Source organism: Pseudovibrio ascidiaceicola, assembly GCF_900114245.1.
GTDB lineage: Bacteria > Pseudomonadota > Alphaproteobacteria > Rhizobiales > Stappiaceae > Pseudovibrio > Pseudovibrio ascidiaceicola.
The window spans coordinates 111,603-159,194 of sequence record NZ_FOSK01000013.1 but is presented as its reverse complement, the minus strand read 5'-3'; the positions used below and the strand labels follow the sequence as shown (position 1 = coordinate 159,194).

Below are 47,592 nucleotides of genomic sequence, written 5' to 3'. Positions count from 1 at the left end.
GTTTCCCTGGCGAAGAACGCTGCCGCCTTTTTTAATAAATCTCTCTCTTGCCGTAAAAGCTCGTTTTCCTTGCGCAAGCGGGCTAATTCTTTACTCGCATCCTCATGCGGCCCTGACAGTAAATCCTGATCCCGAAACTCCTTGATCCAGCGGTTCAGCGTAGCACGGCCCACACCCAGATCGGCGGCAATTTCAGGAATGGGTCGACCACTCACTTCTACCAGCCGCGCTGCTTCCCGCTTAAACTCTTCCGTGTAATGTTTGCGCCCCATAAAGTCCTCCTGATCTTAATGTATCAGAAGGCTCTCTACTTTTCCTGAGCCAGTCCAAGGAGTGTCAGTGTGCTTATAACCACCTATGTAATCGATAAGTAACGTGATCATAGTCGCTATTTCTTAGTAACTTCAATTATCTTTGAAAATTCTATTGTAATGGGAGATGGCCTATGCGCTGCGGGGTGAGGGGATTACCTTATTTTACAAGTACACCTAGCTCCACTTCATGCATATTCAGTCTCAGTGGGGGCGTTAGTTGTAACGATCGAAGGTAAGCATGTTGTCCATTTCGGAGATATCACCACAGGCGGGTTAGAGGCGTTACGTATGGTCCACCGTTTGTGACTATTAGATGAGGTATCTGGTTTAAGGACGTTGCTTGAAAGGAGTTTATCAGCTTTCGGGACTTAACTGACCAGTGGAAGCTGTTAATGGTCTCTTAGTTTACGCTGCTCTTCCTAAAAATGCGCCGTGAGGCCGAGTAGGGAAACGCATTCAGAAATAATAACACTCAACCGTCTGCGGCCAGCGCTGATAGTGGTTGCGATGCAACGAGCCCATTGTTTAGTGTATGTTCTTTCAAAATATACCTATAGTAATAAAATTACTTTTACCTATGGCTTAAAATATTTGGAAATTTAGAAGACTTCTGCTTGTTTGAGAGTTTTAAGTTTGCTGAAACTTGATATGCACACTTTGTATTTCTCACCAATCTAGGTAGTAGTTGGCCTGTTCCGATATTCCCGCAAGTAATCTCTCACGGTCCAGTGCGCACAAACGAAAACAGGCCCCAAAGCTGAGCTTTGGGGCCTGTTTTTATAAGTTATTGATCAGAAATCAGCTGCAGCCGCTGGTGGAGCCACAGGTGTCGCATTTTAGGCAGGTGCCGTTGCGGACCATGGTGAAGTTGCCGCATTCTGCGCAGCTTTCGCCCTCATACCCCTTCATGCGGGCCTGAGCGACCTGACTAGCGACAGATGGTTGTGCAGCTGCAGGTGTTGCAGTGCCTACGCTTGCTGTTGCCGTTGCTTCGCCGCCACGCTGGAAGGCCGTTGCAATCGCATCAGACTGAGCAGTGATCGCACCGGCCAGCTGAACAGCCGGGTCTCCACCTGGGACCAGACGGAATTTCTCGGTCTGACCGCGAACAAGGCCGTGAGAAACAATCGCAGGGCTGCTCTCTTCATCCTGACCTTCAGCAGAAGAACGGGAAGTAGATGTCGCACTGTCCAATGCTTCTGGCGGCACGTGTGCCAGATCGTTACGACCCAGATAAGATACAGCCAGCTCACGGAAGATGTAGTCAAGAATGGAGGTTGCATTCTTGATTGCGTCATTGCCCATCACCATGCCAGCAGGCTCAAAACGGGTGAAGGTGAACGCGTCAACATATTCCTCAAGCGGAACGCCGTATTGCAGACCAAGGGAGATCGCAATCGCAAAGTTGTTCATCAATGAGCGGAAGGCAGCGCCTTCTTTGTGCATGTCGATGAAGATTTCGCCGATGCGGCCATCCTGATACTCACCGGTTGTCAGGTACACTTTGTGGCCACCAACGGAAGCTTTTTGAGTGTAACCTTTGCGGCGGTTTGGCAGCTTTTCACGATTGCGAACAGCACGCTCGATGATCCGCTCAACAACACGCTCTGCAACAGCTTCAGCGCGGGCTGCCTGTGGCTGTGCAAGGATGTCATCAACAGTGTCTTCTGCATCATCTTCTTCATCTTCCAGCAACTGAGCGTTCAGCGGCTGAGACAGCTTGGAGCCATCACGGTAAAGAGCGTTTGCTTTCAGACCCAGCTTCCAGGAGAGCATGTAAGCTTCTTTACAGTCCTCAACACTGGCAGTGTTTGCCATGTTGATGGTCTTGGAAATCGCACCGGAGATAAACGGCTGCGCAGCGGCCATCATCTTGATGTGACTGTCAACAGACAGGAAGCGTTCACCAATGCGGCCACATGGGTTCGCACAGTCAAAGACCGGGTAATGCGCTTCTTTCAGGTGCGGTGCACCTTCCAGGGTCATAGCACCACACACATGTGTGTTAGCAGCTTCAATCTCTGCCTTGCTAAAGCCCATGTGGCTCAGAAGGTCAAAATCCATATCTTCCAGCTGCTCAGCAGAAACGCCCAGTTTGCCGGTCAGCAGCTCATCACCAAGGGTCCAGCGGTTGAAGACGAACTTGATATCGAATGCAGACCCAAGTGCTCCAGCCAGTTTCTCAAGCGCAGCATCATCAAAGCCTTTGGCTTTCAGGTTGGCACTGTTGATGGCAGGAGACTGAGAAATGGAACCGTGACCAACAGCATAAGCTTCGATCTCGGCAATTTCAGCCTCTGAGTAACCAAGTGTACGCAGGGCCTCAGGAACAGCGCGGTTGATGATCTTGAAGTAACCGCCACCTGCGAGCTTCTTGAACTTCACCAGCGCAAAGTCAGGCTCAATACCGGTCGTGTCACAATCCATAACCAGACCAATGGTGCCGGTTGGTGCGATCACAGTGGTCTGCGCGTTGCGGTAACCGTGTGCCTCTCCAAGCTCAAGAGCTTTGTCCCATGCAAGACGGGCACGCTCAACAAGCTCAGTCTGTGGGCAGTTGGAAGCATCCAGAGGAACGGGCAGGGTGCTGAGGTTCTCATACCCCTTGCTCTCGCTGTGCGCAGCGCGGCGGTGGTTGCGGATCACGCGCAGCATGTCCTTGGCGTTTTCCTCATAACGAGGGAAAGAGCCAAGCTCACCAGCCATTTCAGCAGAAGTCGCGTAACAAACACCGGTCATGATCGCAGTGATCGCACCACAAAGCGCACGGCCTTCGTCACTGTCATAAGCAATACCAGAGGTCATCAGCAGGCCGCCGATATTGGCGTAGCCCAGACCTGTGGTGCGGTATTCGTAGGACAGTTTAGCAATCTGCTTGGATGGGAACTGCGCCATCATGACGGAGATCTCAAGCACGATCTGCCAGAGGCGGGTCGCATGCTCAAACTTGTCAAAGTCGAACTGCTGGTCTTCCTTGCGGAACTGCAGCAGGTTCAATGAGGCCAGGTTACACGCGGTGTCATCCAGGAACATGTATTCAGAACATGGGTTGGATGCGCGGATCTCGCCGCCCTGTGGGCAGGTATGCCATTCATTGATGGTGGTGTGGTACTGGAGGCCCGGATCAGCAGATGCCCATGCCGCGTAACCAATTTGCTCCCAAAGCTCAGCTGCTTTGATGGTCTTCTTGGTTCCACCGTCAATACGGCCAATCAGATCCCAGTCTCCATCGGCCGCAACAGCTTTCAGGAAGCCATCAGTGACACGAACGGAGTTGTTGGAGTTCTGGCCGGAAACGGTCAGGTAAGCCTCAGAATCCCAGTCTGTGTTGTAGATTGGGAACTCAATGGTCTTGTAACCCTGACGTGCGAACTGAACCACACGCTGAATGTAGTTTTCAGGAACCATTGCCTTCTTAGCAGCACGCATTTCGCGCTTCAGGGCAGGGTTCTTTTTAGGATCAAAGCAATCGTCGCCGCTACCTTCGCAGTTCACACAAGCTTTCATCACAGCCTGCAGGTGCTTCTGACACACTTTGGAACCGGTTACGATGGCCGCGACCTTCTGTTCCTCATGCACCTTCCAGGTCACGAATTCTTCGATATCCGGATGGTCGATATCAACCACAACCATCTTCGCCGCACGGCGGGTTGTGCCGCCGGACTTGATCGCACCAGCTGCACGGTCGCCAATCTTCAGGAAGCTCATAAGGCCGGAGGACTTGCCACCGCCTGCCAGACGCTCACCGCTTGCACGCAAAGAGGAGAAGTTGGTGCCGGTGCCGGAACCGTATTTGAACAGGCGTGCTTCACGAACCCACAGGTCCATGATGCCGTTTTCATTCACAAGGTCATCATCAACAGACTGAATGAAGCAAGCATGCGGCTGCGGATGCTCATAAGCGGTCGCAGAACGGGTCAGCTCACCAGTTTCAAAGTCGACGTAATGGTGACCCTGGCTTGGACCATCAATGCCATACGCCCAGTGCAGGCCGGTATTGAACCACTGTGGGGAGTTCGGAGCAACCTTCTGGGTCGCGAGCATGTACCGCAGTTCATCATAAAACGCCTGCGCATCAGCTTCGCTGTCGAAGTATCCGCCCTTCCAGCCCCAGTACGTCCATGTACCAGCCAGACGATCAAACACCTGACGGCTGTCGATCTCAGACCCAAAGCGCTTGTCTTTCGCCATCTTGGAAAGAGCTTTGTCGTCTGGAGCTTTACGCCACAACCAGGATGGAACGGTGTTTTCTTCTACCGCTTTCAGCTTGGCCGGAACACCAGCTTTGCGGAAGTATTTCTGTGCCAGAATATCAGAGGCAACCTGAGAGAATTGCTTAGGAACCTGAATGTTCTCCAAGCGAAACACAACGGATCCGTCTGGGTTACGGATCTCGCTCGTTGCGTTGCAAAACTCAATATCTGCGTAGGGGGATTGTCCTTCCGCAGTATATCGCCGCTCAATTCTCATGTTTAGCCCCTTATCGCACCCGGTGACGGTCACCGCGGTGCATCTCGGTTTTAAGAGCGCCGATAGCTAAGATTTTAACCAAAAGTCCGCCGCCGGTTTTGATTAATCCGCTATCTGGCATTTATCCTAGTAAACGCAGGTAAAGTGGCACGCAATTCGATGCTATTACAATATCTAGTGTGCTGATAATATATTAACACAATATTTAGGCTGCAATTGGCAAAAAAAAGCGACCGCTGGAAGTGAATGTTAATTCAACTCCTAGCACTCGAAGCTACTTAAATGTGGTGAACTCCCGGCCGAGGCCGCACTATCCTGAACACGTCTTGATTTCGACCTCAAATTAGATTGAATCGGAAAGCATCGTCAAGCGTGATCTGTCCACTGGTTGTGTGCATAAGAGGGATCGAAACACCAAATATTGTAATCTGTGTGGATTGTGGGGAGGCCTAAGTGTGTTCCAAATCGGGCACAGGCAGCAGAACCCCGCCATTTCCGCAAAGCCAAGCGAAAATGCAAATTCAAGCTCATTTTTTCTGGGGGATATTTTTAGGAAAAATTATTCAGTGGATCAGAAAATTTCACGGGTAAAAAAGTCTGTGTACCCCACGCAATTTTACGCAGTGGTTGTATGGAGAGATCATATATAGTTTCTCAATTACCTTTGGTATCTGGTTAGGTTAAATTAGCGAGCAGATATGCATCACACCTCCTTCGGCAAGGACATTTCTCAGTTAGATGTGGTTCTTGTGGAACAGTCAAAACCCACCCAAGCAATCTTAAGGGGTATCTTAGGCACCCTGAAGCTTGGGCGCGTGCGTGTCTATGACAGCCCCAAAGATGCATTACCAATGCTCATCTCAGACCCACCAGATCTGGTGTTGTCTGGTTGGGAGATGAAACCCGTCAGCGGTTTTCAGCTCTTAAAGCTTATGCGTTCAGGCCGAATCCCCGAGCTCATCAATGTTCCGCTCGTCTTTATTACGGCCTACGGCACCCGCGCACTGGTGACGCGCGCGTTAGAGGCAGGGGCTCACCATCTGCTGGTGACGCCAATCTCGTCGTCTGTCTTGAAGAAATCGCTAGAATCAATCTGCAAGGATCGTCGTCAGTTCATCCGCAACAATGACGGCGGGTTCATTATTGATGGAACGGCAAAGCGGCTCGAACAGAATCAGGCCAAGTTCGCAGCACTCAACAAAGCGCGCGAATATCAGAAGGACGAGAACGCGCCATCACCCGAATCTGAAATGACGCCAAGGCCGCGCAGATCGGCGAAAAGAGATGAGAACGAGCCTCTCTCACTCAAGGACCTGGAAGTTGGGAATGTGTCACCAGCAGACAAGTTCAGTCAAAACCCGTACTTATCGCGCCGTACCAAGAAGTAACGTGCAAAATAGCCTCGGGAATTGTGAAAATAATAACTGACCCTAGGATATTTAAAGCGACTTCCGGTGAATAGTTGAAACTACGGTACTCTAAGACTGGACAGGCACCCAAACACTCGTCATATTCCGAGAAAATTTACAAAGCCACCGATCTGGAAAGGCCAGACACATGAAACACCTTCTGCTTACGTTCTTCACATGGTGGAACAGTGACACGTGGGGCACTCGCTTCTTCACATGGAGAAAGGGTGAGTTCGTCGGGACCGATGAGTTTGGCAACAAGTATTATAAAGAGCGCGGCGGCAAACGCCGTTGGGTGATTTATAAAAACCTTGCAGAAGCCTCCCAGATCCCTGCCGGTTGGCACGGTTGGATGCACTACCGCACAGACACTCCTCCAACAGAGAGTGATTATGTGGCGCGCGAGTGGGAAATTGCTCACTCCCCAAACCTGACAGGCACACCAAACGCTTATCGTCCAAAAGGCTCCATTCTGACCCCGGAAAAACGCCCGGAAGTGACCGGAGACTACCACGCCTGGACACCTGGCGAATAAGTCAGACATCAGTTACGAAAAAAGCCCGGTCAATCGACCGGGCTTTTTTTAATGCACAAATCATTGCTGACTAACCAGCGTCTTCCCCGATCAGACCGAGGCGGCGATCAAGATAGCTTGCACAGTTGCCAATCAGGCCATCAACGTGATTCTCGAAGAAGTGGTTGGCGCCTGGCATTTCCTGGTGGTCGATGATGATACCCTTTTGGGTTTTCAGCTTATCAACCAAAGCCTGAACATCCTTCTGTGGAACCACTTTGTCCTGCTCGCCATGAATAATCAGGCCAGAAGACGGGCAGGGTGCCAGGAAGGAGAAGTCATGCAAGTTGGCTGGTGGGGCAATGGAGATAAAGCCCTCAACTTCAGGACGACGCATCAGGAGCTGCATGCCAATCCATGCACCAAATGAGAAGCCCGCAATCCAGCAAGCACGTGCATCCGGATGGATGGTTTGTACCCAGTCCAACGCCGCAGCAGCATCTGAAAGCTCACCTTGACCATGGTCGAACTGACCCTGGGAACGACCCACGCCGCGGAAGTTGAAACGCAAAACTGCGAAGCCGCGTTTCGCAAACATGTAATAGGTCTGATAGATAATCTGGTTGTTCATCGTGCCGCCAAACTGCGGGTGCAAATGAAGAACCAGTGCAATCGGAGCATTACGTTTTTTTGCTGGATGGAAACGGCCTTCTAGCCGCCCTGCAGGGCCATTGAAGATCACCTCAGGCATATACTGCAAAATCCTCTTGTTTTAGTCGGCAGCAACTGTCTGCCGGCTTTTTGGTATACCGGATCATTGTCGATTAAACTTGACTGCGAGACGCAAGTTTATTAGAACCAGTTTAGAATTATTCTACGATGAACCTCAAGGGCTACACTGAAAATCGGCCTCTATTGGAGAAAGGTATATCCAACTCGGCGCATGCACGTTATAGACCTCAACGAACTCAAAGGGAACTCTTTACCCCTTATCGTAAGCACCGTGGAAAATATCAAGGTTTCCATTTCCATAGAGACCCAATTAGGGCACTAAAGAACCCCATTTTCTGTGTTAAACTATGACAATAAACCGCGAACTGACATATTTAGACTATAACGCCAGCGCTCCGCTGAGGGAAGAATCTCTTTTAGCTCTTCAGGAAGCCTACAAAGCAGCTGGCAATGCGTCCTCTATTCACAGCAGCGGTCGGCGCGCCCGATCCATCATCGAAGATGCAAGGCACAAAATTGCAGATCTGGTAGATGGCAACCCGGCGAATATCATTTTTACGAGTGGAGCGTCAGAGGCGAACGTCACAGCATTATCGCCCACTTGGCTAAAAAATGGCGAGCCCTATATTCTGACCCAGGTTTTTGTGAGCGCAATCGAACACCCATCCATTATAGCTGGTGGTCGGTTTGCAGCCCAAAACGTGCAAAGCATTCCCGTTGATGAAGACGGGCGCGTGGTGGTGAGTGAACTGCGCAGATTGCTTGAGAAGCTGGGAGAAGATGAAACCGCATTGGTATCTGTTATGGCTGCCAATAGTGAGACCGGTGTTTTGCAGCCCCTGCAGGAAATCGGCGTTCTCACAGAAGATTTAGGTCATCTCTACCATGTGGATGCAGTCCAGATGGCAGGGAAAGAACCGCTTTCAATGGCCATGATTGGCTGCAACTCCATGTCGATCTCCTCCCATAAGCTCGGAGGTCCGCAAGGGGTTGGCGCTCTTATCCTCGGGAAAGGCGATTTTCGCCCCATTCCACTGCTGACAGGTGGCGGACAAGAATCGTGGAGAAGAGCCGGAACAGAGAATACGGCAGGCATTGCAGGATTTGCGGTTGCGGCAGCGCAATCAACTAATCCTGATGAACATGCTAGGATTTCGCGCCTGCGAGACCATATGGAAGAGAGACTGAATGAGCTCTCTTCAGATGCGATCATCTTCGGTAAAGATGTCGCGCGTCTTGGCAACACGACGTGTTTCGCAGTTGAAGGGATTTCAGCTGAAACCGCACTGATCAACTTTGACTTGTTTGGTGTCGCTGTTTCATCTGGATCTGCTTGTTCATCCGGCAAAGTAGGCGCATCCCATGTGCTTCTTGCAATGGGAGTATCGGAATCATTGGCGCGTGGCGCAATCCGGGTCAGTCTCGGTTGGGCGACAACCCAAGAAGATGTTGAGCGTTTTTTAGGCGCTTGGACGAAAATTTATAAACGAATGAAGCCCACATAGAAGGGGTGAACGCCGTATATAAAAATAAACGAGGACAAACCCTCGTATAAATAAGGATGCACTGTGTTGCGACAGAGCATCTGTTAAGTAAGGGCAAACGGGTCCAATAATCGTACCCAATGCGGCTTTGAACCGCGTATGGAGACAAAGCATGGCGGCAGTCCAGGAAACAATTGATCAGGTCAAAGCAATTGATGTTGATCAGTATAAATATGGCTTCGTAACCGATATCGAAAGTGAGCTTGCTCCCAAAGGGCTCAATGAAGATATCGTTGCATACATTTCGGCTAAAAAAGACGAACCGGAATGGATGCTCAATTGGCGCTTGGAAGCGTTCCGTCGTTGGAAGACGATGGAAGAGCCAACATGGGCGCGAGTTGATTACCCGAAGATCGACTTCGAAGACCTTCATTATTATGCAGCACCTAAAAAACGTGAGGGACCCAAGTCTCTTGACGAGGTGGATCCAGAGATTCTGGAAACCTACAAGAAGCTGGGCATTCCATTGTCCGAGCAGGAAATCTTGGCAGGTGTTGCACCAGAAAACCGCGTCGCAGTTGATGCCGTTTTCGATAGTGTTTCAGTAGCAACAACCTTTAAGGAAGAACTGGCCAAGGCAGGCGTTATTTTCTGCCCGATCTCCGAAGCAATTCGTGAGCATCCAGAGCTGGTTCAAAAATACCTTGGTTCTGTTGTTCCGGTCTCCGACAACTTCTACGCAACATTGAACTCAGCTGTATTCTCTGATGGGTCGTTTGTGTACATTCCACCAGGCGTGCGTTGCCCAATGGAACTGTCCACCTACTTCCGTATCAACGAGCCGAACACTGGCCAGTTTGAGCGTACGCTGATCATCGCAGATAAAGGCTCTTATGTGTCTTATCTGGAAGGGTGTACTGCCCCTCAGCGCGATGAAAACCAGCTGCACGCTGCTGTGGTTGAGCTTGTTGCTCTGGAAGATGCACAGATTAAGTATTCTACCGTTCAGAACTGGTACCCAGGCGACTCTGAAGGCAAAGGCGGTATCTACAACTTCGTGACCAAGCGTGGCGACTGCCGCGAAAAGAACTCCAAAATCTCTTGGACACAGGTTGAAACCGGTTCTGCCATCACTTGGAAATACCCAAGCTGCATTCTGCGCGGAGATAACTCACAAGGTGAGTTCTACTCCATTGCGATCTCGAATGGTCACCAGCAGATCGACAGCGGCACCAAGATGATCCATCTGGGCAAAAATACAGCCAGCCGGATTATCTCCAAGGGTATCTCCGCAGGTGTCTCTCAAAACACCTATCGCGGGCAGGTTTCCGCGCATCGCAAGGCATCTAACGCACGTAACTTCACCCAGTGTGACTCGCTTCTCATTGGCGATAAGTGCGGTGCCCACACCGTCCCTTACATCGAAAGCAAGAACTCCTCAGCGGTGTTCGAGCATGAGGCAACAACCTCCAAGATCTCTGACGATCAGATGTTCTACTGTCAGGCCCGTGGCCTTGATGAGGAAGAAGCTGTCGCATTGATCGTGAATGGTTTTGTCCGGGACGTAATCCAGCAACTGCCAATGGAATTCGCAGTTGAGGCACAAAAACTGATTTCGATCAGCCTTGAAGGAAGTGTGGGCTAAAACGCGGACCACCGTGTTTGCCTCGTACCTATTGAAGAATTGAAAAGACGAGAACGATAGATGCTTGAGATCAAAAACCTGCACGCCGAAGTTGATGGCAACAAAATCCTTCGCGGCATTGACCTGACTGTACGCCCGGGCGAAGTCCACGCGATCATGGGACCAAACGGGTCTGGTAAGTCCACCCTGTCATATGTATTGGCAGGCAAAGACGATTACGAGATCACCGAGGGCTCCATCTCCTACAATGGCGTTGACTGGGCCGAGCTTGGTGCCGATGAGCGCGCCGCTGCCGGCATGTTCCTTGCGTTCCAGTACCCGATCGAAATTCCGGGTGTTGCAACCATGACCTTCCTGAAGACTGCGTTGAATGCACAGCGCAAAGCACGCGGTGAAGATGAAATCTCCACCCCTGACTTCATGAAGCTTGTACGTGAGAAATCCAAAGAGCTGAAAGTGACGCCAGACATGCTCAAGCGTCCACTCAACGTTGGCTTCTCCGGCGGTGAAAAGAAACGCGCTGAGATCCTGCAGATGTCTCTGCTGGAACCAACTCTGTGCGTTTTGGATGAAACAGATTCAGGTCTGGACATCGATGCACTGCGCGTTGTTTCTGAAGGCGTCAACCAGCTTCGCTCCCCTGAGCGCTCTATGATCGTGATCACGCACTACCAGCGTCTGCTCGATCACATTGTACCGGACGTCGTGCACGTTCTGTCCAAAGGGAAGATCGTTAAAACCGGTGGTAAAGAGCTTGCTCTTGAACTGGAGAAAAACGGTTACGCTGATTACGTCGGCGAAGAAGCTGCTTGAGCTGGAGGGTAACCGATGAATGCTCCGGCAAATATTAAAGAGACAAAAGCAGAGCAGAGCCTGAACGCTCAGTTCGACGCAATTTTCGCGCAAACAACGCAAGAAAACGCAAATCAACGCAAACAGGCGTGGGATGCTTTCAAAGCAAAAGGCATTCCACATCGCCGCGTTGAAGAGTGGCACTACACAGACCTGCGCACCAAAATGAACGATGCATTTGCATTGGCTTCAAAAACCGCGCCCAAAGCTGATGCTTTAAAGGGTGCTGGTGGTCTGAAGACCTACCGCATTGCCATCGTCAATGGTCGATATGCGCCAGAACTGTCGTCAGATCAAGACGTTGCAGGCTTGAGTATTGCTCAGACCGGCGGCTTCCTGGCATCACAGCTCGGCACCGACGACGCCATGGCGCACCTCAATCAGGCTCTGGTTCAGGGCGGCATCAGTATCAAAATCGCTGCAGATGCAAAGATTGATCTGCCGATTGAGATCGTTCGTTACACCGATGGTTCCGAAGTCAGCTCTTATGCAGGCACCTCGGTTGAAATCGGCTCAGGCGCAAAAGCACTCATCATCGAGAGCTTTGAAGGTGATGCCGACGCTGCTTACCAGTCCAACGCCCTTACTGAGGTCAAAGTTGGCGACAAAGCAGATGTGCACTGGCTGAAGTTGCAGGTGGAAAGCGCAAAAGCGCAGCATATCGAAACGCTTAGCATTGAGCTGGGTGCGGAAACCAATTTCCAGCACTTCATCTACAATGAAGGCGCATCGCTCTCTCGTGCCCAGCTCTTCCTTGAGTTCAAGGGCGAGAACACCCATGCTGGCCTACGCGGAACATCTCTGCTCAAAGACAGCCAACATGCTGATATCACACTGTTTGTGAAACACGCCGTTCGAGGATGTGAAAGCCGCGAATACTACCGCTCGGTTGTCGACGACAAAGCCCGCGCAGTCTTCCAAGGCAAGATCATTGTGGAGCAAGCCGCGCAGAAGACAGATGGTCAGATGATGATCAAAACGCTTCTGCTGAGCGATACCGCTGAAATCAATGCCAAACCTGAGCTCGAAATCTTTGCAGACGACGTTCAGTGCGCCCACGGTTCCACCACTGGCGACATTGACGAAGACCTGCTGTTCTACCTCATGGCACGCGGTATTCCAGAAGCGCAGGCACGCAAAATCCTCGTTCTCGCATTCCTTTCTGAAGCTATTGAGGAATTTGAAGAGGAACAGTGTGTAGAATTGCTGGAAGCAATGACACGCAGTTGGCTTCATGCCGATGATATGGTGAGCGAATGACCAAGGTCGACAACACGGCTTTCACAGCTCCATACGACGTTGAGAAGGTTCGGAAAGATTTTCCGATCCTTTCAACGGAGGTCTATGGCAAGCCGTTGGTCTACCTGGATAATGGTGCGTCAGCCCAAAAGCCGACGGCGGTGATTGATGCAATCACCAAAGCCTACACCCAGGAATATGCTAATGTGCATCGTGGCTTACACTACCTGTCAAACACAGCCACCGAAAACTTTGAGGCGGCACGCGAAACCGTGCGCCGTTTCCTGAATGCTCCAAGCGTTGACGAAATTGTTTTTACAAAATCGACGACTGAAGCAATCAATCTGGTGTCCTATGGATTGGAAGATGACATCCAGGAAGGCGATGAGATCATCATCTCTATCATGGAACACCATTCCAACATCGTGCCTTGGAACTTCCTTCGGGAACGCAAAGGCGCTGTCATCAAATGGGCACCTATTGCAGAAGATGGTACGTTTCTGCTGGATGAGTTTGAAAAACTCCTGACAGACCGCACCAAAATTGTCGCAATGACCCATATGTCCAACGTCACCGGAACCGTGGTTCCAGTGAAAGAAGTCACGCGTCTTGCACACGAACGTGGTGCAAAAGTCCTGATTGATGGCTCGCAAAGTGCAGTGCACATGCCTGTCGACGTTCAGGATATTGGCTGTGACTTCTATGCGATCACCGGGCATAAGCTCTACGGTCCAAGCGGCATCGGCGTGCTCTACGGCAAAAAAAAGATCCTCAACAAGATGCGCCCATTCCAGGGCGGCGGTGAGATGATCAAGGACGTGACTGAGTGTCTCGTCACCTATGCTGAAGCTCCGCATCGTTTTGAGGCTGGTACCCCGCCAATCGTTCAGGCTATTGGATTAGGGGCCGCCCTTGACTATATGGAGAGTCTGGGGCGCGAAAATATCGCATTGCATGAAGCGTCCCTACGTGATTATGCAGAGCAGCGCTTAAAGGAAGTCAATTCTCTGAAGATCTTTGGCAACGCCAAGGATAAGGGATCGATCTTCTCCTTTGAGATTGAGGGGGTTCACGCCCACGATATCTCAATGGTGATTGACAGAGCGGGCGTTGCAGTTCGGGCCGGTACGCATTGCGCGCAACCTTTGCTGGCGCGTTACGGCGTGACCAGTACATGCCGTGCAAGTTTTGGCCTGTACAACACCCATGATGAAGTCGATCGCCTGGTAGAAGCCTTGCGTAAAGCGCAGATGATGTTTGGTTAGGACCTATGACAGACAACACACAAACAAGCGAGTTCTCTGACGGACCTTTGACAACTCCGGAAATCAACCAGAGTTCCGCAATCCCTGCGGAAGAGCTGGAGCGTTTGACCGGTGATATCATCGCTGCGATGAAGACCGTATTCGATCCGGAAATTCCGGTCGATATCTATGAACTTGGCTTGATCTACAAGGTTGATATCGAGGATGACCGCACGGTTAAAATCGACATGACTTTGACCGCTCCAGGCTGCCCTGTTGCTGGCGAAATGCCGATCTGGGTCGAAAACGCAGTAAGTTCTGTACCAGGCGTTGGCACCGTGCAGGTGGATATGACCTTCGACCCCCCATGGGATCCAAGCCGCATGTCCGACGAAGCTCGCGTTGCATTGAACTTCTTCTAAGGTTCGAAAGCGCTTACAATGTATGGCACCTCAACTGTGTTGAGGTGCCCATGGAGGGTGCAAAATGGCCTCAGGATTTCAGGTACTATCGCTGACGGACGAAGCAGCTGAGTATATTCGCACTTTGCTTGATGCAAGTGATGCTGATCCGCTTGGATTACGTGTCGCCATCAAAACAGGCGGCTGTGCGGGCATGGAGTACGAGCTGGATCTGGTGACAGAAGCAAAGTCGGGCGATGATGTTGTTGAAGATAAAGGCGTAAAGGTCTTTGTTGATCCCGCAGCTACGCTTTACCTGCTTGGAACTGAAATGGGCTTTGAAACCACAAAGTTCCGCTCTGGTTTTACGTTCAAAAATCCAAATGAAGTATCTGCCTGCGGCTGCGGTGAATCCGTAGAGCTGCTGCCAGCTGATCTTTCAAAGTTCGCTCAGAAAAACTAGTAGCGCTCAAGTCTGAGCAACTAAGACAATAGGTGGGGTGCCGTGTCTCTTTTTAATTCATTGAAAAACGATAATCTCGAGACATGGCATTCCTACACCAAACATGAATTTGTCCAGGGCCTCGGCGACGGAACTCTGCCAATTGCAGCATTTAAGAAGTACCTCGTCCAAGACTACCTCTTCCTGATTGAGTTCGCACGCGCCTATGCGCTTGGCATGTACAAATCTACAGATCTTGTACAGATGCGGAAGTGTCTTTCCTCAGCAAAGGGCATCCTCGAAGTCGAGATGAGCCTTCATATCCGCCTTTGCGAAAGTTGGGGCCTGTCTGAAAACGAGATTGTCGCAACTCCGGAAGAGCCAGCAAATCTTGCATACACTCGGTATGTTCTCGACACCGCAATGAAGGGCGATATGCTCGACCTGAAAGTTGCACTCGCACCTTGTGCTATCGGTTACGGCGAGATCGGTGCTGAACTGGCAAAACAAGACGGCGCTCTCGACACAAGCAATCCATATGCCGAATGGATCAAAGAATACTCCAGTGATGAGTATCAGGAACTCGCTGCTGATGCAGTGAAGGAAATTGATGATCTCGGTGCGCTCTACGCGACTGATGCACGCTATGCCAAATTGTCTAGGATATTTAGAGAGGCCACTAGACTTGAGGCCAATTTCTGGCAGATGGGCCTCGAGCTATAATCATTCAAAAGAACACTTCACATTTCTGTGAGTGGATGAAACAGGCAATATTCTTGTCGGTCTTCGGCTGAATATTGCAAGCTTTCAATATATTTATATCTTTTGGTGATTGCTTATGTCTTTATCCTCGTTTTTTATATCTGATAAACGCCCGATATTTCTGAAGAATATCCGTTGTCGTCCCATGTTTGGTGGCCACGGATATTACATGAATGGTAAAATGTTCGCGCTCGTCCGCGAGAAATCACTATATCTCAAAGCGGGTTCCAGCAATGTTGCAGATTTTCTGCTAACAGGCCAGCTGCCTTACATTCATCAGTGCTTCGGAGAGTATTTCCCGACAAACTTCTATTCAGTTCCGCTGAATGTTATCGAGGATGAAGTCCAACTGACACGATGGATTGCAAAGGCAATTCGCCAACTCGCTCAGGCGAAGGAGAGTGCCAAAGCCTCTTCAGCCTTGGATAGCCGACAAAAAAAGACGGCAACCATACGATCTGCCGTCTCGAATACGTTTTTCTTTTAAAATTAGCGGTGCTAAGCAACCTGTGTCACGCTGGGGATCTTCTTCTCTTCCTCAGCTTTCACAAGGTTGCGGCCAGCTTTCTTGGCAGCATAAAGCGCCAGATCAGCACGAGAGACCATACTCTCAGCACTGTCACCAGGCCGGAATGTCGATATACCGATTGAAATGGTGATGCGGCCTAGGTTTTCACCGGTTGACCGTTTTACCAATTCTTTTGCAACAACGTTCTTACGGATTTTCTCCGCAATCACCTTTGCATCTTCGATGGTGGTTCTTGGCAGAATGATACCAAACTCTTCACCGCCATAACGACACGCAATGTCGTTGTTCTTGACATTCTGCTTCACCGCTAGCGCCACAAGTCGAAGAACCTGGTCGCCAGTCTGATGGCCGTAGTTGTCATTGAACTGCTTGAAGTGGTCGATATCTGAAATCAGTAAGGAGAGGGGAGCATGGCTCTCTTCCGCCTCTTTAACCGCGCGCACAAGACTCTGATCAAAATGCTTACGGTTGTTCAACGTGGTCAGCTCATCAGTGAGTGACTCGTACCGGATCGCTTCCAAACCTTCCTGCAAAACACCGATCTGGCGACGAGAATCAACCAGTTGCTCGCGGAGTTCTTGATTGCTCTCTGCTGTCTCAGTGGTCAGTTTTGCAAGATGAATGACAAGTTTGGAAAGCTGAGAACGATCACTAACATTCTCAAGAGCACTCAATGTACGGGCCAGCTCTTCACCGTACTCGGTGGTTTTGAGCGTTCCCTTATCAAGTGCGGAAATCGGTTCCCGAACTTCCTCGGAGATCTTGTCGCCAACTTCGTCAATGCGCTCACCCAAACGGTTCGGCGACAAAAAGCGGTTATAGATCTTCTGAGTCTCTTCAGGAGAAATTTTGCCATCGCGGGCAAGAATCTTATTGATGGTCCGGTTCAGGGCCCGGTTAAACCCGGAAGCGTAAGAATACCACAGCTCATAGTTGCGTGGAAACGCTGGAAGCTTATTCGTCTTGATGTAATCGAGCGCACTGTCTGCATAAACAATCGTACGCTTGAACTCGTCTTCTTGACTCATGATTGCATCACCGCGTCACGGAAAGGGCTACCCCATAATTAATAAGCTAATTTAACATTAGCTTATTTAATGGGATATACCTAACCAGTGGTTAACCTCAGGAAAATGGGCTATCGGCTTTGAACTTTGGAACGAGTTTCCCGCAGCAGGAAGGCCGGAACATGGCTTGCATTACGGAAAATCGCATCATCTTTAGGCTGGTTAGCACGACGACCGCCTCTTGGGCGAGGTGGAGCAGCACGGCGCTCGGCATGCATTGGAACCACTGGTTGCTCTTCAAGGCCAGCCGGTACAGATTCGGTTTCCTGAATGACCGCTTCCTGAGCTTCGGCCTTTGGCTTGCGTGAGCGGCTTTTCTCTTTTGGAGTGCGGGTAGAACGACGGCGAGATTTTTTCTCATCGACAGGCTTGGAGAAATCAACCGGCTCTCCAACCCACTCGAGCTCTTTGCCAATCATCTCGTTAATCGCTTGCAATGCTTTTTGGTCCTTGCCCGTCACAATGGAGATCGCAGTGCCTTCACGGCCTGCACGCCCGGTACGTCCAATACGGTGGACGTAGTCTTCTGCATGAATAGGAAGATCAAAGTTAAAGACGTGGCTCACGCTTGGAATGTCAAGACCACGAGCAGCAACATCACTGGCCACCAGAATCTTGATGTGACCCTTCTTGAAATTGTCCAGCATGGTCATGCGAGAGCGCTGATCCATGTCTCCGTGAAGTGCACCAACAGAAAATTCATGACGCACAAGCGAACGGAAGAGAGTAGCTACATCACGTTTGCGGTTGCAGAACACGATCGCATTCTGCAGATCTTCAGCACCTTCAATCAGCTCACGCAGTTTAGCACGCTTCTCGTAGTCTTCCGCATCAGCGGCAGCAATGCGCTGCGTCACAGTATCCGCAGTTGTAGAAGCTTTCGCCACTTCCACCTTTGCAGGGTTCTGCAGGAACGTGTCTGTCAAACGCTGAATCTCTGTCGGCATAGTCGCAGAGAAGAACAGGGTCTGACGAGTGAACGGGATAAGTTTACAAATGCGCTCAATGTCTGGAATGAAGCCCATGTCCAGCATGCGGTCAGCTTCATCGATTACAAGAATATCAACGCCCTGCAACAGCAGCTTACCACGCTCGAAATGATCAAGCAGGCGGCCAGGTGTCGCGATCAGAACGTCAGCGCCACGCTCAAGCTTGCGGTCCTGTTCAGCAAAGGAAACTCCGCCAATCAGCAAGGCAACGTTGAGTTTGTGATTAACGCCATATCGATTGAAGTTGTCTTCCACCTGCGCCGCAAGCTCACGGGTTGGCTCAAGAATAAGAGTTCTTGGCATCCGGGCGCGCGCACGGCCTTTTTCCAGAAGAGTAATCATCGGCAGCGTAAAGCTTGCCGTTTTCCCGGTTCCAGTTTGAGCAATTCCGAGGACATCTCTACGTTCTAGAACGTAAGGGATGGCGCCTGCCTGAATGGCAGTCGGTTCTGTATAGCCAGAGGCTTCTACAGCGGAGAGAACTTTCTCACTAAGTCCGAGAGTGGAAAACGACATATTTCATGTTCTTTACGATAATTGAGGAGAGAAGCTGGAAGCCGTATGAGTTACAGGTTTCTCCAACCAGTTTGGCGGAACACTACATTTCTAAGCAGCGTTGTCAATAAATTCTGCGGTATAACCGATATATTCCTTCAAGTTATGCCAAGGTTGCCGAGTTATAACCTACGCAAAACTCAGCAACTATTCAGAATTAAGGGTCTTTTAAATATCCAAATCAGTTGCGAACTCTGCCCGCTCCTGAATAAAGTTGAAGCGTGCCTCAGGTTTGTTACCCATCAGCTGCTCAACCGCATTGCGGGTTTCGCTCACTTCATCCTCGCCAACAACCACTTTAAGCAGCGTCCGGCGTTTTGGATCCATGGTGGTTTCCTTTAGCTGAGCCGGCAACATCTCACCAAGCCCCTTAAAGCGGCCAATTTCAATCTTGCCATTCTTTTTGAAGCTGGTTTTCAAAAGCTGCTCACGATGCTCGTCATCCCGTGCATAAAGGGTCTTACCGCCCTGACTGATCCGGTAAAGCGGAGGAACTGCGAGGTAGAGGTGACCGTTGTTGACCAGATCCGGCATCTCTTTATAGAAGAATGTGATCAGCAGGGCTGCAATATGCGCCCCATCAACGTCCGCATCGGTCATGATAACAATGCGCTCATAGCGCAGGTCTTTGTCATCATAATTAGAGCGTGTTCCACACCCTAGTGCCTGAATGAGATCAGATAGCAGCTGGTTTGCGACCAGTTTGTCCCGGCCAGCGTTTGCCACGTTCAGGATCTTACCACGCAGCGGTAAAACGGCTTGTGTTGAGCGATTACGCGCTTGTTTCGCTGAGCCACCCGCGGAATCACCCTCCACGATGAATAATTCAGTGCCATCAGATTTGCTCGTCGAACAATCCGCTAGCTTACCGGGCAGACGAAGGCGACGAACCGCAGTCTTACGTGCGACATCCTTCTCCTGACGTCGCTTCAAGCGCTCTTCAGCACGGTCAACGACCCACTCAAGCAGTTTGTTTGCCTGGTTTGGAGAGGCTGTCAGCCAGTGGTCAAAGGCATCGCGAACAGCGTTCTCAGCAATACGGGTTGCCTCGTTCGTGGCTAGCTTGTCTTTTGTCTGACCAACAAACTCAGGCTCGCGAACGAAAACAGAAAGCATACCAGCCGCCGACGTTAAAACGTCATCACCAGTAATAATGGAGGCCTTCTTATTGCCAATCAGCTCGCCATACGCCTTCAGACCGCGAAGCAGGGCATAGCGCAGGCCCGTCTCATGCGTCCCACCTTCTGGCGTTGGCACAGTGTTACAGTAAGAGTTGACGAACCCATCACCGGCAAACCAGGCAACAGCCCATTCAACAGAGCCATGTTTGCCTGTTGCCTGTGTTCGGCCAGCAAAAACCTCGTCAGTAACACGGCGCTCTTTACCAAGAGCCTCTTCTAGATAATCCTTCAGGCCACCAGGGAAATGGAAAGTCGCAGTCTCAGGCACCCCATTGGCTTCATCAGCAAGAGCCTTGGCACAGCGCCAACGAATCTCTACACCGCCAAACAGGTAAGCTTTGGAACGCGCCATCTTCATCAAACGGGCAGGTTTAAACTTGAGCGTCTTGCCGAAAATTTCCGCATCCGGCTTAAACCGCACCATGGTGCCGCGACGGTTGTGAACATCACCAACCAGCTCAAGGCCACCGTCCGCAAGGCCACGACGGAACGTCTGGCGATACAGTTTGCGGTTACGTGCGACCTCAACGACCAGCTCTTCAGAGAGCGCATTTACAACGGAAATACCCACACCATGAAGACCGCCAGAGGTCTCATAGACTTTGCTGTCAAACTTACCGCCAGCATGCAGGGTCGTCATAATGACTTCCAGAGCGGACTTGTCTTTATATTTGGGATGCGGATCAATCGGGATACCGCGACCATTATCTGTAATGGTCAGGTAGCCATCATCGCCAAGGGAGACATCAATCCAGCTGGCGTGGCCTGCAACGGCCTCATCCATGGAGTTGTCGATCACTTCAGCGAACAGGTGGTGCAGCGCTTTTTCATCCGTCCCGCCAATATACATTCCCGGACGGCGGCGCACAGGCTCCAGGCCTTCAAGCACTTCAATGTCAGCTGCGGTGTAATCACCTTCAGCGCCGACAGGAGCGGCCTTGCCTGCGGATGATGGCTTTGCAGGTGAGGTCGGTGCGCTTGCGGCTGGTGCTTGTTTCTTCTCAGTGCTGCCAGAAGAGGATGTCAGCTCATCCATGCTTTTGGTAACATCTGCAAACAGATCATCAGGCGTGCTCATCGTACCTCTTTGGTCTTGCGCTTAAATAGTCTCGAATCAAACGGCAGTCTTGCAGGACTGAGAGAAAAGGGCAAAGATCTGCCGGAGTTCTACTCTTGTTCCTTGTGGGTAAGCGCCAGACATACGCTTTTTCGCTTACCTGAATGTGCCGAACCCCACCAAAAGCGGGCATCTGATGCCATATGCGCCATTCGCGGCGAAAATACAAATGGCATTTGTGATTGCCCCAAGGCCTGTGATCAAAACTTTACACCGGACATACACACGGCAGTTACGTCATCTGCTGCAGATTGTTGCGAGCATGCAACAGCATTTTGCGCTGACCCGAATGGTGGAAACTGACACTGGTTCATGAATGGCAAATTGGATAGTTTGCCTTGTCCATGTTTGAGAGATGGTCGAACTGTGTAGGATTTTTGTCAATCAGATAGAAAGCTAGGCATTTGTAAGATCATTTGTGACAATTTGAAGGTATGTCACCTTTGGAAACAAAATTGACATTTTTTCCTTTCATAGCCTGATCACACAACGACGGTATGAAAAGAATAAGAAGTCAGAACCACTGACAAGTAGGCAGTGGTCAAGTGAGGCACTTTGATAAAAGCTTTGTTTAAAGATGAAATGGGAACGCACCACAATGCGTTGACGCGTCTTGTAACAAGCTTGAGCTGCGCCTCGGTTCTTACTCTTCTCGCATTCAGCAGCGCTCATGCTCTGGATACCAACAAAAGTGCGAGCGCAATGGCGGCCGTCAACCAGATGGCAAATGTCACACCTCAGCAAGCCTTGAGGGAAGGGGCTCGCGCTTACTACTCCGGTGAAAAAGACAAGGCTCTCTCTCCACTTCGCTACGCTGCTGAAAACGGACAGGCCATGGCGGCCTGGAAACTCGGCAGAATGTACGCGCAAGGAGACGGGGTGCCAGAAGATGATCTTCAGGCGTTCCAGTATTTTTCCCAGGTCGTACGTGAATACTCGTCCGATGGCCCTAAAGCACGTTCAGCCCCATTTGTCGCAAGCGCTCTGGTGGAGCTTGGTCGCTACTTCCTGACAGGTATTGGTGATAGCCCGGTCCAGCAGAACACGCACAAAGCACGTGAGGTGTTCACCTACGCTGCGTCCTACTTTGGCGATGCGGATGCGCAATACAATCTCGGCATTATGTATCTCAACGATAAGCTGCCAGATTATGACCGCCGCCTTGCTGCTCGCTGGCTGAAACTTGCAGCCGTAAAAGGCCACGTCGGAGCGCAAGCCAAGTTTGGTGAGTTGCTGTACTTCACCGAAGAGCTAACAACCGCACGCATGACAGGCCTGAAATGGATGACCTTGGCACGCCGGCAGGTGGTTGGCGGCGATAATGATGCATGGATTGTCTCTCTTCACGAGAAGGCATTTTCTCTGGCATCCGAAAAAGAGCGTCGCAAGTCTGCTGAATGGGCTGACGCATGGCTGGTTAAGCGCGGCCACGTAATTGCTTCAAGCAACTAATCCACTCCCTTCTGATTTTCTTTTAAAATATGACTTGACCACTCAGGTTATTTCTGCGATTTAAAACATGAGTTCAATATTCAAGTTTTGTTATTGACCTCTGTTTGGCGATTGTAGACCCCGATTGCGGGTCTCTGGAATGTACTTGGGGTGAGCCTTTTGCGCTCACCCTCTTTTTTTGCCTGTACGTCGCAGAAAAGCTAAAATTTTCACAGTCTTCACGCACATTGTTTAAGCCTCTGAAATTTCAGTCTTTTCAACAGCAGGATGCAGTTTTTTAAATTTTCTCGCATGATTTGGGAAAAACTATAAAACACGCTTGCCAAGCTTTAAAACTCTGCCTATATACCTGCCTCAACAAGACGCCGCGGGGCGTCACGTTGATGAGATCGGAGCATAGCGCAGCCTGGTAGCGCATCTGGTTTGGGACCAGAGGGTCGCAGGTTCGAATCCTGCTGCTCCGACCATTCATCAACACGAAGATAGATCGGAGCATAGCGCAGCCTGGTAGCGCATCTGGTTTGGGACCAGAGGGTCGCAGGTTCGAATCCTGCTGCTCCGACCATCTATCGACCCGAAGATTAGTTCGGAGCATAGCGCAGCCTGGTAGCGCATCTGGTTTGGGACCAGAGGGTCGCAGGTTCGAATCCTGCTGCTCCGACCATCTTCCCTTTAATTCTCCTCCCCAATTTCATAATATCGAGTAGTCAGCACTGCTGCCTCACTGTGTCTTTGCGCGTTCATAACCGCACAGAGCAGCACTCCATTGCAGCTTCTAACACCCACTTCAATTCACCACATTTACCTTTGGCCAAAACGAGCAGGGAAGGTCACTGACGGCTCCTCCTCGTTAGCTTTGGGTTGGGGGTCGGCCAAGTGCATGCTGATGCCCTGTCAGCCCTTTAGTGCTCTCTTGGGGGGGCTGTGATCCTCACTCAAAAACTGCAGTTAATGAACGCATAGAAAAAGCCCGAAGGCGAGGGCCTCCGGGCTTGATAAATCTCATTACTCTGAAACCAGCTTAGAACACGAAGAGATCCAGCACGAAGAACAGAGCAGCTGACAGGATTGCGGCCAACGGAACCGTAATCACCCACGCAGCAATGATGGTCATGAAGTGCGAGCGGCGCACCAGCATACGGCGCTTTTCGTCTTCTTTCACAGTGTTCTGCTTATAGCTTTCCATGCCGGTGCTTTCTTTCACGAAAGCAATACGGCGCTTGGACTTCATTGTGTACCACTCACGGAAGAAGCCAACGCCGAAGATTGCGCCAACTGCAATGTGAGTAGAACTCACCGGAAGCCCCAGCCAGCTCGCAAAGATCACTGTGATCGCAGCAGAAAGGGACACGCAGTAAGCGCGCATCGGGTTCAGCTTAGTGATCTTCTCGCCGACCATACGGATCAGCTTAGGACCAAACAGCATCAGACCGAAAGAAATACCAAACGCACCGATCAGCATAACCCAGAGAGGAATGGTTACAGCCTTAGCAATGCCACCCTCCTGAACGGTGTGCACGATCGCAGCAAGAGGGCCAATCGCGTTCGCAACATCGTTTGCACCATGCGCAAAGGAAAGAAGCGCTGCGGAGAAAATCAAAGGCCAGCGGAACAGGATACGAAGGGACTGGTTCCGGTTTTCCATGCCCTCAGACTGCCTGCGGATCAAGGGGCGACAAATAGCCAGTGCAGCAACAAAAGCGATTGCACCGAGCAGCAGAGCGATCTCAATGTCGATCTTTACGATCTTCTTCAGGCCCTTCATTGCCAGATAAGTGGCAAACGCACCTGCCATGATCGCGATCAAGAGCGGTACCCAGCGACGGGCAGCAGCAATCTTGTCTTGTTGGTAGATAATGAAGGATTTGATGAAGGCCAGGAACAGGGCCGCAATAATACCGCCAAGAACCGGGGAGATAACCCAGCTTGCAGCAATGCCGGACATGGTGCCCCAGCTCACAGAGCCAAAGCCAGCAGCAGCGATACCGCCGCCCATCACACCACCAACGATAGAGTGGGTGGTGGAAACGGGAGCGCCGATCCATGTTGCAAGGTTCAGCCAGACAGCCGCAGAGATTAGCGCTGCAAGCATCAGCTTCACAAAGTCTGTGTAGTCTGTCACTTGCGTTGCATCGATAATGCCCTTGGAGACCGTTTTAACAACGTCACCACCGGCAATCAAAGCGCCAGCGCTCTCAAAAACGGCAGCAAGCAGCAGAGCGCCGCCAATGGTAAGCGCTTTAGAGCCAACAGATGGGCCCACATTGTTTGCTACATCATTTGCACCGATATTGATCGCCAGATAGGCACCAATACCTGCAGCAGCAACAATAATAATAGCGTTTGGATGGTCAGAGACATAAAAACCAGCCATCGCCATAGCGAACATTAGAAAAACAAATGCGACCGCAGGAGCAACCAATGGACGTGCCATTGCGTTGCCGGCCAGCTCTAGCCTGGAAAACTTATCTAAGTCTTTGTCTAGAGTAGGCTTTTTTCTAAGGTTAGACATGCTGTATACTTTTTTCGCCGCGTCTTCTTCGCGTAGTTTCTCATGCACCTGGCAGCAGGCATAACACCTGACTACAATTTTGCACCCACCCTTCATCACAGGACAAAGGCAGGCGAGCGCACATCTTGAATGTGGCAGTGTTGCCCTCAAATGAGCAGGCACCAGAAAAACACTCGAGGAACTTTGTGTATTGAAGCTACCTTCAAGCGCTTTTATTTCCAGTGAACGCTCAGTTCGCGCGCAAACTAGTTTTGTCTCCGGTATATTTCAAGTTAAAATTACCTATAAACTTTGGAGAAGTAACTAGTCACAGAAATATCACGAAAGCTTCGCAATTTCTTAATTAAAAATCGCCCAACGTCAAGTCCGGTAATACTGGAAATAAAACCGCAATTATTGCACCGGTTAGCGCAATTATTGCACTTAAGGCCGCAATGAGTGCATCTATAGCTATTTACTAAGAGAAATCGGTATAGCTTGAGCAAGTGCATTGACACCAATGACATAATTGGAGAAGAAACAGGAAAACTGGTATATCGCGTTGGAGAGTGTGTTTCCGAATCCAATGCGAAAAAGAGAGGTTACATGGTAGCTCGCATTTACAATCCAGCCAAAACTGCAATGCAGTCCGGAACAGCCAAAACCAACAACTGGGTGCTGGAGTTCGATCCACAGTCCCCAAAGTCCATTGATCCTCTGATGGGTTATACTTCATCAGGTGATATGAAGCAGCAGGTAAAGCTGAAGTTCCCGACCAAAGAAGAAGCGGTCGCCTACGCAACACGCAACAATATTGCATACCGCGTAGATGAAGAGAGCAAGCGCAAGCACCGCCGCGCATCTTATTCAGATAATTTCCGTTTTGACAGATTATCTCCGTGGACACATTAAGTTTCAGCATTGAGATTATTCTCTAACGGCCTTATGAAACATCCCACGCAACGGGCGATCCACTCGCCCTTGCAAAAGCGGTCCCTTAGCTCAGCTGGATAGAGCACCGGCCTTCTAAGCCGACGGTCGCAGGTTCGAATCCTGCAGGGATCGCCACTCTTTTCTAACATTCTGATTTTGCTTAGAAAATTCCCTCAAAAACCCCTAACAAGTTAGGTGTTAGGGGTTTCGTTGCAACGTCTTCATGGCTTCTTCTGCCATTTTCTTGCGGTTCGCTTTGCGCGTATACAGAGACGGCATATCATCTGTCGTCCAGCCAAAGATCGCTTTTAGCTGAGAATCGGTCGCACCGTTCTCTGCGGCCAGTGTCGCCGCAGCTTTCCTCATTCCATGAGCACGACCGGGCACACCAGCTGCGACACAGCACTCCCTGAACCAATTCCCGAACGATTCCTTCGTGTATGGCGTTTTGTCTTCTTTGCCGATGTAGCTGACGCCATGTGGTGTTGCATCGATTGCTTCCTGAAGGGGTGGTAAGATCGGTAGATGTATTTCCACTTCTCCTTTTTCCGTTGAGAAGCTTATTACCCCGTCCTTGACGTGGGCAGGGCCAACTCTGCAAACATCCCCGCGTCGAAGCCCGGTAAAGGCCAGCACCTCAAGCGCAAGACGTTCGCGTGTTCCAAGTGGCCAACGGTTCCTGTACTGCTCAATTTCCTCAGGCGTCCATGTGTGATGGCCGTCTGACTTGTTCTTGAGGCGCGGTACGTCACGGGTAGGGTTCTTGGTGATGTGAATGCTGTTGTTGCTGATAGCCCATTTGTACATCGCCGACATGTGCTTCAGAAAGTTGTTGGCGGCACCTGGGGTGCTTGCGCGTTTATCTCTCCCACCTTGGATCGTTGATGCATCAATCGCCTCCAGTGGATGGTGGCCGCTTTCTTTTGCGATGTTGGTTAGGAAGCTTGTCTTTACCGCTTGAGTGCTCTCCTTCAATGAGGAGAACTCAGGGCTGGAGAGATACTGGTCGATCAGCCAGCCAAGGGTGTTCTCTTCGCGTTTCTTCTTTGGAGGTGCATCAGCGCCATTGAGGGCCGCGGTATAGGCTTCCATGAACTCCTCAGAGCCATATTCGCCGGGTAGGCGACTTCTGGGGCCTTTCCCGCGCCTGAAGTACCAAAAGACCTTCCCACGCCCAACCTCCCGCAGGATATACGGGAGGCGTTTTCTCCTCTGTCTCATATTGAGCTAACCTTGGGTGGTTCCTTATTGTCGTTGTCGCTCGTGGCCACTTCGGAACTTAGGCGTATTGTTCCATCTGCTTTGATTTCGACGCTGCGGACGGAAAGGCCACCTTTTTCAGCCCCTTTTATAGCTCTCGCGATATCAGTCTGCTTGAATGGTGATTTAGTCCTCAAAGCATCACTCCTCCGCTATGCTGCCTCCACCAAATCAGCAGGGTTCTTGTTGAGCTGCTTCTTAGCCCAAGCGCGATCCTGCTTTTTGTTTTCGCCCACCGCATAGCAGTACTTACGAGCAGACCAAGCCGCAGCGTTGTAGAGGCCTGCAAGCTCGTCAAACATCGCTCTGTCGAAGTTGGTTGCTGCGACCGCACGGGCCATGCCCTCAGGCTTTCCGAAGGCATCTCCGTCAATCTTATGGAGTATGCAGAAGGCTGTTAGCTCTTGGTTAGCTTTGCAGGCATCATCCCAAAGGGCTTTCAGTTTATCTTCAGTGTGTTTCATGCTGCTTTTCTCACTCTTGCTGCTGTTAGGATGCGTTTTGCTGCTTCTTCATCACCAGAGACCGCGTAGAGATCTCTAGCGACAGCGAGCGGGTCGATGCCTTGAGCCCGCCAGAACTCACGCTCATTCTGGTCGTGCTGCTCGTCGTGCTTTTTCCTGATCATAGGAACGACCCAGCAATCATCAGGCTTGGTGCCTTTGCCGGTTCGCGACTTCTTGTAGAGCGGATCGCCATAGCGGACGTGACAGGGGTCAACGCCATACCGGCCAGTGATGAGGCAAGGGAGCTTGCGGACAAAGGCCAGGTGACCTTCATCTTTTCTGCGCGCATGTTCCTTCCCTGAAGGGTCGTAGGAGAATGCTGTATCGGGTCGGCGTAAGCGAAAGCCCATCACTTACCTCCATCAAGCTGGGCGCAGCGCACGGTCACAGCTGCCTGACACAGCTCACTGAAGGATTGCTCACCAATTGCACGAATGCTCTTCTGGTGGCCTGTGAGGGCGTTCTTCGCTGCTTTGGGGTTACCAACCTTGGCAAGGTCTTCCATCAAAAGCTTGAGTATGGCTTTGGAATCTTCATCCAGAGACTTACGAGCTTCAGGATCTAGTCGTGACCAGATCGCAGTTGCGCCTTGAGAGAGTGGATTGTCGCTAATCCCTTGCGCTCTTTGTCCACCGCCTTTGATAGTTTCAGGATTACATTGTCCGTCTTGCTGAGCAGCTTTTTGAGCTTCTTCCTCTGCCTGATAGCCAGCTTCTCCCCGTTCAACCTGTTCGAAATGTGCATCAGCCGTGTACTCCGCTTGAGTTTCATCAGTTGCGGCGAGGATCTCACCTTCGATTGTTTCAGCTGCAGCATTATAGCCTTCCTGAGGGCCTGCTAGAGGGCGAGCGCGTCGTGCCTCTAATCGTTGCGCAAGTCCGCTCGAAGGGCGTTCAGGCGCGTCAAAAGCCCGTTCAACCTCATCTGCTTCATAGATTCCAGAGAAGCCGAATGCATAGCGTGCTGCTTGGATCATTGCTTTGTGGCGCAACATACGCCGAGGCCACTGCCTCCATGGGTCAGTGGCGCGCTTGCACTCCTCCATGTACTCGGTAGCAGAGATGGCGCGTGTTCGATCCTTGCGGAACATCCGGCACGTAATCGAAACAACCGCGCCTTTCTCGTCCAGCTCGTCTTCAAACTCCATGCCATCGAACTGAGGGTTGGAGTTGATGAGGTTTGCCCATCCGTCAACGGAGACAATCGGGGCTACGCCGCCGCCTTTTGCAGGGAACGCGTAAATCTCCTTGGTGAGAGGGTTCAGATTGTACTCATGGGCAACAACCAGAAATGCAGCAAACTCTTCTTTGGAGGGCGGCTCCTTGTTTTTGTCTGGCTTCATGATTGTGCTACGCAAAGTCTGCTCAAATGCAGATGCGTCCATGCCATAGCGCTCAGCCATGGCCGCAGTTATACTGCGACCATTACCGTTAGGTGTGAGAGCCTTGTTGCTCATGCTACATTCTCCAGAATTGGCAGGTCATTGGCAGCTTCAAGGTTCTCAAGCTTGGAGGAATACCATTGAGGAGTAATCCAAGTACGAGGCTCGCCTGTTCCGGCTGGCCACTCGTTCTTATTCAGGCAGTCAGCAAACAGTCGAATAGAGCGACGTAGTTCACGGCGAGCCAGTTCAAGATCTTCTTCGCTCAACTCGACGACTTCGACCGTGTAAGGGGCGCTGGTCTGTACAAAAACGAACGCAAACCCACGACAATCAAGATCGCAAACCTCGCGAAGCCCCTCAGCAACCAAGGCGGCTTGCATGTTGTAGCCAAGGTCTGCAATTGAGTTCTCTACTTTCCGGGCTTCCCGCGTTGTTTTCAGGTCAACCGGATAAGCGTCATTGAGGTCCACAAGGTCAGGGCGCGCTTTCAACCAAATGTGGGTTTCAGGGTCTTTCCAGATCAAAGAGCGCTCAATCGCACCGTCAAGGATTCCAGACTGCACCATCCCTGAATTTCGTAAGCCAGAGTTCGGGCAATTAGCTTGCCAGGGGAGCATGCCTGCCATTCCCTTGAGATCATGCATCTGCTCAGTTGAAAGAAGTCGCTTACCTGATTGCTCTTGCTCTGCAATCCATTCCTTGCAAACGTTGGCGTTGCCGTTCCATTTCTTCTCCGCACCTGTCTTTGGATCAACGTAGGTGGCAGGCTTTACAGAGAACTGTTCGTCGAACTTGCCTTCACCCAGAAAAAGCGTGTGCGCAGCTTGCCCGAGCCGGAAGTGGTCCTTGTCTTCACGAGGCTCCGCTTCAGGGTTCAGATAGGAAGTTGCCCAGTACTCTGCCGGAGAGCCGTTAGCGATTGCGCGCAGTCCACTGGAGGAAATGGACGGACCAACGCAAACGTGGGAATGGTACTTCTCAATCGGAAGCTCGGCATAAATGCCCGGCTCTGTGATTGTGTAGGTATCCCAAATTTTCTCAGCCATGATGTTATCCCGCGATTGTAGCGACCCAGCGGTCAGCGTGAGTGAAAAACTGAGAAGCAACAAAGGCTATTGCTCCCCACTTGAAGGCAGCAGGAAGAGCTGCCCAAAACCCAAAACCCTGCATGTGAAACTCAGTATTTGATTGAAACGTGGGGGATGGCGCCGGAGGCGATGGCCTGCACAATCTTCTTAGCGCGATCCTCGCCAATGCCAGCGGCCTCCATGATTGCTTTCAGCGCTGCATTGTTGAACTTCTTGCGGTGTTCGATGTTTGCTGCGCGATCTGCATCAGCCTTCCGCTTTGCGTCGTCTTCGGCCTTGCGCTTTGCTTCAGCTTCGGCGACAGCCTTCGCAGCTGCTCTGGCCTTGTCGGCTTCGATCCGTTCTTTCTCAGCCCGTTCTTCGGCCTCACGGGTCTTCTCCCGCTCAGCTTCAAGCTTTGCCTCTTCTTCCGCTTCGCGTTCCTTGCGGTCGGCTTCGGCCTTGGCTGCTTCAGCTTTTTTCTCGGCTTCAAGCACAGCCAGCTTGCGCTGTTGCTCTTCGGTGTGAAGGGCCTGCTTCAGATGCCTATCGAGGCTTTCGAGAGTGGTGATTTTCTTTGAGCTAGCTTGGTCGGCGAACTCCTGCATTGCACCTTCTGTCACATCAACAGAACGCACTGCATCGATCCGCTTTTGAATGTCAGCAGAACTCTCATTGAAAGCGACACAACCGTTCTGGATCATTCCCTCAATGATTGTCCGATGGGATTCAATGCGGCTCTTTTCCTGTGCCTCCCAATTATCAAGTGGCAACCGTCGCTCATCACGCATTGCATCAAGAAAATCGCGCATGGTTTTACGTCGTGCATCAATGGCGGTGGCCTGCGCTTTAATGGAAGCCACCTTCTCCTTGCCCGCGCCATCAATGGCAGTTTTCAAAGTTGAGCACTGGCGAGAGAAGGAGATAATCGCTTTGCGGCCTTTCTCAGTGCTCAGATCAGCCTTGAATGCTGCGTTCTCAGCTGCGATGACAGCCTCTAGATCTTCAAAGCTGATGCCTTCCTCACCGAAGTATTTCTCCGGGTTGGCGCGAAGGTCAGCAAGATCAAGTTTCTTGCGTTCCTCGTTGTCGGTCACTGCATTCATGTTAGGCTGCTTCCTTCGGTTCAAAGCTGTCAGCTTTTGCCTGCCAATGCTTGGCGAGGCGCTCATACTGCCGAGCGAAACTCAAAGAGCCGGCACTCCCGGTTCGCTCATGAATTTCCTGATGGGTGAGGCACATGTCGCGGTATTTTTGAGCCCACCGCAGGCAGTCCCCATGGGTCATCTCTTCCAAAGCATTTCCTCCTCGCGCAAAACAAAGTGGTGGCGTTCTGCGGAACGATAGGCTCCGCAGTTGGGTGGTGTTTGGTTGTCTGTGAGTTCGCCCTTTAAGGGCTCAAATCAGGGGTGCGTGTTATGCCGCTGCCGCTAGATTACTTTCCAGATAGGCGCGCAGATCAACGACCGATATTGCCTTGTCCAGCTCCCTAAGAGGCCGGTAATCGTCTAACTCAGGGTCATGCACTAGCAAGGAGCCGTCTCGCGTTGCCCAATCGCGCAGCTCTTCAATGTGCTCCTGTAGCGATTCCAGAATTGCGGAACCCATCTCAGGAAGGCCGGAGTCCTTCAGATCTAATTCGATGTAACGGCGCCCCTTGCGGTCAATCCGGCGATGGCTGGCGGGGAACAAAGAGTAATCGAGGTCCGAGATCTCATAGCAAGGTAGAAAGATACGAGCTTCAAGCTCTTGGTCTTCATAGATCTTGTCGAACTCGGCGAGGATTAGAAGCTCGCCGAACTTAGCGCGGTTGGTAGAGCAGGCCGACATGGCTACAAGCTCAAAGGGGAACACATAGTGTTTCATGCTGCCATCCTCATTTCACTGTTGTAGGCGTCCCAAAACTGTTCGGAGATGTGCTCACAGCTGTAAACAACTGCGGAAAGCATGAGCCACAAAATGCGCTCTTCGCCTTCGCTCTTGGCATCAAGGCGCTTCTCACGGTCAGAGCCAGCTTCCTCAACTCTGATCTCCTGAATGACGAAGCCATCGCAATCATCATCAAGCGCGCAATTGATCTTCGCTTCGATCACTTGCTCTGCGTAAAGGAAGCCGTTGGAGATCAGATCCAAGGTCGTTTGAATGTCTGTCTCGAAGTTCATCAGGAAACTCGTTTTGTGAGTGGTTCAACCCGTTTGATGCTGTGAATAATACAAAACGGATTTACAATGTCAAATACAAAATGTATTGATGTTGAGGGTTTTGTTATTGGAGCTGGAAGGCTGTTGCGGAGAGCTAAATGTCAGGCTGGATCAGGATGGAGCGTGCTTTGTACGAACATGAGGCGTTAAAGGGGCCGTTGGAATGGGGGTGTTGGGGATGGTTAATCGCGAATGCTGCATGGCGGAGGAAGGCAGTTGATCGTGCGGGGTGTAAAATAGATCTGGAAGAGGGGCAGTTGTGTTTTTCATTGAGATTTCTGGCGGAAAAATGGGGGGTCACTAAGGATAAGACAAAGCGCCTACTTGATAAGTGGCAGAAATGGAACCTTATCACCATCGAGTCCGCTACAGGTGGAAGTGTCATAACCATTTGTAATTATTCAAAATATCAGCTTGTGGAGTCGGAGAGTGCGACAGCGTCGCGACACGAAGTGCGACAAGAACGCGACAGCAACCCAACGGAATCCGCAACAAAGAAGAACAATATAACAAATAAACAAGGGAACAAAAAACCAGCGTCTACTGGCGTAGACACTTTTTTGGAAAACATTCAAAGCGCTGAACTTTTCCCAGCTGATGTAACCTCAAAGAAGAGGAAGTCACAAAGTGCGAGCCGGATTGCTGAGGACTGGGCTCTTTCGGAGAAGGGGTGGGAGTTCGCACTCGGAAAAGGTCTGTCTCCAGATCAAATCGAATGGCAAGCTCAGCTGTTTCTTAATTATTGGATCCAGTCTAGCAGCAAGACAGCTGTGAAGCGGGACTGGGATGCAGCATGGCGCACATGGGCGATGCGGGCTGTAGAGCGGATTATTCAATCGAATGAAACCCAGCCAGACACAACGCGAACTGCGGTTTCCAACATGCTAAGTAAAGGATTTTTAGATGAGTGAAAATCAGTTAGGTTTTGATAATTCTCAATCTGTAACTACTTCAAGTTACAGCAGTCTTCAATTCAACGAAGCATTTAACGATTGTACGCTTTTCTCGAAAAGCATGCGCTCGATTGAGTTGATGGAAAGTGAGGCTGTTGTCGGGATGCTGGGTAGGCTTGGACACAGTAAGGTCGTGCTTGAACAGGGCAGCTGTAAGCCTAGAAGAGAAGACATAATAAGGCTGACCGTTGATTTGTTTGCAGGCTACTCCTCTGACCGGCAGGTAGGTATGGAGGCTATGAAGGAGCATCTGATGGTCTACATTGCTGCACGAAACGATTTGACTGTTGGTGCGCTACGTGCGGCAGTTACTAAGGTTCACCTTGAGTGCAAATTTACGCCTTCCATAGCAGAGTTTTTTGAGAAGCTTGAAGAGGCTGAAGCAAGTGTTAAGGTCCGCCTTAAACTTTACAGCGAATGGGTAAGGATGTGCCAAGATTTACTCAAAGAGAGAGGCGTGTATTAGCTAAATTCTGGCAGATATATTTCGCGAATCTCTCTAAGATCCGCCGGACTTTACGGAGATTTTAATGAGTAATATTGCAGAAGGTAGTCCGCTATACGCGGATTGGTTTTATGTTGATGGCGACAAGAGAGTTGGCCCAGTTTCATTTGCTGAACTGGAGAGGAGGTTTAGCTCACGCACCCTGCATGAGAAAACATTGGTTTGGACGGCAAAATTTGATGACGACTGGAAGGAGCTCGGAGCGGTCATTATTGCTAAGGTGCCTGAGGTTTGTGTGCCTGCCGCACCTAAAAAGATGCCAGATAATTTTTGGTTCTATATTTTGATCTGTTCGCCTGTTCCTCTTGCGCTGGTAGAGGCTGGTTTATGGTATCTTTTTCCTGAGTGGCTCACTGGTGGTATGGGTGTTATTTTGCTGTACCTTACCACTTCCGTGACACTAGTCTTGCTCGATATACGAGCGCTGGATAAAAGCGGACGCAAGGACGTTACTGGAAGCTTGATAGTTTGGTTGTTTTTCCTGGTGCCGCTTTACGTCTTATTTAGAGCGAGTAAGACGCACGGTAAGGGCTTGCTTCTGACTGTTATCTACTTGCTGTTCAGTATCGCGGGGAGTTACCTTGTTGAGGAGCTGATTGCAAAGATGTTGGTGCATTAGCCACCCCTCTGCAATAGTGAGATTTCCATGTCTATGATAAAGAGTATCTATCCCGGCATTACTAAGAATACTGACAGCGCAACGGTGTACAAAACCTCAGGTATTCGCGAGGTTTCATTTGATTTCGAGGGCAATCGTAGAACCTGCAGTGCAGTAATCCAAGATTCGAATGATGGTATACGGAAGGCTAGATACACAATTACCACGCAAAGTAACGAGTACTATTACGATTTGCGGATAGTTGATAACTAAAAGCTGTGCCGGGCCTGTCTCACCATTCTCCTGTAGCGACAATCTTGTGTATTGCACGGATCTTGTCTGTTGGAATGCGAAGTTCTTGTCCGTTATACCTTGAAAATACACGGTTGCCCGCATCCACGCGCTCATAGCGCCCTACCTGCCAGATTGGAGAGCCTGTAGGTGTTTGATCGGAGTGCATGATGGCGGCATACTCACCTGGGCGAGGTAGCTTTTTCGGGTTTACAAAAAGCGTCTCGCCTTCATGGTAGCGCGGCTCCATCGCTGTACCCGGCATGTAAAGCGCGAATGCACCTTCCACATCCATTAGCGAGTTTGGGGCAGCTATGTGATCCAGCGCCTCGCTGGTAGCTTCTAGATAATCTTCATCACCACCTGAAATGGAGCCATAGACCGGAACCGTGAAGGGGCTGAGAAGTTTCGCCACCTGTCGCTTCCTTATGGGGTTACTTGCTGGTTCAACTTCTGCAGGTGTTTCATTCTTCCCAAACATCAACCAGGTAGCTGCGACTCCAAAAAAGCGAGCATACCTTTCGATTGCATCTGTCTTAGGTTTCCGTGTGCCATTTTCGTGATGGGTGTATGTAGGTATTTTGATACCAAGAGCGTCAGCTGCATCAGCTGCACTGGCAAAGCCTGCCTTTTCTCTGGCTGTCTTGAGTCGGTCTTTGAATGCTTGTGTCATGGCATACAATATGCCCTCTAATAAAATACATTTGGTATTGACACTGATAAATCCGTTTTGTATTTTATCTCCATCACGATAGAGGATGGAACCCATGGATAATCAGTCAGTGAAAGAGCTGCGGACGGAGTTGGGTTGGTCGCAATCTGATCTCGCCGATTTTCTCGGCGTCAAACAGCCTACAGTTAATCGTTTCGAGCAAGGTCAAGAGATTCCAGAGCCCTCAAAGCGGCTCCTCTACCTCTTAAAGGCTCAATGCCAAGTACCGCTTGCGGCCTAGGCGTGCCTGGCGGGGGCGGCTGGTCTTCTCCCAGCCAGCCGCCTCGGGACTACTTACCCAGCACAGCTTTGTAGTAGTCCGCCTGAATATCATAGTGAGAGGGAAGATTTCCGATCTTGTGAGGTGACAATCTGATGATCTCCTCTGCTTTATCGGCATCCATTTCCCGCAAAGTCGAAATCATTAGAGCCTCAAGGAAAGTAATTCTGTCCTCTAATGATCCTCTTATTCCAGCAGGGCTTTTGTCCTTCAGGTCAGAAAGCATCTGCTCAACTTCATTCTCTGTATTCACGCTGATAGCTCCTTGCAATTTGAGCCGGTGTGATGTGGCAGGAGGCCTCTCTTGGAAGTAGTGCCTCTCTTGGTGGCCTCCTGCCGTTTGGAACAACATAAAGTTAGCCTCTATCTCCGGTTGTGTCATGGGGGCAAAATACAGGAAAGCGCTCCATGAACGCACCGAGAACATCTGACCAGTTTAACAATTGGATCTGCACGCAGATTAAGAACCTCGTGACAGCGTTTGGCGTTGAGAGTTCCGCAGAAGTGTTGGGGCATTCCTCAGGCACTATACGCAAGACCTACCAAGTCAACGAAGCGCGCAGCCTGACCCTCAAAGACACTCTCTACCTTGAGCGCGAGATGGCTGCCATTGGCTTGGAACCAAGCCTGTCCAAGGCCCACCTTGAGGCTTGCGGCTATGAAGTACGCAAGAAAGCTGAGGGGGTTGCCAAACTGGACCCTGCAGCCGCGGCAATGAATGTTGTGCCCGTGCATTGCGACAGCATGAAAGAGATCGTGCAGGCCGCAGAAGACGGCGAAATTTCCCCCAAAGAACACGAACGCATCAAGAAGAGCTTTGAGCAGATCAAGGAGCTGATGCGCAATTACGACGCGAGCTACAACGCCAGCCAACGCCAAATGGCTGCGGAATGAACCCAGCTACCACCAGCAACCCGCAGGAGATGCAGCACATGAGCAATCAAGTCGATAAAGAAGCCCTGTCAGAGGCTGTCAAAAAAATCCTCGAAGTCGAAACCGTCATTGAAAGCGACAAGGGCTCGTACATGTCCAAGTGCGCAACCAACCGCGAGAAGATCAAGGAGATTAAGCAGGATGCCCGCGACAGCGGAGTTCCTACCAAAGAACTCAACGCAGTGCTGAAGCGTAAGAAGCTGATGGATCAGGTCAAGGCCGTCGTTTCCAACATGGATGATGACGAAGCCGAACTGGTTGATCAAATGGAGCTGGCGCTTGGTTGGGCAGACAATGACAACGAAGATCAGCCAGAGGCCGCCTGATGTACCTGGCACTCGACCTTGGTGTGAAGACTGGCTGGGCTCGTTGGGAGCCCGGTCTTTCTAAACCAGTCTCAGGAGTTTTTGACTGCGGGGCTAAAGACAAAACAGGCGGATACGGTGGCAGAAGTCTTTCTTTCTATGGTTGGTTGCTAGGTAAGATCGAAAGCTTTGGCGTCACGCACCTTGCAATTGAAGATGAACTTGCAGCTATCAGCGGGAAGCAGATGAACCGGGGCAATGAGCAGTGGCAGCCCGCGCAACATCGGCTCTGCGAGATGGCAGCTGTTGCAAACCAGATCCCATATCAGAAGATTGCAATGCAGACGTGGCGCAAGCACTACCTCGGGCGAGGGCAGGCGCCAAAAGGCACCAGAGACAGCCGAGCTTGGTTTAAGCAGCAGGCAATAGGCCGGGGCAGACTCTTGGGGTGGGAACCAAAGGACGACAACGAAGCGGAAGCTCTTGGAATTCTTGATTACTTCCGAGCTACTCAGTCGCCTTCCTACGCGCTTCAGACCACCGATCTTTTCAGCAGACATTAGTTTTACGGGGCAAAGCAATGGACCTTTGGAAGTCTCAGGACAATGAGAGACTAGAAGCAGCAGAGCGCCGCCTATCACGCGCTCAGATCGCTGCAAATCGCCCCGGCAGCTCAATAGACGCCGATCTGAAACTGCAGCAAGCACGCGCTCATTACTATCAGGTTCAATTCGAACTCGCCTCATCAGCAAACAAAACACTGAAGCGGGAGAAGCGCGAACTTCAGAGGAGGTTGGAACGTGCCTGCGGTAACGACAACCGACACAAGGGAAGCGGAAAGCCTGTGCGCGGAACTGGGAATAGAGGTTCTGCACGCCAGCAAGCGGATCAGAACTGGGCCTTGCTCACCTCAACAGACGCATTCCGCAGTGCGGATCCAGAAGATGATCAATCTGAGGGGCAGGGAGCATGCGTGGGCAGTCCTATACGCGCTTTCCGAGATGGAAAACCCACCTATCGAACTCAAAAGCTCACTGATAGGCGCGGTAAGCGACCTGTTCTCCAATTACCCGGCTTGGGAAAGAAGGCTGGGTGACTTCCTGAACGCGCTGGACTTGCTCGACCTTGATGAGTTGCAGCGCCTTGCTTGGAGCGGTCCCGGTATTGATGGGGCGCCCCCGAAAACCCGAATTTTGATAACCGGCTATCTGCAAGTGCTGCTTATGCCGGTCATGGAACCTCAAGAACAAGGTGTGTTCTTATGATTGCCAGAAAAAAGATTGATATTTCCCAGCTCTCCCAACCAGAGGCAGTGAAGTTCCTTGCTGATGGAACCCGAACAGCAAGAGCTATTCAGGAGCTGCTTTTGCCCTTTAATCCCGGCTTAACATTGGGGGCTGTCTTTGGTGTAGTCAGGCGCAATGGGGGCGAGTTCTCAGGGCAGAGAGGGGTTTCGCGCTCTGTCCAGTGGCGTAAGGGTGGCAATCGCTTCCAGCATAGCCTTGAAGCCCGCCTGCAAGCTCCTGATGCAAACCCTGTGAACCTGTTCCAGATCACAGACAGGCAATGCAAACGCCCTATGTGGGTAGGTGAGCCACCCATTAAAGAGCGCTTTTACTGTGGTGCTCCAGTAGATCTTCGCCAGACCTACTGTGAGCACTGCCAGACCTTCCTTTATGAGCAAAAGGAGGAGGTAGCGTGATGATGCAAGATCTAGTGCCGACTAAGTCGCTTAGTCTCCTTAATAATAAGATCTCTCAAGTCGCTCTGTCTTTCTTCAAGTTTTGGAAGCAGTCGACTAATATGATTGTCATAATACTTATTAGCAAGAGGAAACACCTTACTTGCAGAACACTGTATTGTCTCAAGAGGGTACTCTGCCCTTATCCCTCTTTGGATTGCCCCAATGCCGTCAAATATCTCCCCAATTGTTGTTCTGCTCTCGGTGTCGCCGATTTTGTAAGTCGTTTTAAAGATGTCCAAATTGATCTCTTTTATATCTTCATAGTATTGCGCAGCGTTTGCTGTGTTGGCTGCGTTACTTATAACTTCGGTGGCAACGCCGATGTTAAGAAGGATAGGGCGCAGCATCATAAGAGTATTGATTTCATCGTTTATGACCTGAAGGTTCATTTGGAACGCCTGCAGTTTGGCGCTTCGTGTTTGTCGCGCTGTAAACAACAAACCAACTCCTACAACGAGTGCGGCTATTCCATTTATTGCAACAGCTATCCAACCGCGTATCAGAGCTTCCCTCGTTTCCCCAACCTTAGGTGGTCCATCATAAAAGTCGCCAGTCACGACAATAATGCAGAGCGCTCCAATAAAAGCCCCCGTAAAGCAAGCTGCTGCACACAAGACCAGATCTCTATTTCGCATTACAATACTAATTCCAAAATTACTGAGAAAACACCGACTTCTTTTAGTGACCATGGACTGATTCTGTCTTCCCATTTTTGCGAGAGGTCAGCATGAACCTTCTCGACCAACAATGGAAAGACTATAAGCAACGCGCACTGGATGTATCTTTACTTGAAGCGGCTAAATCCTCTAATGCGACGCTTAGACGAAGCGGGAAGGAGCATGTAGGCCCTTGTCCGGCATGCGGCGGCACAGATCGCTTTAGCGTGAATCCAGTCAAGCAGAAGTGGAACTGTAGAGGGGCTGGCGGTGGAGGTGATGCCATCGGTGTGGTGATGCATTGCATGTCCGTTGACTTCAAAGCAGCATGCGAGATTCTGACTGGTGAAGAACCTCCCTCCGGTGAAGGCACTTGGGATGAAGAGGCAAAGCGCAAAGCCGCAGAACGGAAGAAAGCCTCAGCTGCAAAGGCAGAGCGCGAATCTGAAGAGCAAGCCCAACAGGAAGCCGATAGCACCGAATACGCACAAAAGCTTTGGGATCAAGCCAAGCCGATTGAGGGTACTCCTGCAGAAGCTTACTTGCTGGGGCGCAGGCTCCCAAGAATGCAGTGGCCAGACTGCCTGCGTTTCCACCCGGGATTGAAGTATCCGGACGCAGGAAAGCTTCCCGCTCTTGTTTGCCGTGTTGATGACACCATGGGCGATCTCACCGGGATCTGGCGAATTTTCATCACTAAGGACGGAAAGAAAGCGCCGGTAGCCAACGCCAAGCTCGGCCTTGGTCCGGTTGCAGGGGGCGCAGTGCGACTTCAGGAAGCTACTGACGGGGAAGTCGGCATAGCTGAAGGCGTTGAGACAGCCCTTGCGGTTTACGCCCTGACGGGGCGTCCTTGCTGGTCCTGCTTGTCTACGGCGGGCCTCATCAACTTTGAACCTCCCTTGGATATAGACCGGCTGCGGATCTATGGCGACGGCGATCAGGCTTATCAGAAGCCCGACGGATCATGGGAGATGGCACCGGGCGAGAAGGCTGCAAAGAGAGCAGCTCAGAACCTTCAGGAAACCGGATTGGAAGTGCTGGACATCGCATTGCCTGAGGCGGGCTCTGACTGGCTGGACGTATACAATGATCTTTATGGAGCGACTGTATGAAACAATCACTTTTTCAGTGCTGTTTCCTGGATACCTTCGAACAGAGCTTTAAGCTGAATGATCTGATTAATGAACTCCGAATGAGCATCCACGCATCTCTCAATCTGATCAATATACTCAGGCCTGTGCTTTTCCCATGCTTTCGCGTCTTCCCAGCCGTGTTGGTCTATGGAGTAGTACGTGTCGTCAGCGGCACGCACCGTTTTAGTTTGCGCGCCGTGATTTGCCCAAAAGTCAATCAAAGCCTTGACTTCATTAAGAAGAATTATCCTGAGTTGTATAAGTCTAATTGGAAGTACAGCGTCATTTATCTGTTCTTGAGTTTCAAACTTGTACATCACGCTTTTTCCAAGCGCCAGAAGGGTCTCGGCAGGTTTGGTGTCATGGAGTTTATCGCTGCGCTCAATTCTGTTCTTTTCAGCCGCAAAGTTGTGAAGCTCATTCGTGCATTTCTCTTCTGTCAGCATTTGCGCGTAGCAACCTGTTGTGTACTCAAGCTTAGCAATCGCATTGGCTTCGATCGTTTTGTCAATTTGCTCCTCAGTGCGATCAATCTGAATCTTAACAAGCGAACCAGCATAAATAGCAGCGCCAATTGCAGCAATTGCTGCGACCCATCCACTCAAAGCACTGATCCATGTCCGACTGCACGCCCATGGTGTTTGAAGTGCAAACCCGTCGCACAATCGTCCTTGCGAGAGGTTGAGATCGTAAATTACCGCAATAACAAAACCGCCGAGGCTCCCAAGCAAAATAATGCCGACCCAGGCAACAAGAACCCGATACCGGGTGGGAATAAACGACAGCATAAACACTCACTAAAATTTCACACGAATCCTTTTGATAACATAAGCCGAGGTGCATTTGCATGACAAACCTTGAACCAATCGAACAACAGGTTTTAGCGCGCCTTTTAGCCTCTCCAGAGCTGTATTGGGATGTCGCTGACCAGATGACCCGTGAGCACTTCCATGATGCAATCTGGAAGGCTGTCTGGACCGGGTTGGACACCTGTCACAAGGAAGGCAGCTTCGATCTGCATTTGGTAGAGACAAACGCCCCTTATGAAGGCGATGCAGATCTAGTGGCGCGCATCAAATCGCTTGCAGCCAAGGGGAAGAAGCTTACTGCTGAAATCGAGGATCTTGTGAAGCCGCTCCTCAATCGGCGGAACAAGGAGCTGATTGCTGAGACTTTCCAGAAGGGACAGAAGGCTCTTTACACTGACACAAGGGCTGCTGAGCTTGCAGAGAACGCTATTGAAGAGCTTCAAGAGATTTCAGGCCAAGCGCAGCGAGCGAGTTCTGTAACCCTTGGGCAAAGCGCACAAGCTGTTTATGAGAGAGCTGCGCAGCCTCAGGAAACAGGGGGTGATGCCTTGGGGACAGGTCTAAAGCAGGTTGATAACCTTTTGGGCGGCGGCTTGGTTGATGGAGAGCTAACTGTAATCGGTGCAGAGGGGGCAAGCGGTAAGACAGCTCTTGCTTTGCAGATTGCCGAGTTTATTGCCTGCCAGTATGGCCCAGTTGATTTTCAGTCAAAGGAAATGGATGCAGAACAGCTCACCATGCGGCGCGTTGCGGCTATGTCTGGCATTAGTACCCATGCTATGCGCCGGGGCGGGCTTTCGGCTGATGAACTGGAAAAAATCTACCTTGCTAAAGAGGATTGCCAAAGCATCCCGCTTTATATTGATGAGACTTCAAGAACGACTGTTGAGCAGCTGTTTATCCGGGCAAAAGCTAACAAGTCTAGGTTTGGTACGAGAGCGCTGTTTGTCGATAGCGTAAAGGCCATGCGGGCTAAAGATAGCCGTTTAGACTCAAACCTTCCTGCACGCTGCGGCTACGTAATTTCTGAGTTGAAGGAGCTTGCCAAAGCCCTCAATATTCCAGTCGTTGCCCTTGCCCATGAAGTCAGGTCTGAGCGAGAGCCACTGCAACGCCTGACGCGCAAAGAGTTGTTTGGCGGTTCCAACATGGAAGACAGCGCAGACAACATCCTCATTCTCTTCCGCCCTGAGCCAATACTGCTGCGGAAAGAGCCTAAAGAAGGCACGGATCTTCATGTCAAATGGCAAACAGACATGCTTGATTGGAAGAACCGGGCACAGGTGCACGCTGACAAAGTTCGCATGGGCTCAGGCGGTCGTTGTGCCGAGCTGGTTTTTGATGGGCCCACTACGACCTTCAGGGAAGACAGAGGACACCAAGACGGGATGCTCTTATGAGCGTCCCAATTCGCTTTGTGCAGAAAGTGGAGGTTGGAACAGTGGTGGAAGATAATGAGACAGGCGACAGAGCAGAGGTCATAGATCGGGTCTGTGCGCTTTTCAATCGGGTGCTCCATGTTTCCCCATTGAACTATGAGGCTTTACGCAGCCGGGCCAACAAGCAGGAAAAGAAAGCGGCATGAACGACGAGACAAAACAACAGTTGCGCTACGGCTGGGTTCAGACATGGGCAGGTTAGATAAATAAAAAGGTACTGAATACGCAAATGTTTATTGATATTTGGTTCTATGTACCATATCTTAAGGTTGTCGGTAGGGAGTTAACTCCCGACAAAAAAGAAAGGAAGGTGAGACGCATATGAAAATCCGGAAAGCGGGTTTTAAGTTCAGATTTCTCGGTCTGCAAATCGAAATCTATCTGATCTTTAAAGCCTAGTGCTAACGGGTTCGGGCAATAGCCCGGACCCACCGGATATAGAAAAGTGTCTTACCTTCCTTCTCTGAAAGAGAGATTACCATATGACACCTGAAGAATTCAAGTATTGGCGGACTGCAAGTGGCTTCAAATCTCGTGATGCCGCTGCTGCAGCTCTTGGGGTATCCTCTGAGACGATTAGGCTATACGAGTTGGGGCACAGGCGGGACGACCCGTCACGAGCGGTAGAAATACCAAAGCATATCGCCCTTGCTTGCACCGCAATTGAAGCAGGGCTTGAGCCTTATGGAACGCCAGTACCTCCTGAAAACTCTGCGCCTATTCATCTTGGTCAAATTGCGTTCCTAATGGATCTGCGAAGAAAGAAGATAATGAAATACAACAAGGCGCTGGTGGAACCAGACAAGTTGGTTGAGCTGGGGCTAATCGAAGTCAAAGGCACTGGATACCTCCTACTGCCAGCAGGTCATGCACTCCTTGATTATCTGGAAAGGATCACGAAGTGAGCGACATTCAAGCACTCTATGCCGTGATATTGGACAGGCTGATCGAGGCACAGGTTGTCATGCGTCTTATGAGAGTGAGAGGGGTCAGACCGGGGCAGCCCCAAAGCTTCTGGCCGGACTTCAGCCCGTGCGATGATGATCAATGGGAAGCGGCTTTGAATGCCGTTGCAAAGAAGCTTACTGAAGCGGAAAAGAGAGCCAGGAACATGACTGGGCCAGATGCTGCAGCAATTGCCCGCATGGAAGAGACATGGGACTGGATGCGTCACATCAAGCGAAACGAAGAGAGAAAAGCGCTCTCGCTTCTGGTGTTTTGCTACGCCTACAAGATCCAGCCAAAGAAGGTTCTGGACAAGATGGGGCTTGCAAAACAAACGGCTCATGACCGTTTTGAGAGAGCACTTCATCAAATTTCGGTAAATGTTTGTAATAAAAGAGATTTACCCGCGTTTGCTGATAAAGATTTATCCGTGCAGTTTCGCCCTAAATCGGGTATCTATTCAGATAAGATGAGACAACTTGCGGCTTGATGATATTGAGATCACAGCAGAGTTTTATTTGCTTTGATCAGCTTCTGTAGAGACGTCAACCTCTTCGCTAGAACGTCACTTTCCCTTGCAAGTGACGCACTATAAGCGTTTAGTTTATCTCCGAATTTTAGTTGGTTTTGTGATACGCTTGCAGTGCTGTTTTGCTGATAATCCATCATCGTATACTTGACGTCATAGATACTTTTTAACTCGTCATTTTTGTGGTCGTATCGTTTTCTTAGTGCCTCTTGAGTTTCGTTTGAGATGGGTTCAAGAAGCTTAACTTCTTTCTGGATGTAGTTGATTACAAGAGTGATTTCTACACGTTGTTTAGAAACTTCGGGAGATAGGTAATCATGTACTTTCGCTTCTAAGCTCTGGAACGCCAGAATTGCTCCCTGTGCATTGAAGTTTGTCTGAGGGTCACCCTTGGGCCCTATGCCGTTGCTTAGATCATTTGCAATGTGAACAGCTTGAAGGAGTGAAGATACTTGGGTCAAACTATGGATGTGTCGCTGCTCATCTAAAACAAGCGAGTGGGCTTCTCTGACTACAGGAAGAAGAGCAATTTGGTTAGCTTCATCTGCTTTCCCGATCTGTCGCCTGATTAATATAAAGCCACCAATAGTTACAACTGGCATCGCCGCCGTACCGATATCAGAGAGTGTTGCTAAGTCCCAATCTATTTCGGAAAAGGTTTGAAATGCGCTAGTTAAGCCGCTCCAAAGTAGACCGAACAAGATAACCGCACATATTAATATAATAGTGACGAACAGTAAGTTCGGTACCAGTAGAGCTAATTGTACCGTGAGTGTTTTTTCTTTGAACTTGATCATGAAAACCTCAGAATGAGGCGAGAGGCTTGGAGGCAGCCACCTCCAGAGCTACGGGCATGTTTATGACTACAGCACCCGCCCGGTAAGATTATGCATATTACCGCCCCCGCCATATCTACTCACTGCAATAAATGAGCAGGGGGCCTTTATGCGTCGAGAATCATTTTGGAATCAACCAGATGTGGCAACTGCAATGCGCTCTTGTTTAAAAACGAACCGGGCGCCATCGTAAAGACCATTGAAATCAAGTGCCGCAGATGCGCCACTTTAAACCAGTTGAGGCCTTTAGAGCCCACAAGCGAATGCCCTGAGCATCAAGCTTAGAGAGCATGGAATGAGTAAAGGGGCACTAAGCCAAGATTTTATCGTACCGCCGTTTTCAGTGTTGAGCGCAAGGGCCAAGGAATGGCAAGACCGCAAGCGCCTTTGGCTCGACCTGGGAATTGATAGCGGGGAAGGCCGAAAAGAAGATCTCTTAGGCGGATACGCCAGCGCTATGGCCAAGTGGTCAGAAACCAACGGGAAGGGCACCACGCCCGGCTCATGGGCAAGTAAAAGCATATTTGACCCGGTTCTGACTGAGCTTTGCTATGCATGGTTCTGCCCGCCTGGAGGGAAGGTTCTTGATCCTTTCGCCGGTGGATCTGTACGGGGCTTAGTGGCCGCCTACATGGGGCGCGAGTACACAGGTGTAGACTTGCGCCCTGAGCAGGTAGAAGCCAATGACCTGCAGGCGGATGCTCTTGGTGTGAAGCCAAGACCCAAGTGGAAGGTTGGCGATGCCGTACAGCTTTATAAGCATGTGCGCGGCTATTTCGATTTCATCCTGACCTGTCCGCCCTACGGAGATCTGGAGAAGTATTCAGATGACCCGGCAGACCTTTCGAACATGCACTACGACGTGTTTATAGGCGCCTTCCGTGCCTCAATGAAGCAGGCCGCAGCGCGGCTGAAGGAAGACCGCTTTGCAGCTATCGTGGTTGGTGATTTCAGGGACCGGGAAGGTATCAATCGGGGCTTTGTACGGGACACCATTGAAGCTTGCGAAGACGCGGGCCTGCGGTTCTACAATGACGCTGTGTTGATCACTCAAGCCGGTTCGCTACCTCTGAGGGCTCGCGGAGGCTTTGAAAGCGGGCGCAAGCTCGGCAAGACACATCAGAACGTACTGATCTTCGTGAAAGGCGACCCCAAAGCGGCAACTGAGGCAGCAGGGAAGGTGACCGGCTACGAGTTTGAAGGCTCCGCATAATTTGCTAAAAAATCACAGAAAAACGGGGATATTTAGTTTATGTAAAAAGCAGTCAACTGGCTCGTTGACTGCTTCTTGTCACTTACTTGGCCCAGCTGAACGAACCTTGATTACTTTACCCTGACCACCAGCATTTTGATCGACTGCACGGATCAAAGTGTTCCGTAAATTCTCTTTTGCCTCTTCGATTGAGGCATCTAAACGGGAAGTGGTTCTTGCTCGGATTAGGTACTCATCAAAGCCATGGTTTGATACACTATCATCTGAAAAAAGTGAATTTTTAGACAGCATCGTCCCTCTCCCGATGTTGAGTCGCGCCTCTGCGAATCCTATTAAAGTATCGTGCATTGAGCTCAGCAGGGAAATAGTGTTTTCTATTTACCCAGACAAAACCTTCGTTCTTTGAGATAATGGCAACATCAATAGGACCACCGACTGTCTCAATTTGTGAAGATATTTTTCTTTTAAATGAGGTCAGTTCAACTAGTGATCGTGCCATCTCTACTATTTCTGCTTTTGGCATAGCACTGACCATATGTTGTACCTCTTGCAGAAAGTTGCTGCGAAGTTGCAAGAAGCACTTGTTGTTTAGATCGTCCAATATTCTCTCTGATACAGCTGACAGAAAACTATTAAGTCGGTCTTTATCATCGGAGGTTTCGTATTCAAGAAAGTCAATAATCTCTCTATTTAACTCACCCAATATTTCATTCAGGTAAGTGTTTGTTTGATCAATAAATTCATCATCAACGCCAGTTAGGAACCTAGATACCATTTCTTTTTGTGCAAAGGGGATAATAGCGGAGGGGAAGTTGTCCCTGTCGATTTTGCAATTGTCTTGATTTTGGAAAACTAGATTACCCCCTAACATGCCAGAAACCGCGTAACTACAAAGCGAAGGAAACATGTCGTTCTCTCCGTACCCAGCCACAACTATTCCAGTAAATGCGGAAGGAACTTTCGTCGTGGCGTAGAAGAAAAGTAGATCAACTATCTCTTTAATCAATTCGCCCTGAATTCTCACATTGCTATAGTGCTTTGTGTAACTCTCTATATAATCGTGTATTATTTTGTCGGCCTCTTCTCTCTCCTTATCAAAAACGTCTTGGTCAGTCGGCGCGTAATTAAAGTTAGCAGCGTTGAAACCCAACCCGGCTCCAATTGTTGCGAGGATTTCCCTGACCACATCTTGAAACTCATCGGTTGTGAAGCTGTCCATTTCCCTTTTCATCGATATAGCAGATATTCTTTTTTGTAGTTTAGCTTCGATAACGTTGAGCACATCACGGCAAAGGTTAATCAAATTGCTTGTTCGAACTGCATCTGAGACGGTTTGGCCATATTCGGTAAGGTGAGAAAGAAAGTCTTCTGCTGCCTCTTCAACTGAATTGAACAACTGATCGTTTTTGGAACGGTAATCTTTGATCAAGAGCTCGATAGGGCAATCAAGAAAACTAGCTGCATTGTA

At 50.4% G+C, this 47,592-nt stretch carries 52 protein-coding genes and 4 tRNA genes (1 of these 56 cut by a window edge); 33 read left to right on the top strand and 23 right to left on the bottom strand.

What is annotated here, in order from left to right; all coding sequences use genetic code 11:
- Together BM231_RS21855 and BM231_RS21850 are read right to left on the bottom strand one after the other, a co-directional pair.
- Positions 1 to 272, bottom strand: a 272-nt coding sequence (locus tag BM231_RS21855) for a transposase (protein WP_139226394.1), incomplete at its 3' end; no start/stop codon positions are given.
- Positions 273 to 1,112: 840 nt separating this feature from the next.
- Entirely contained in the window at positions 1,113 to 4,784 is a 3,672-nt protein-coding gene (locus BM231_RS21850) for a vitamin B12-dependent ribonucleotide reductase (protein WP_093522846.1), read from the bottom strand.
- Between the two features lie 698 nt (positions 4,785 to 5,482).
- Between BM231_RS21850 and BM231_RS21845 the strand changes: the two genes are divergently transcribed.
- Both BM231_RS21845 and BM231_RS21840 read left to right on the top strand, forming a co-directional pair.
- A complete protein-coding gene (locus BM231_RS21845; RefSeq protein WP_093522844.1) occupies positions 5,483 to 6,172 on the top strand; it encodes a response regulator in 690 nt (229 codons plus the stop codon).
- Positions 6,173 to 6,341: 169 nt separating this feature from the next.
- Positions 6,342 to 6,728: an NADH:ubiquinone oxidoreductase subunit NDUFA12 gene (locus BM231_RS21840; RefSeq protein ID WP_093522842.1), complete on the top strand. Its 387-nt coding sequence runs from the start codon at positions 6,342 to 6,344 to the stop codon at positions 6,726 to 6,728.
- Positions 6,729 to 6,798: 70 nt separating this feature from the next.
- Here the strand turns inward: BM231_RS21840 and BM231_RS21835 are convergent, their stop codons facing one another.
- The gene (locus BM231_RS21835) at positions 6,799 to 7,458 is read right to left on the bottom strand and encodes an alpha/beta hydrolase (protein WP_093522840.1); all 660 of its coding nucleotides are present in this window, start codon (positions 7,456 to 7,458) and stop codon (positions 6,799 to 6,801) included.
- 328 nt (positions 7,459 to 7,786) lie between these two features.
- On the opposite strand from BM231_RS21835, the gene BM231_RS21830 reads away from it, so the two are divergent.
- The 9 genes from BM231_RS21830 to BM231_RS21790 all read left to right on the top strand — a co-directional run bounded on the left by BM231_RS21830 (position 7,787) and on the right by BM231_RS21790 (position 15,995).
- Positions 7,787 to 8,944: a cysteine desulfurase family protein gene (locus BM231_RS21830; protein WP_093522838.1), complete on the top strand. Its 1,158-nt coding sequence runs from the start codon at positions 7,787 to 7,789 to the stop codon at positions 8,942 to 8,944.
- A gap of 151 nt (positions 8,945 to 9,095) precedes the next feature.
- Entirely contained in the window at positions 9,096 to 10,568 is a 1,473-nt protein-coding gene (sufB, locus tag BM231_RS21825; protein ID WP_057465165.1) for a Fe-S cluster assembly protein SufB, read from the top strand.
- A 60-nt stretch (positions 10,569 to 10,628) separates the two neighbouring features.
- The gene (gene sufC, locus BM231_RS21820) at positions 10,629 to 11,381 is read left to right on the top strand and encodes a Fe-S cluster assembly ATPase SufC (RefSeq protein ID WP_057465164.1); all 753 of its coding nucleotides are present in this window, start codon (positions 10,629 to 10,631) and stop codon (positions 11,379 to 11,381) included.
- Positions 11,382 to 11,396: 15 nt separating this feature from the next.
- Positions 11,397 to 12,680: a Fe-S cluster assembly protein SufD gene (sufD, locus tag BM231_RS21815; protein ID WP_093522836.1), complete on the top strand. Its 1,284-nt coding sequence runs from the start codon at positions 11,397 to 11,399 to the stop codon at positions 12,678 to 12,680.
- Complete coding sequence (locus BM231_RS21810) at positions 12,677 to 13,924, top strand: cysteine desulfurase (RefSeq protein ID WP_093522834.1); 1,248 nt, start codon at positions 12,677 to 12,679, stop codon at positions 13,922 to 13,924. Before sufD ends, BM231_RS21810 begins: the two co-directional genes overlap by 4 nt.
- A gap of 5 nt (positions 13,925 to 13,929) precedes the next feature.
- Positions 13,930 to 14,325, top strand: coding sequence for an SUF system Fe-S cluster assembly protein (locus tag BM231_RS21805; protein ID WP_063296831.1), 396 nt, complete (start codon positions 13,930 to 13,932; stop codon positions 14,323 to 14,325).
- Between the two features lie 64 nt (positions 14,326 to 14,389).
- Entirely contained in the window at positions 14,390 to 14,767 is a 378-nt protein-coding gene (locus tag BM231_RS21800) for a HesB/IscA family protein (protein ID WP_093522832.1), read from the top strand.
- Between the two features lie 42 nt (positions 14,768 to 14,809).
- Positions 14,810 to 15,469: a thiaminase II gene (gene tenA / locus BM231_RS21795; protein ID WP_093522830.1), complete on the top strand. Its 660-nt coding sequence runs from the start codon at positions 14,810 to 14,812 to the stop codon at positions 15,467 to 15,469.
- 115 nt (positions 15,470 to 15,584) lie between these two features.
- Positions 15,585 to 15,995 (top strand): TfoX/Sxy family protein, encoded by a 411-nt coding sequence (locus BM231_RS21790; protein ID WP_093522828.1) that lies wholly within the window; start codon positions 15,585 to 15,587, stop codon positions 15,993 to 15,995.
- Positions 15,996 to 16,006: 11 nt separating this feature from the next.
- Here BM231_RS21790 and BM231_RS21785 read toward each other — a convergent pair whose 3' ends face one another.
- The 3 genes from BM231_RS21785 to parE all read right to left on the bottom strand — a co-directional run bounded on the left by BM231_RS21785 (position 16,007) and on the right by parE (position 20,907).
- A complete protein-coding gene (locus tag BM231_RS21785; RefSeq protein WP_093522826.1) occupies positions 16,007 to 17,065 on the bottom strand; it encodes a GGDEF domain-containing protein in 1,059 nt (352 codons plus the stop codon).
- A gap of 110 nt (positions 17,066 to 17,175) precedes the next feature.
- Positions 17,176 to 18,609, bottom strand: a complete 1,434-nt coding sequence (locus BM231_RS21780) for a DEAD/DEAH box helicase (RefSeq protein ID WP_093522824.1) — start codon at positions 18,607 to 18,609, stop codon at positions 17,176 to 17,178.
- A 207-nt stretch (positions 18,610 to 18,816) separates the two neighbouring features.
- Positions 18,817 to 20,907 carry a DNA topoisomerase IV subunit B gene (parE, locus tag BM231_RS21775; RefSeq protein WP_093522822.1) on the bottom strand — a complete coding sequence of 697 codons (2,091 nt, stop codon included), beginning with the start codon at positions 20,905 to 20,907 and terminating at the stop codon, positions 18,817 to 18,819.
- Between the two features lie 606 nt (positions 20,908 to 21,513).
- Here parE and BM231_RS21770 point away from each other — a divergent pair.
- The 4 genes from BM231_RS21770 (at position 21,514) to BM231_RS21755 (ending at position 23,062) form a co-directional block, all read left to right on the top strand.
- Positions 21,514 to 22,398, top strand: coding sequence for a tetratricopeptide repeat protein (locus tag BM231_RS21770; protein WP_208860560.1), 885 nt, complete (start codon positions 21,514 to 21,516; stop codon positions 22,396 to 22,398).
- Positions 22,399 to 22,788: 390 nt separating this feature from the next.
- Positions 22,789 to 22,865, top strand: a tRNA-Pro gene (locus BM231_RS21765).
- 21 nt (positions 22,866 to 22,886) lie between these two features.
- A tRNA-Pro gene (locus tag BM231_RS21760) sits at positions 22,887 to 22,963 on the top strand.
- Between the two features lie 22 nt (positions 22,964 to 22,985).
- Positions 22,986 to 23,062, top strand: a tRNA-Pro gene (locus tag BM231_RS21755).
- Positions 23,063 to 23,419: 357 nt separating this feature from the next.
- Here the strand turns inward: BM231_RS21755 and BM231_RS21750 are convergent.
- Positions 23,420 to 24,910, bottom strand: coding sequence for an inorganic phosphate transporter (locus tag BM231_RS21750; protein WP_181952081.1), 1,491 nt, complete (start codon positions 24,908 to 24,910; stop codon positions 23,420 to 23,422).
- 585 nt (positions 24,911 to 25,495) lie between these two features.
- Here BM231_RS21750 and BM231_RS21745 point away from each other — a divergent pair.
- Together BM231_RS21745 and BM231_RS21740 are read left to right on the top strand one after the other, a co-directional pair.
- Positions 25,496 to 25,801, top strand: a complete 306-nt coding sequence (locus tag BM231_RS21745; RefSeq protein WP_063311158.1) for an ETC complex I subunit — start codon at positions 25,496 to 25,498, stop codon at positions 25,799 to 25,801.
- Between the two features lie 79 nt (positions 25,802 to 25,880).
- Positions 25,881 to 25,957: transfer RNA gene (locus BM231_RS21740), tRNA-Arg, on the top strand.
- Between the two features lie 63 nt (positions 25,958 to 26,020).
- Here the strand turns inward: BM231_RS21740 and BM231_RS21735 are convergent.
- From BM231_RS21735 to BM231_RS21690, 9 genes are all read right to left on the bottom strand, one after another.
- The gene (locus tag BM231_RS21735; RefSeq protein ID WP_159437988.1) at positions 26,021 to 26,914 is read right to left on the bottom strand and encodes a tyrosine-type recombinase/integrase; all 894 of its coding nucleotides are present in this window, start codon (positions 26,912 to 26,914) and stop codon (positions 26,021 to 26,023) included.
- Positions 26,915 to 27,234: 320 nt separating this feature from the next.
- Entirely contained in the window at positions 27,235 to 27,546 is a 312-nt protein-coding gene (locus BM231_RS21725) for a hypothetical protein (protein WP_093522814.1), read from the bottom strand.
- On the bottom strand, positions 27,543 to 27,938 hold the full coding sequence (locus BM231_RS21720) for a DUF968 domain-containing protein (RefSeq protein ID WP_093522812.1): 396 nt from the start codon (positions 27,936 to 27,938) through the stop codon (positions 27,543 to 27,545). Before BM231_RS21720 ends, BM231_RS21725 begins: the two co-directional genes overlap by 4 nt.
- A complete protein-coding gene (bet, locus tag BM231_RS21715) occupies positions 27,938 to 29,044 on the bottom strand; it encodes a phage recombination protein Bet (RefSeq protein ID WP_244527202.1) in 1,107 nt (368 codons plus the stop codon). Before bet ends, BM231_RS21720 begins: the two co-directional genes overlap by 1 nt.
- Positions 29,041 to 30,018: a PD-(D/E)XK nuclease-like domain-containing protein gene (locus tag BM231_RS21710; RefSeq protein WP_093522810.1), complete on the bottom strand. Its 978-nt coding sequence runs from the start codon at positions 30,016 to 30,018 to the stop codon at positions 29,041 to 29,043. Before BM231_RS21710 ends, bet begins: the two co-directional genes overlap by 4 nt.
- Before the next feature lie 131 nt (positions 30,019 to 30,149).
- Positions 30,150 to 31,145, bottom strand: coding sequence for a hypothetical protein (locus BM231_RS21705; protein WP_093522808.1), 996 nt, complete (start codon positions 31,143 to 31,145; stop codon positions 30,150 to 30,152).
- A gap of 1 nt (position 31,146) precedes the next feature.
- Positions 31,147 to 31,335: a hypothetical protein gene (locus tag BM231_RS21700; RefSeq protein ID WP_093522806.1), complete on the bottom strand. Its 189-nt coding sequence runs from the start codon at positions 31,333 to 31,335 to the stop codon at positions 31,147 to 31,149.
- Between the two features lie 120 nt (positions 31,336 to 31,455).
- A complete protein-coding gene (locus tag BM231_RS21695) occupies positions 31,456 to 31,905 on the bottom strand; it encodes a hypothetical protein (RefSeq protein ID WP_093522804.1) in 450 nt (149 codons plus the stop codon).
- Complete coding sequence (locus BM231_RS21690) at positions 31,902 to 32,201, bottom strand: hypothetical protein (RefSeq protein ID WP_093522802.1); 300 nt, start codon at positions 32,199 to 32,201, stop codon at positions 31,902 to 31,904. The genes BM231_RS21695 and BM231_RS21690 overlap by 4 nt, the downstream gene beginning before the upstream one ends.
- Positions 32,202 to 32,338: 137 nt before the next feature.
- Between BM231_RS21690 and BM231_RS21685 the strand changes: the two genes are divergently transcribed.
- From BM231_RS21685 to BM231_RS21675, 3 genes are all read left to right on the top strand, one after another.
- Positions 32,339 to 33,151: a hypothetical protein gene (locus tag BM231_RS21685; RefSeq protein ID WP_093522800.1), complete on the top strand. Its 813-nt coding sequence runs from the start codon at positions 32,339 to 32,341 to the stop codon at positions 33,149 to 33,151.
- A complete protein-coding gene (locus BM231_RS21680; RefSeq protein ID WP_093522798.1) occupies positions 33,144 to 33,659 on the top strand; it encodes a hypothetical protein in 516 nt (171 codons plus the stop codon). The genes BM231_RS21685 and BM231_RS21680 overlap by 8 nt, the downstream gene beginning before the upstream one ends.
- Positions 33,660 to 33,723: 64 nt before the next feature.
- Positions 33,724 to 34,317 carry a DUF4339 domain-containing protein gene (locus BM231_RS21675; protein WP_093522797.1) on the top strand — a complete coding sequence of 198 codons (594 nt, stop codon included), beginning with the start codon at positions 33,724 to 33,726 and terminating at the stop codon, positions 34,315 to 34,317.
- Positions 34,318 to 34,588: 271 nt separating this feature from the next.
- Here the strand turns inward: BM231_RS21675 and BM231_RS21665 are convergent, their stop codons facing one another.
- The gene (locus BM231_RS21665) at positions 34,589 to 35,260 is read right to left on the bottom strand and encodes an XRE family transcriptional regulator (RefSeq protein ID WP_159437987.1); all 672 of its coding nucleotides are present in this window, start codon (positions 35,258 to 35,260) and stop codon (positions 34,589 to 34,591) included.
- Between the two features lie 94 nt (positions 35,261 to 35,354).
- Here BM231_RS21665 and BM231_RS21660 point away from each other — a divergent pair, with 94 nt between their 5' ends.
- Complete coding sequence (locus BM231_RS21660) at positions 35,355 to 35,540, top strand: helix-turn-helix domain-containing protein (protein WP_159437986.1); 186 nt, start codon at positions 35,355 to 35,357, stop codon at positions 35,538 to 35,540.
- A gap of 49 nt (positions 35,541 to 35,589) precedes the next feature.
- Here BM231_RS21660 and BM231_RS21655 read toward each other — a convergent pair whose 3' ends face one another.
- The gene (locus BM231_RS21655; protein ID WP_139226393.1) at positions 35,590 to 35,832 is read right to left on the bottom strand and encodes a hypothetical protein; all 243 of its coding nucleotides are present in this window, start codon (positions 35,830 to 35,832) and stop codon (positions 35,590 to 35,592) included.
- 155 nt (positions 35,833 to 35,987) lie between these two features.
- Between BM231_RS21655 and BM231_RS21650 the strand changes: the two genes are divergently transcribed.
- From BM231_RS21650 to BM231_RS21630, 5 genes are all read left to right on the top strand, one after another.
- Positions 35,988 to 36,473 (top strand): hypothetical protein, encoded by a 486-nt coding sequence (locus BM231_RS21650; protein ID WP_093522788.1) that lies wholly within the window; start codon positions 35,988 to 35,990, stop codon positions 36,471 to 36,473.
- A 38-nt stretch (positions 36,474 to 36,511) separates the two neighbouring features.
- Complete coding sequence (locus tag BM231_RS21645) at positions 36,512 to 36,838, top strand: hypothetical protein (protein ID WP_139226392.1); 327 nt, start codon at positions 36,512 to 36,514, stop codon at positions 36,836 to 36,838.
- Positions 36,838 to 37,380, top strand: coding sequence for a hypothetical protein (locus tag BM231_RS21640; protein ID WP_093522784.1), 543 nt, complete (start codon positions 36,838 to 36,840; stop codon positions 37,378 to 37,380). The genes BM231_RS21645 and BM231_RS21640 overlap by 1 nt, the downstream gene beginning before the upstream one ends.
- Before the next feature lie 237 nt (positions 37,381 to 37,617).
- The gene (locus BM231_RS21635) at positions 37,618 to 38,082 is read left to right on the top strand and encodes a hypothetical protein (RefSeq protein WP_093522782.1); all 465 of its coding nucleotides are present in this window, start codon (positions 37,618 to 37,620) and stop codon (positions 38,080 to 38,082) included.
- Positions 38,079 to 38,519, top strand: a complete 441-nt coding sequence (locus BM231_RS21630) for a hypothetical protein (protein ID WP_093522780.1) — start codon at positions 38,079 to 38,081, stop codon at positions 38,517 to 38,519. Before BM231_RS21635 ends, BM231_RS21630 begins: the two co-directional genes overlap by 4 nt.
- A gap of 11 nt (positions 38,520 to 38,530) precedes the next feature.
- Here BM231_RS21630 and BM231_RS21625 read toward each other — a convergent pair whose 3' ends face one another.
- Positions 38,531 to 39,250: a hypothetical protein gene (locus BM231_RS21625; RefSeq protein WP_093522778.1), complete on the bottom strand. Its 720-nt coding sequence runs from the start codon at positions 39,248 to 39,250 to the stop codon at positions 38,531 to 38,533.
- Between the two features lie 38 nt (positions 39,251 to 39,288).
- On the opposite strand from BM231_RS21625, the gene BM231_RS21620 reads away from it, so the two are divergent.
- A complete protein-coding gene (locus BM231_RS21620) occupies positions 39,289 to 40,332 on the top strand; it encodes a DUF7146 domain-containing protein (RefSeq protein WP_093522776.1) in 1,044 nt (347 codons plus the stop codon).
- Positions 40,333 to 40,337: 5 nt separating this feature from the next.
- Here BM231_RS21620 and BM231_RS21615 read toward each other — a convergent pair whose 3' ends face one another.
- A complete protein-coding gene (locus tag BM231_RS21615) occupies positions 40,338 to 41,141 on the bottom strand; it encodes a hypothetical protein (protein ID WP_093522774.1) in 804 nt (267 codons plus the stop codon).
- A gap of 59 nt (positions 41,142 to 41,200) precedes the next feature.
- Here BM231_RS21615 and BM231_RS21610 point away from each other — a divergent pair, with 59 nt between their 5' ends.
- From BM231_RS21610 to BM231_RS21590, 4 genes are all read left to right on the top strand, one after another.
- On the top strand, positions 41,201 to 42,562 hold the full coding sequence (locus BM231_RS21610) for a replicative DNA helicase (protein WP_093522772.1): 1,362 nt from the start codon (positions 41,201 to 41,203) through the stop codon (positions 42,560 to 42,562).
- On the top strand, positions 42,559 to 42,747 hold the full coding sequence (locus tag BM231_RS21605) for a hypothetical protein (protein WP_093522770.1): 189 nt from the start codon (positions 42,559 to 42,561) through the stop codon (positions 42,745 to 42,747). Before BM231_RS21610 ends, BM231_RS21605 begins: the two co-directional genes overlap by 4 nt.
- Before the next feature lie 336 nt (positions 42,748 to 43,083).
- Positions 43,084 to 43,506, top strand: a complete 423-nt coding sequence (locus BM231_RS27240; RefSeq protein WP_208860559.1) for a cyclin family protein — start codon at positions 43,084 to 43,086, stop codon at positions 43,504 to 43,506.
- Positions 43,503 to 44,036 carry a DUF6362 family protein gene (locus BM231_RS21590; RefSeq protein ID WP_093522766.1) on the top strand — a complete coding sequence of 178 codons (534 nt, stop codon included), beginning with the start codon at positions 43,503 to 43,505 and terminating at the stop codon, positions 44,034 to 44,036. Before BM231_RS27240 ends, BM231_RS21590 begins: the two co-directional genes overlap by 4 nt.
- 11 nt (positions 44,037 to 44,047) lie before the next feature.
- Here the strand turns inward: BM231_RS21590 and BM231_RS21585 are convergent, their stop codons facing one another.
- Positions 44,048 to 44,872, bottom strand: a complete 825-nt coding sequence (locus tag BM231_RS21585) for a hypothetical protein (protein WP_093522764.1) — start codon at positions 44,870 to 44,872, stop codon at positions 44,048 to 44,050.
- 165 nt (positions 44,873 to 45,037) lie between these two features.
- Here BM231_RS21585 and BM231_RS27555 point away from each other — a divergent pair, with 165 nt between their 5' ends.
- Together BM231_RS27555 and BM231_RS21575 are read left to right on the top strand one after the other, a co-directional pair.
- The gene (locus tag BM231_RS27555) at positions 45,038 to 45,196 is read left to right on the top strand and encodes a Com family DNA-binding transcriptional regulator (protein WP_208860558.1); all 159 of its coding nucleotides are present in this window, start codon (positions 45,038 to 45,040) and stop codon (positions 45,194 to 45,196) included.
- Positions 45,197 to 45,206: 10 nt separating this feature from the next.
- Complete coding sequence (locus tag BM231_RS21575) at positions 45,207 to 46,124, top strand: DNA methyltransferase family protein (RefSeq protein WP_093522760.1); 918 nt, start codon at positions 45,207 to 45,209, stop codon at positions 46,122 to 46,124.
- A gap of 78 nt (positions 46,125 to 46,202) precedes the next feature.
- Here BM231_RS21575 and BM231_RS21570 read toward each other — a convergent pair whose 3' ends face one another.
- Positions 46,203 to 46,415: a hypothetical protein gene (locus BM231_RS21570; protein ID WP_093522758.1), complete on the bottom strand. Its 213-nt coding sequence runs from the start codon at positions 46,413 to 46,415 to the stop codon at positions 46,203 to 46,205.
- Positions 46,405 to 47,592, bottom strand: partial view of an Ntn hydrolase family protein gene (locus BM231_RS21565; RefSeq protein ID WP_093522756.1) — the 3' portion only. The gene runs 144 nt beyond the window's last position; 1,188 of the gene's 1,332 nt are visible here — the last part of the coding sequence; its start codon lies beyond the right edge, outside the window; its stop codon occupies positions 46,405 to 46,407. The genes BM231_RS21570 and BM231_RS21565 overlap by 11 nt, the downstream gene beginning before the upstream one ends.

Bases quoted from the DNA above. Each gene is read 5' to 3' on its own strand.
- BM231_RS21850 (WP_093522846.1), bottom strand. From the start codon at position 4,784: ATGAGAATTGAGCGGCGATATACTGCGGAAGGACAATCCCCCTACGCA.
- BM231_RS21845 (WP_093522844.1), top strand. From the start codon at position 5,483: ATGCATCACACCTCCTTCGGCAAGGACATTTCTCAGTTAGATGTGGTT.
- BM231_RS21840 (WP_093522842.1), top strand. From the start codon at position 6,342: ATGAAACACCTTCTGCTTACGTTCTTCACATGGTGGAACAGTGACACG.
- BM231_RS21835 (WP_093522840.1), bottom strand. From the start codon at position 7,458: ATGCCTGAGGTGATCTTCAATGGCCCTGCAGGGCGGCTAGAAGGCCGT.
- BM231_RS21830 (WP_093522838.1), top strand. From the start codon at position 7,787: ATGACAATAAACCGCGAACTGACATATTTAGACTATAACGCCAGCGCT.
- sufB (WP_057465165.1), top strand. From the start codon at position 9,096: ATGGCGGCAGTCCAGGAAACAATTGATCAGGTCAAAGCAATTGATGTT.
- sufC (WP_057465164.1), top strand. From the start codon at position 10,629: ATGCTTGAGATCAAAAACCTGCACGCCGAAGTTGATGGCAACAAAATC.
- sufD (WP_093522836.1), top strand. From the start codon at position 11,397: ATGAATGCTCCGGCAAATATTAAAGAGACAAAAGCAGAGCAGAGCCTG.
- BM231_RS21810 (WP_093522834.1), top strand. From the start codon at position 12,677: ATGACCAAGGTCGACAACACGGCTTTCACAGCTCCATACGACGTTGAG.
- BM231_RS21805 (WP_063296831.1), top strand. From the start codon at position 13,930: ATGACAGACAACACACAAACAAGCGAGTTCTCTGACGGACCTTTGACA.
- BM231_RS21800 (WP_093522832.1), top strand. From the start codon at position 14,390: ATGGCCTCAGGATTTCAGGTACTATCGCTGACGGACGAAGCAGCTGAG.
- BM231_RS21790 (WP_093522828.1), top strand. From the start codon at position 15,585: ATGTCTTTATCCTCGTTTTTTATATCTGATAAACGCCCGATATTTCTG.
- BM231_RS21785 (WP_093522826.1), bottom strand. From the start codon at position 17,065: ATGAGTCAAGAAGACGAGTTCAAGCGTACGATTGTTTATGCAGACAGT.
- BM231_RS21780 (WP_093522824.1), bottom strand. From the start codon at position 18,609: ATGTCGTTTTCCACTCTCGGACTTAGTGAGAAAGTTCTCTCCGCTGTA.
- parE (WP_093522822.1), bottom strand. From the start codon at position 20,907: ATGAGCACGCCTGATGATCTGTTTGCAGATGTTACCAAAAGCATGGAT.
- BM231_RS21750 (WP_181952081.1), bottom strand. From the start codon at position 24,910: ATGTCTAACCTTAGAAAAAAGCCTACTCTAGACAAAGACTTAGATAAG.
- BM231_RS21745 (WP_063311158.1), top strand. From the start codon at position 25,496: ATGGTAGCTCGCATTTACAATCCAGCCAAAACTGCAATGCAGTCCGGA.
- BM231_RS21735 (WP_159437988.1), bottom strand. From the start codon at position 26,914: ATGGAAGCCTATACCGCGGCCCTCAATGGCGCTGATGCACCTCCAAAG.
- BM231_RS21725 (WP_093522814.1), bottom strand. From the start codon at position 27,546: ATGAAACACACTGAAGATAAACTGAAAGCCCTTTGGGATGATGCCTGC.
- BM231_RS21720 (WP_093522812.1), bottom strand. From the start codon at position 27,938: ATGGGCTTTCGCTTACGCCGACCCGATACAGCATTCTCCTACGACCCT.
- bet (WP_244527202.1), bottom strand. From the start codon at position 29,044: ATGAGCAACAAGGCTCTCACACCTAACGGTAATGGTCGCAGTATAACT.
- BM231_RS21710 (WP_093522810.1), bottom strand. From the start codon at position 30,018: ATGGCTGAGAAAATTTGGGATACCTACACAATCACAGAGCCGGGCATT.
- BM231_RS21705 (WP_093522808.1), bottom strand. From the start codon at position 31,145: ATGAATGCAGTGACCGACAACGAGGAACGCAAGAAACTTGATCTTGCT.
- BM231_RS21695 (WP_093522804.1), bottom strand. From the start codon at position 31,905: ATGAAACACTATGTGTTCCCCTTTGAGCTTGTAGCCATGTCGGCCTGC.
- BM231_RS21690 (WP_093522802.1), bottom strand. From the start codon at position 32,201: ATGAACTTCGAGACAGACATTCAAACGACCTTGGATCTGATCTCCAAC.
- BM231_RS21685 (WP_093522800.1), top strand. From the start codon at position 32,339: ATGTCAGGCTGGATCAGGATGGAGCGTGCTTTGTACGAACATGAGGCG.
- BM231_RS21680 (WP_093522798.1), top strand. From the start codon at position 33,144: ATGAGTGAAAATCAGTTAGGTTTTGATAATTCTCAATCTGTAACTACT.
- BM231_RS21675 (WP_093522797.1), top strand. From the start codon at position 33,724: ATGAGTAATATTGCAGAAGGTAGTCCGCTATACGCGGATTGGTTTTAT.
- BM231_RS21665 (WP_159437987.1), bottom strand. From the start codon at position 35,260: ATGACACAAGCATTCAAAGACCGACTCAAGACAGCCAGAGAAAAGGCA.
- BM231_RS21660 (WP_159437986.1), top strand. From the start codon at position 35,355: ATGGATAATCAGTCAGTGAAAGAGCTGCGGACGGAGTTGGGTTGGTCG.
- BM231_RS21650 (WP_093522788.1), top strand. From the start codon at position 35,988: ATGAACGCACCGAGAACATCTGACCAGTTTAACAATTGGATCTGCACG.
- BM231_RS21645 (WP_139226392.1), top strand. From the start codon at position 36,512: ATGAGCAATCAAGTCGATAAAGAAGCCCTGTCAGAGGCTGTCAAAAAA.
- BM231_RS21640 (WP_093522784.1), top strand. From the start codon at position 36,838: ATGTACCTGGCACTCGACCTTGGTGTGAAGACTGGCTGGGCTCGTTGG.
- BM231_RS21630 (WP_093522780.1), top strand. From the start codon at position 38,079: ATGATTGCCAGAAAAAAGATTGATATTTCCCAGCTCTCCCAACCAGAG.
- BM231_RS21625 (WP_093522778.1), bottom strand. From the start codon at position 39,250: ATGGTCACTAAAAGAAGTCGGTGTTTTCTCAGTAATTTTGGAATTAGT.
- BM231_RS21620 (WP_093522776.1), top strand. From the start codon at position 39,289: ATGAACCTTCTCGACCAACAATGGAAAGACTATAAGCAACGCGCACTG.
- BM231_RS21615 (WP_093522774.1), bottom strand. From the start codon at position 41,141: ATGCTGTCGTTTATTCCCACCCGGTATCGGGTTCTTGTTGCCTGGGTC.
- BM231_RS21610 (WP_093522772.1), top strand. From the start codon at position 41,201: ATGACAAACCTTGAACCAATCGAACAACAGGTTTTAGCGCGCCTTTTA.
- BM231_RS21605 (WP_093522770.1), top strand. From the start codon at position 42,559: ATGAGCGTCCCAATTCGCTTTGTGCAGAAAGTGGAGGTTGGAACAGTG.
- BM231_RS27240 (WP_208860559.1), top strand. From the start codon at position 43,084: ATGACACCTGAAGAATTCAAGTATTGGCGGACTGCAAGTGGCTTCAAA.
- BM231_RS21585 (WP_093522764.1), bottom strand. From the start codon at position 44,872: ATGATCAAGTTCAAAGAAAAAACACTCACGGTACAATTAGCTCTACTG.
- BM231_RS21575 (WP_093522760.1), top strand. From the start codon at position 45,207: ATGAGTAAAGGGGCACTAAGCCAAGATTTTATCGTACCGCCGTTTTCA.
- BM231_RS21570 (WP_093522758.1), bottom strand. From the start codon at position 46,415: ATGCTGTCTAAAAATTCACTTTTTTCAGATGATAGTGTATCAAACCAT.